This is a genomic window from Nonomuraea pusilla, from assembly GCF_900109355.1.
GTDB classification, from domain to species: Bacteria; Actinomycetota; Actinomycetes; order Streptosporangiales; family Streptosporangiaceae; genus Nonomuraea; species Nonomuraea pusilla.
The window spans coordinates 287,898-344,204 of the sequence record NZ_FOBF01000002.1 but is presented as its reverse complement, the minus strand read 5'-3'; the positions used below and the strand labels follow the sequence as shown (position 1 = coordinate 344,204).

General features: G+C 72.8%; 55 protein-coding genes (2 of these 55 running past the window's edge). 30 read left to right on the top strand and 25 right to left on the bottom strand.

The annotated features are described in order from the left end of the window. Positions 1-524: the 3' portion of a GntR family transcriptional regulator gene (locus tag BMX74_RS04475; RefSeq protein WP_055501743.1), read on the top strand. It extends 187 nt beyond the left edge of the window; the window shows 524 of its 711 coding nt (coding positions 188-711); its start codon lies off the left edge, out of view; it ends in the stop codon at positions 522-524. Between the two features lie 141 nt (positions 525-665). Here the strand turns inward: BMX74_RS04475 and BMX74_RS42835 are convergent, their stop codons facing one another. The 3 genes from BMX74_RS42835 to BMX74_RS43825 form a co-directional block, all read right to left on the bottom strand. Continuing rightward, positions 666-851 (bottom strand): hypothetical protein, encoded by a 186-nt coding sequence (locus BMX74_RS42835; RefSeq protein ID WP_143078555.1) that lies wholly within the window; start codon positions 849-851, stop codon positions 666-668. A 30-nt stretch (positions 852-881) separates the two neighbouring features. Continuing rightward, entirely contained in the window at positions 882-3,458 is a 2,577-nt protein-coding gene (gene lanL / locus BMX74_RS04470) for a class IV lanthionine synthetase LanL (protein ID WP_091098481.1), read from the bottom strand. A 118-nt stretch (positions 3,459-3,576) separates the two neighbouring features. Then, positions 3,577-3,747, bottom strand: a complete 171-nt coding sequence (locus BMX74_RS43825; RefSeq protein WP_176573283.1) for a hypothetical protein — start codon at positions 3,745-3,747, stop codon at positions 3,577-3,579. A gap of 270 nt (positions 3,748-4,017) precedes the next feature. On the opposite strand from BMX74_RS43825, the gene BMX74_RS04465 reads away from it, so the two are divergent. The 3 genes from BMX74_RS04465 (at position 4,018) to BMX74_RS04455 (ending at position 7,677) form a co-directional block, all read left to right on the top strand. Further along, the gene (locus BMX74_RS04465) at positions 4,018-6,006 is read left to right on the top strand and encodes an ABC transporter ATP-binding protein (protein WP_091098479.1); all 1,989 of its coding nucleotides are present in this window, start codon (positions 4,018-4,020) and stop codon (positions 6,004-6,006) included. 177 nt (positions 6,007-6,183) lie between these two features. Further along, positions 6,184-7,059 (top strand): MauE/DoxX family redox-associated membrane protein, encoded by an 876-nt coding sequence (locus tag BMX74_RS04460; protein ID WP_177227221.1) that lies wholly within the window; start codon positions 6,184-6,186, stop codon positions 7,057-7,059. Positions 7,060-7,089: 30 nt separating this feature from the next. Then, a complete protein-coding gene (locus BMX74_RS04455) occupies positions 7,090-7,677 on the top strand; it encodes a sugar O-acetyltransferase (RefSeq protein ID WP_091098474.1) in 588 nt (195 codons plus the stop codon). 113 nt (positions 7,678-7,790) lie between these two features. Here the strand turns inward: BMX74_RS04455 and BMX74_RS04450 are convergent, their stop codons facing one another. Further along, positions 7,791-7,988, bottom strand: a complete 198-nt coding sequence (locus BMX74_RS04450) for a hypothetical protein (RefSeq protein WP_218153872.1) — start codon at positions 7,986-7,988, stop codon at positions 7,791-7,793. A 728-nt stretch (positions 7,989-8,716) separates the two neighbouring features. On the opposite strand from BMX74_RS04450, the gene BMX74_RS04440 reads away from it, so the two are divergent. Further along, on the top strand, positions 8,717-9,076 hold the full coding sequence (locus tag BMX74_RS04440; protein ID WP_055501739.1) for a hypothetical protein: 360 nt from the start codon (positions 8,717-8,719) through the stop codon (positions 9,074-9,076). 707 nt (positions 9,077-9,783) lie between these two features. Here the strand turns inward: BMX74_RS04440 and BMX74_RS04435 are convergent. Beyond that, the gene (locus BMX74_RS04435) at positions 9,784-10,167 is read right to left on the bottom strand and encodes a hypothetical protein (RefSeq protein ID WP_143078554.1); all 384 of its coding nucleotides are present in this window, start codon (positions 10,165-10,167) and stop codon (positions 9,784-9,786) included. Between the two features lie 570 nt (positions 10,168-10,737). Next, positions 10,738-11,445, bottom strand: coding sequence for an alpha/beta fold hydrolase (locus BMX74_RS04430; protein WP_091098466.1), 708 nt, complete (start codon positions 11,443-11,445; stop codon positions 10,738-10,740). Between the two features lie 82 nt (positions 11,446-11,527). Here BMX74_RS04430 and BMX74_RS04425 point away from each other — a divergent pair, with 82 nt between their 5' ends. After that, complete coding sequence (locus BMX74_RS04425; RefSeq protein ID WP_091098465.1) at positions 11,528-12,475, top strand: helix-turn-helix transcriptional regulator; 948 nt, start codon at positions 11,528-11,530, stop codon at positions 12,473-12,475. Between the two features lie 1,030 nt (positions 12,476-13,505). Here the strand turns inward: BMX74_RS04425 and BMX74_RS04420 are convergent. Genes BMX74_RS04420 through BMX74_RS04410 form a run of 3 tightly spaced genes read right to left on the bottom strand, consistent with a single transcriptional unit; the run spans position 13,506 to position 16,028 of the window. Next, complete coding sequence (locus tag BMX74_RS04420) at positions 13,506-14,309, bottom strand: ABC transporter permease (RefSeq protein WP_091098860.1); 804 nt, start codon at positions 14,307-14,309, stop codon at positions 13,506-13,508. Between the two features lie 28 nt (positions 14,310-14,337). Beyond that, entirely contained in the window at positions 14,338-15,096 is a 759-nt protein-coding gene (locus BMX74_RS04415) for an ABC transporter permease (RefSeq protein WP_055501735.1), read from the bottom strand. After that, positions 15,096-16,028, bottom strand: coding sequence for an ABC transporter ATP-binding protein (locus tag BMX74_RS04410; protein WP_055501734.1), 933 nt, complete (start codon positions 16,026-16,028; stop codon positions 15,096-15,098). Before BMX74_RS04410 ends, BMX74_RS04415 begins: the two co-directional genes overlap by 1 nt. An 86-nt stretch (positions 16,029-16,114) precedes the next feature. Here BMX74_RS04410 and BMX74_RS04405 point away from each other — a divergent pair, with 86 nt between their 5' ends. Continuing rightward, positions 16,115-16,489 (top strand): nuclear transport factor 2 family protein, encoded by a 375-nt coding sequence (locus tag BMX74_RS04405; protein ID WP_055501733.1) that lies wholly within the window; start codon positions 16,115-16,117, stop codon positions 16,487-16,489. Between the two features lie 507 nt (positions 16,490-16,996). Here the strand turns inward: BMX74_RS04405 and BMX74_RS04400 are convergent. Then, positions 16,997-17,302 carry a YbaK/EbsC family protein gene (locus tag BMX74_RS04400; protein ID WP_143078553.1) on the bottom strand — a complete coding sequence of 102 codons (306 nt, stop codon included), beginning with the start codon at positions 17,300-17,302 and terminating at the stop codon, positions 16,997-16,999. Between the two features lie 524 nt (positions 17,303-17,826). On the opposite strand from BMX74_RS04400, the gene BMX74_RS04395 reads away from it, so the two are divergent. The 4 genes from BMX74_RS04395 (at position 17,827) to BMX74_RS04380 (ending at position 23,038) form a co-directional block, all read left to right on the top strand. Then, positions 17,827-18,081, top strand: coding sequence for a hypothetical protein (locus BMX74_RS04395; RefSeq protein ID WP_055501732.1), 255 nt, complete (start codon positions 17,827-17,829; stop codon positions 18,079-18,081). 480 nt (positions 18,082-18,561) lie between these two features. Then, the gene (locus tag BMX74_RS04390; RefSeq protein WP_091098459.1) at positions 18,562-20,295 is read left to right on the top strand and encodes an enoyl-CoA hydratase-related protein; all 1,734 of its coding nucleotides are present in this window, start codon (positions 18,562-18,564) and stop codon (positions 20,293-20,295) included. Between the two features lie 16 nt (positions 20,296-20,311). After that, complete coding sequence (locus BMX74_RS04385; protein ID WP_055501730.1) at positions 20,312-21,841, top strand: helix-turn-helix domain-containing protein; 1,530 nt, start codon at positions 20,312-20,314, stop codon at positions 21,839-21,841. Between the two features lie 105 nt (positions 21,842-21,946). Next, the gene (locus BMX74_RS04380; protein ID WP_091098458.1) at positions 21,947-23,038 is read left to right on the top strand and encodes a tyrosine-type recombinase/integrase; all 1,092 of its coding nucleotides are present in this window, start codon (positions 21,947-21,949) and stop codon (positions 23,036-23,038) included. A 26-nt stretch (positions 23,039-23,064) separates the two neighbouring features. On the opposite strand, the gene BMX74_RS04375 is transcribed toward BMX74_RS04380, so the two are convergent. Next, positions 23,065-23,316, bottom strand: coding sequence for a helix-turn-helix domain-containing protein (locus BMX74_RS04375; RefSeq protein ID WP_055501728.1), 252 nt, complete (start codon positions 23,314-23,316; stop codon positions 23,065-23,067). 373 nt (positions 23,317-23,689) lie between these two features. Between BMX74_RS04375 and BMX74_RS04370 the strand changes: the two genes are divergently transcribed. Then, positions 23,690-24,385, top strand: a complete 696-nt coding sequence (locus BMX74_RS04370; protein ID WP_256256768.1) for a P-loop nucleotide/nucleoside kinase family protein — start codon at positions 23,690-23,692, stop codon at positions 24,383-24,385. Positions 24,386-24,791: 406 nt separating this feature from the next. Here BMX74_RS04370 and BMX74_RS04360 read toward each other — a convergent pair whose 3' ends face one another. The 3 genes from BMX74_RS04360 to BMX74_RS44855 all read right to left on the bottom strand — a co-directional run bounded on the left by BMX74_RS04360 (position 24,792) and on the right by BMX74_RS44855 (position 28,452). Continuing rightward, positions 24,792-25,652 (bottom strand): haloalkane dehalogenase, encoded by an 861-nt coding sequence (locus BMX74_RS04360; RefSeq protein ID WP_091098455.1) that lies wholly within the window; start codon positions 25,650-25,652, stop codon positions 24,792-24,794. A 56-nt stretch (positions 25,653-25,708) separates the two neighbouring features. Continuing rightward, complete coding sequence (locus BMX74_RS04355; protein WP_091098452.1) at positions 25,709-26,524, bottom strand: NAD(P)H-binding protein; 816 nt, start codon at positions 26,522-26,524, stop codon at positions 25,709-25,711. A 1,442-nt stretch (positions 26,525-27,966) separates the two neighbouring features. Then, positions 27,967-28,452 (bottom strand): carboxymuconolactone decarboxylase family protein, encoded by a 486-nt coding sequence (locus tag BMX74_RS44855; protein WP_218153871.1) that lies wholly within the window; start codon positions 28,450-28,452, stop codon positions 27,967-27,969. Between the two features lie 192 nt (positions 28,453-28,644). On the opposite strand from BMX74_RS44855, the gene BMX74_RS44850 reads away from it, so the two are divergent. The 4 genes from BMX74_RS44850 (at position 28,645) to BMX74_RS04335 (ending at position 31,647) form a co-directional block, all read left to right on the top strand. Next, the gene (locus tag BMX74_RS44850) at positions 28,645-29,559 is read left to right on the top strand and encodes an RNA polymerase sigma-70 factor (RefSeq protein ID WP_218153870.1); all 915 of its coding nucleotides are present in this window, start codon (positions 28,645-28,647) and stop codon (positions 29,557-29,559) included. A gap of 103 nt (positions 29,560-29,662) precedes the next feature. Further along, complete coding sequence (locus BMX74_RS04345) at positions 29,663-30,271, top strand: PadR family transcriptional regulator (RefSeq protein WP_055501723.1); 609 nt, start codon at positions 29,663-29,665, stop codon at positions 30,269-30,271. Next, a complete protein-coding gene (locus BMX74_RS04340; protein ID WP_091098448.1) occupies positions 30,268-31,071 on the top strand; it encodes an alpha/beta fold hydrolase in 804 nt (267 codons plus the stop codon). Before BMX74_RS04345 ends, BMX74_RS04340 begins: the two co-directional genes overlap by 4 nt. A gap of 12 nt (positions 31,072-31,083) precedes the next feature. Further along, positions 31,084-31,647: a GNAT family N-acetyltransferase gene (locus BMX74_RS04335; RefSeq protein WP_091098446.1), complete on the top strand. Its 564-nt coding sequence runs from the start codon at positions 31,084-31,086 to the stop codon at positions 31,645-31,647. An 8-nt stretch (positions 31,648-31,655) separates the two neighbouring features. On the opposite strand, the gene BMX74_RS04330 is transcribed toward BMX74_RS04335, so the two are convergent. Then, complete coding sequence (locus tag BMX74_RS04330; RefSeq protein ID WP_256256767.1) at positions 31,656-32,492, bottom strand: MerR family transcriptional regulator; 837 nt, start codon at positions 32,490-32,492, stop codon at positions 31,656-31,658. A gap of 91 nt (positions 32,493-32,583) precedes the next feature. On the opposite strand from BMX74_RS04330, the gene BMX74_RS04325 reads away from it, so the two are divergent. Genes BMX74_RS04325 through BMX74_RS04315 form a run of 3 tightly spaced genes read left to right on the top strand, consistent with a single transcriptional unit; the run spans position 32,584 to position 34,553 of the window. After that, a complete protein-coding gene (locus BMX74_RS04325) occupies positions 32,584-33,351 on the top strand; it encodes a MerR family transcriptional regulator (protein ID WP_091098440.1) in 768 nt (255 codons plus the stop codon). A 42-nt stretch (positions 33,352-33,393) separates the two neighbouring features. Next, positions 33,394-33,771, top strand: a complete 378-nt coding sequence (locus BMX74_RS04320; protein ID WP_091098439.1) for an ArsR/SmtB family transcription factor — start codon at positions 33,394-33,396, stop codon at positions 33,769-33,771. Further along, a complete protein-coding gene (locus BMX74_RS04315; protein ID WP_218153869.1) occupies positions 33,768-34,553 on the top strand; it encodes an SRPBCC family protein in 786 nt (261 codons plus the stop codon). The genes BMX74_RS04320 and BMX74_RS04315 overlap by 4 nt, the downstream gene beginning before the upstream one ends. Before the next feature lie 61 nt (positions 34,554-34,614). On the opposite strand, the gene BMX74_RS04310 is transcribed toward BMX74_RS04315, so the two are convergent. Then, positions 34,615-35,619 (bottom strand): DUF4037 domain-containing protein, encoded by a 1,005-nt coding sequence (locus BMX74_RS04310; protein WP_256256766.1) that lies wholly within the window; start codon positions 35,617-35,619, stop codon positions 34,615-34,617. A 154-nt stretch (positions 35,620-35,773) separates the two neighbouring features. Between BMX74_RS04310 and BMX74_RS04305 the strand changes: the two genes are divergently transcribed. Next, complete coding sequence (locus BMX74_RS04305) at positions 35,774-36,367, top strand: dihydrofolate reductase family protein (protein ID WP_055501716.1); 594 nt, start codon at positions 35,774-35,776, stop codon at positions 36,365-36,367. Positions 36,368-36,401: 34 nt separating this feature from the next. On the opposite strand, the gene BMX74_RS04300 is transcribed toward BMX74_RS04305, so the two are convergent. Genes BMX74_RS04300 through purB form a run of 3 tightly spaced genes read right to left on the bottom strand, consistent with a single transcriptional unit; the run spans position 36,402 to position 39,179 of the window. Continuing rightward, positions 36,402-36,917 carry a tetratricopeptide repeat protein gene (locus BMX74_RS04300; RefSeq protein ID WP_055501715.1) on the bottom strand — a complete coding sequence of 172 codons (516 nt, stop codon included), beginning with the start codon at positions 36,915-36,917 and terminating at the stop codon, positions 36,402-36,404. Between the two features lie 16 nt (positions 36,918-36,933). Further along, positions 36,934-37,752 (bottom strand): GNAT family N-acetyltransferase, encoded by an 819-nt coding sequence (locus BMX74_RS04295; RefSeq protein ID WP_218153868.1) that lies wholly within the window; start codon positions 37,750-37,752, stop codon positions 36,934-36,936. After that, positions 37,749-39,179: an adenylosuccinate lyase gene (purB, locus tag BMX74_RS04290; RefSeq protein WP_091098854.1), complete on the bottom strand. Its 1,431-nt coding sequence runs from the start codon at positions 39,177-39,179 to the stop codon at positions 37,749-37,751. The genes BMX74_RS04295 and purB overlap by 4 nt, the downstream gene beginning before the upstream one ends. Positions 39,180-39,340: 161 nt before the next feature. Between purB and BMX74_RS04285 the strand changes: the two genes are divergently transcribed. Next, complete coding sequence (locus tag BMX74_RS04285) at positions 39,341-40,723, top strand: LuxR family transcriptional regulator (RefSeq protein WP_152992306.1); 1,383 nt, start codon at positions 39,341-39,343, stop codon at positions 40,721-40,723. Between the two features lie 49 nt (positions 40,724-40,772). On the opposite strand, the gene BMX74_RS04280 is transcribed toward BMX74_RS04285, so the two are convergent. The 3 genes from BMX74_RS04280 to BMX74_RS04270 form a co-directional block, all read right to left on the bottom strand. Further along, entirely contained in the window at positions 40,773-41,210 is a 438-nt protein-coding gene (locus BMX74_RS04280) for an SHOCT domain-containing protein (protein WP_236714578.1), read from the bottom strand. Positions 41,211-41,406: 196 nt separating this feature from the next. Beyond that, complete coding sequence (locus BMX74_RS43815; protein ID WP_177227219.1) at positions 41,407-42,612, bottom strand: trypsin-like serine peptidase; 1,206 nt, start codon at positions 42,610-42,612, stop codon at positions 41,407-41,409. A gap of 142 nt (positions 42,613-42,754) precedes the next feature. Then, on the bottom strand, positions 42,755-43,321 hold the full coding sequence (locus BMX74_RS04270) for a hypothetical protein (RefSeq protein WP_218153867.1): 567 nt from the start codon (positions 43,319-43,321) through the stop codon (positions 42,755-42,757). Between the two features lie 107 nt (positions 43,322-43,428). Between BMX74_RS04270 and pstS the strand changes: the two genes are divergently transcribed. Further along, positions 43,429-44,499, top strand: coding sequence for a phosphate ABC transporter substrate-binding protein PstS (gene pstS / locus BMX74_RS04265; protein ID WP_177227218.1), 1,071 nt, complete (start codon positions 43,429-43,431; stop codon positions 44,497-44,499). Here pstS and BMX74_RS04260 read toward each other — a convergent pair. Next, positions 44,489-45,382 (bottom strand): CPBP family intramembrane glutamic endopeptidase, encoded by an 894-nt coding sequence (locus BMX74_RS04260; RefSeq protein WP_091098428.1) that lies wholly within the window; start codon positions 45,380-45,382, stop codon positions 44,489-44,491. The genes pstS and BMX74_RS04260 overlap by 11 nt on opposite strands. Positions 45,383-45,645: 263 nt before the next feature. On the opposite strand from BMX74_RS04260, the gene BMX74_RS04255 reads away from it, so the two are divergent. The 3 genes from BMX74_RS04255 to BMX74_RS04245 all read left to right on the top strand — a co-directional run bounded on the left by BMX74_RS04255 (position 45,646) and on the right by BMX74_RS04245 (position 48,457). After that, positions 45,646-47,064, top strand: coding sequence for an alkaline phosphatase PhoX (locus BMX74_RS04255; RefSeq protein WP_256256765.1), 1,419 nt, complete (start codon positions 45,646-45,648; stop codon positions 47,062-47,064). A 158-nt stretch (positions 47,065-47,222) separates the two neighbouring features. Next, positions 47,223-47,378: a hypothetical protein gene (locus tag BMX74_RS43810; protein ID WP_177227181.1), complete on the top strand. Its 156-nt coding sequence runs from the start codon at positions 47,223-47,225 to the stop codon at positions 47,376-47,378. 665 nt (positions 47,379-48,043) lie between these two features. Further along, complete coding sequence (locus BMX74_RS04245; protein WP_091098421.1) at positions 48,044-48,457, top strand: site-specific integrase; 414 nt, start codon at positions 48,044-48,046, stop codon at positions 48,455-48,457. Positions 48,458-48,970: 513 nt separating this feature from the next. Here BMX74_RS04245 and BMX74_RS04235 read toward each other — a convergent pair. Then, complete coding sequence (locus tag BMX74_RS04235) at positions 48,971-49,777, bottom strand: SDR family NAD(P)-dependent oxidoreductase (protein ID WP_091098417.1); 807 nt, start codon at positions 49,775-49,777, stop codon at positions 48,971-48,973. Positions 49,778-49,873: 96 nt separating this feature from the next. On the opposite strand from BMX74_RS04235, the gene BMX74_RS04230 reads away from it, so the two are divergent. The 3 genes from BMX74_RS04230 to BMX74_RS04225 all read left to right on the top strand — a co-directional run bounded on the left by BMX74_RS04230 (position 49,874) and on the right by BMX74_RS04225 (position 51,379). Then, the gene (locus BMX74_RS04230) at positions 49,874-50,482 is read left to right on the top strand and encodes a TetR family transcriptional regulator (RefSeq protein ID WP_091098415.1); all 609 of its coding nucleotides are present in this window, start codon (positions 49,874-49,876) and stop codon (positions 50,480-50,482) included. Positions 50,483-50,506: 24 nt separating this feature from the next. After that, a complete protein-coding gene (locus tag BMX74_RS46580; RefSeq protein WP_420538114.1) occupies positions 50,507-50,656 on the top strand; it encodes a helix-turn-helix domain-containing protein in 150 nt (49 codons plus the stop codon). Between the two features lie 228 nt (positions 50,657-50,884). Next, on the top strand, positions 50,885-51,379 hold the full coding sequence (locus BMX74_RS04225) for a hypothetical protein (protein ID WP_143078552.1): 495 nt from the start codon (positions 50,885-50,887) through the stop codon (positions 51,377-51,379). A gap of 619 nt (positions 51,380-51,998) precedes the next feature. On the opposite strand, the gene BMX74_RS04215 is transcribed toward BMX74_RS04225, so the two are convergent. Then, complete coding sequence (locus BMX74_RS04215) at positions 51,999-54,785, bottom strand: helix-turn-helix transcriptional regulator (protein WP_256256764.1); 2,787 nt, start codon at positions 54,783-54,785, stop codon at positions 51,999-52,001. Between the two features lie 224 nt (positions 54,786-55,009). On the opposite strand from BMX74_RS04215, the gene BMX74_RS04210 reads away from it, so the two are divergent. Together BMX74_RS04210 and BMX74_RS04205 are read left to right on the top strand one after the other, a co-directional pair. Then, a complete protein-coding gene (locus tag BMX74_RS04210) occupies positions 55,010-56,038 on the top strand; it encodes an MBL fold metallo-hydrolase (RefSeq protein WP_091098405.1) in 1,029 nt (342 codons plus the stop codon). Positions 56,039-56,073: 35 nt separating this feature from the next. Beyond that, positions 56,074-56,307: the beginning of an FUSC family protein gene (locus BMX74_RS04205; protein WP_091098403.1), read on the top strand. 1,911 nt of this gene lie beyond the right edge of the window; the window shows 234 of its 2,145 coding nt (coding positions 1-234); it begins with the start codon at positions 56,074-56,076; its stop codon lies off the right edge, out of view.

Sequence of the window (56,307 nt, the reverse complement as noted above, 5' to 3'; positions counted from 1 at the left end):
GCTTCGAGCGCAGCCGCGGCTTCCGCGTCCTGCGCAGCGACCCCAAGGAGATCGCCGAGGTCTTCCACCTGCGGCTGCTGCTGGAGGTGCCCGCCGCCCGGCTGGCCGCCCACCGCCGCGACCCCGCCCTGCTGCAGGCCATGCGCGCCGAACTGGAGGAGATGCGCGAGGCCGCGGCCGCCCACGACGAGCCGCGCTTCATGCGCCACGACGCCGCCTTCCACCGCCTGCTGCTGCAGGGCGGGCACAACGGCAAGCTCGTCGGCATCGTCGACAACCTGCGCGACGCCACCATCACCCTCGGCGCCTCCACCGTCGACCGCTCACGCTCCCTGCCCGACATCGCCCGCGAGCACGAGCCCATCCTCGCGGCCCTGGAGGCCGGCGACGCCGAGGCCGTGGCCGCCGCCATGCGCACGCACATCGGCCACACCGGCGAGCTGCTGCTCGCCCAGGCCGCCGCCGCCAACGGCGTACCCGTCGACCCCGACGACCTGGCCCTCATCCGCGCCACCTCCGCCTGACACCCTCCGCCTGACACCCTCCGCCGGCGCCCGGCGGACACGCCTGCCGGGCCCCTTCCGCCTGCCCGCGCACCCTTGTCGCCCTGTCGGCTCCTTCGACGCCTTCAAGGCCCCCCTGCACTACCGCAACGTCCGCCCCGACTACGTCGAGCGGCTGTGGGACCTGGTCGACAGGGCCGACGTCGCCGCCCGCCACACCGCCGCCACCTCCACCTGACCCAGCACGCGGGACGAGCCGCCCGACCCGGCGCCCGCCCGCCGGCCTTCCTCGACAAGACGGTCCACCCGGCAGGCGGGCACCGCCCCCGGCCTCATCCCGGGCCTCACCCCGGCCTCACCCCGGGCCTCACCCCGGCCTCACCCGGGCAGCCGCCAGGACGCCGTCCACAGCCGCTCGCCCGACCGCTGATCCAGCCGCCGCAGGAACGACAGCACCCCCGACGCCCCCGTCGCCCACGTGAACCCCGCCTTGTCCAGGTCGTTGCCCGGGAAGACCGGCGCGTCCGGCTCCCCGCCGCCCCGCACCAGCATCAGCACCGCGACCTCCTCGGCCCCCCGCCAGTAGAACTCGTCGCCCGTCAGCAACGCCAGATCGATCAGGCACTCGCCGATCCCCGCCAGACCGCAGCACTGCGACACCACCCACGCCTGCGGCGCCAGCGCCAGGCACGCCCGCGCCCCCCGCTCGGCCAGCTCCACGTAGCGGTCCTCACCCAGCGCCCGCCCGGCGTGCGCCAGCGCCCCCGCGACACCCGACATCCCCTGGCACCACGACGCCCCCATCGGCCTGGCCGCGGGCCCCGCCAGCTCCTCCAGCAGCACCCCGGCCACCTCCGCCAGCTCCGCGAACCGCCCGGCCGCCGCCCGCCCCACCCGCTCGTCACCCGTCGCCTCCCACAGCGACAGCAGGAAGTCCCCGCAACCCGCCGCGCCGTGCGCGAACGCCGACTCCACCGCCACACCCGTGCCCGGCTGCGCCGGCGCCACCGCGTCCCGCGACTGGCTCACCTCGCCCGCCATCAGCAGCCGGCCGCACTCGGCCGCCACCTCCACGTGGCGCGGGTCCCGCTCCAGCGCCGCCAGCGCCAGATGGCCCGCGCCGATGCCCGCCACCCCGTGCGCCTGGTCGGCACGCTGATCGCCGCCCAGCTCGACCGGCAGCGCCCGCTCCAGCTCCGGTGCCCCCGACGACCGGGCCGCCGCCAGGAACAACGCCGTCCCCGTACGGCCGAAGTACAGCCCCGGCGGCAACACGACAGGCGGCATCACCCGCGCCGTCCACCGCGCCAGATCCACCCCCACCGCCCTGGCCCGCGGATGGTGCAGCAGCTCCATGCCCAGCCCCGCCGAGCCGCCGTACACGTTCGTCACCGGCGGGCTCGACCTGCGCGCCCCCTCCGGAGCCTCCATCAACCCCTCGGCGAAAGTGACGCAGGCCCGCGTCGTGTGCTCCATCACCCGCGACAAAAGCTCCCCGCTCCAGCGCGGCACCGCGATCACCGTACGGTCCCGGCCGTCCAGCCGCCCCGCCCGCAGGTCGTCGGCCGCCCGGCCGCGCTCGGCCGCCTCCAGGCTCATCAGGCGCGGCAGCAGCCCCCGCACCCCGGTCCTGACACCGGGGAACAGCCGCTCCAGGCACATGAGCGTCCGCTCCAGGTTCCGCACCGGATCCGCGTCGATCATGACCGGGTTCATCCCGGCGCAGGCGAAGAACAGCGTCGCCCCCAGCGAGAAGTAGTCGTCGGACGGCTCGGAGTCACGCCCCGAACGCTGGTCCGGCACGCTGTAGCCGCGCGTCCACCCCGGCAGCTGCAGCCCCTCGTACCGGCTGTTGCCGAAGTCGATCAGCGTGCACCGGCCGTCCTCACCGATCACCACGTTCTTCGGCGACAGATCCCTGACCACCACGCCCCGCCCGTGCACCGCGTCCAGCACCGCCAGCAGCCGCCCGGCCAGCGCGGCCAGGTCCCGCTCGCCGCCGCCGTCGGTGAACAGGCCCCGCTCGCCCACGAACCTGTTCAGGTCCAGGCTGCCGGCGTCCGTCATCACCAGGAACTCGTCGTCGCCGTGCCGGAAGTGGTCCAGCGGGCGCGGCACCCCCTCCACGCCGCGCAGCGCCTTCAGCACCCGCAGCTCGTTACGCAGGTACATGCGCAGATCCCAGCCCTGCGGGTTCTCCCCGACGTAGGCGCGCGCCTCCTTGACGACGACCGGCCGGCCCGAGGGGTCGGCGGCGCGGTAGACGTTGCCGCGCGGGCCGCGCACCACCCCGGAGGTGACCCGGTACCGGTTGCCGATCAGCCGCGCCGGCGCCGTCTCGCTCGCAGGTTCCCTCGCCTGCCGGGCCGCGCCGGCGGCGGGCGGGCGGAACGGGTCGGACGCCCACGGCGGGCACGAGAACTCCGGCCCCGCCGCGCCCGGCAGCCGCTCACCGTCCGGCCCCACCACGACCAGCTCGAAATCGCCGTTGTCGTCCACCCGGTACTGCGGCGCGAACGGCGCGTACCGGTAGTACACCGGCGCGTCCTGGCGCACCCGCCGGTCGCTCACGATCCGCGGCCCCGCCATCCCGGCCAGCGCGTCCGCCAGCGCGTGCCCCAGCGCCACCACCCGGTCCTGCGCCGGATAGGCGGTGATCGCCTTGCCCACCGCGCCCGCGTCCACGTCGCCGGAGTTCAGCTCCCTGAGCGTCTCGGCCGAACGCGCCACCTTGAAGTCGCAACCGTGCTCCAGCAGCACCGGCAGCGCCCGCTCGATCGTCTCGCCCAGCGTGCCGGGACGCGCCGAGACGTGCAGCTTCCACCCCTGCGCCGGAATGCCGCCGGAAGGGGAGTGCACGCTCACCCACGTGTCGTCCTCATAAACATCACGCCCATGCTCGGCAGCGAATCCGGTAAGAATTTCCAGCACATCGACGGCGACAGACGCGGCCATACTCTCCACTCCGGTGACAGACTCCACTGAAAACGTCGGGAAAAACCCGCCGGATTATCCGGCCACGCGGAAGCGGCGGCCCCGCGAAATCGCGGAACCGCACGCCGTCATTTCCGGGTCAGACGATGGAAGGGCAGCAGGGGAAGCTGCTGCACACCGTCCGCTTGCAGGTGTTCGCGCAGGCCTGCGGGCCGTGCAGCAGCTTGGCGAGCTCGCCGTCGAAGTCGACGTCGAAGTCCTCGAACTCGAGGACGCCCGCGTCGCGGGGCTCCAGCGCCAGTACCGACATGAGGGCTCCTTTCTTTGGCCGCGGTGAACGGCCGGGATGGGTCCCACACCCGGGAAAAACATCGGATAGACGCAATTACCCGGGCCATGACCGCGACCCACAATGCCGGGTCACGGCCAAACTCTGGCATTATGGGCACACCCCGGCAGGCCTGTCCACAGGCAACCCGCCACCCGCCCCGTACCCGCCGGAGCCCCTTTCCAGGCACCTTTACACGCCAGATGACTTCACCTACATTGGCCGGGTGGTCCGCCGGAGAACGCAGCTCGGATGAAACTTTGGGGGACGTGGCGACACACGGCCACGAGCACCGAACCGCACCAGAAACCCGACGACGAACCCGACGACAGACGCGACACCGCCCCGGACGACAGGTCCGGCCTGGAGACGGCCTACTGGGAGACCCACGACGAGGAACTCCTCAACGCCGGCCTGGCCGCCATCGCCCGCCGCCTGCCCTTCCTCGTCGCCTCCGCCCTGCGCCTGGCCTGGCAGGCCGGCCGCCGCGACACCGCCGTCGCCCTCGCCGGCAACGTCCTGGCCGGAGCGTTCACCGTCTACGGCTTCGTCGCCACCTCCGACGTCCTGACCTCCCTGTTCGCCGGCGGCCCGACCCCCGGACGCGTCCGCGACGCCCTGCCCTCCCTGGCCCTCCTCGCGGCCGCCGCCACCCTGCGCGGCGCCCTCCTGACCGCCGCCACCTGGGCCCAGGCCCGCCTCAAACCCCAGGTCGAACGCCTCGCCGAAACCCGCCTGCTCGACCTGACCACCCGCGTCGACCTGGCCGCCTTCGACGACGACGACTTCCACAACGCCATGCGCCGCGCCCGCGACAGCGGAGTCCCCGACACCGCCACCGTCGTCGAGACCACCATCGCCGCCCTCACCGCCACCGTCGGCGTCGCCTCCGCCACCGCCGCACTCGGCCTGCTCCACCCCCTGCTGATGCCGCTGCTGCTCCTCACCGCCCTGCCCGCCGGATGGGCCGCCGTCCGCGCCGGCAAACTCGGCTACCAGGCCTTCTACCGCCTGTCAGCCGCGCGGCGCCGCAAGTTCATGCTGTCCGACCTCATGGCCGAACGGCAGCCCGCCGCCGAGGTCCGAGCCTTCGACCTGCGCGACTTCCTGCTCGCCGAATACGCCAAGGTCGCCGCCCTCGAACAGCGCGTCCAACTCGACGTCGCCCGCCGCCGCACCGCCGTCAAGGCCGGCGGCGACCTGCTCACCGGCGCCGCCACCCTCGGCGTCTACGCGGCGCTCGCCGCGCTGCTGGCCGCCGGCGTCATCCCGCTCGCCGTCGCCGGCACCGCCGTCCTGGCCATCCGCACCGGCCAGACCTCCCTGGCCGGCCTCGTCCAGACCCTCAACCGCCTGTACGAGGCCGGACTGTACTTCGGCGACTACCTCACCTTCCACGCCCTGGCCACCACCCGCACCACACCCACCGCGCAAGCACCCACCGGCACAGGCGTCACACCTGCGGCCCCGGCCCGGCTCGCCCGCCTCACCGCCGACCACGTCACCTTCACCTACCCCGGCGCCGACCGCCCCGCCCTGCGCGAGGCCGCCGTCACCGTCGCCCGAGGAGAGGTCATCGCCCTGGTCGGCGAGAACGGCTCCGGCAAGACCACCCTGGCCAAACTCCTCGCCGGCCTGTACCACCCGCAGTCCGGCGCCATCCGCTGGAACGGCGCCGACATCACCCGCCTCGACCTGCGCGGCCTGATCTCCGTCATCGCCCAGGACCACACCCGCTGGCCCCTGACCGTCCGCGAGAACATCCTCATGGGACGCCCCCTCGACCAGGCACGCCTCGCCGAAGCGGCAACCGCCGCAGGCGCCGACGAGGTCGTCGCCACCCTCACCCACGGGTACGACTCCCTCCTCGACCGCCGCTTCCGCGGCGGCCACGACCTGTCGGGCGGGCAGTGGCAGCGCATCGCCGTGGCCCGCGGCTTCTACCGCGACGCCGAACTCGTCATCTTCGACGAACCCACCTCCGCCCTCGACGCCCGCGCCGAACACGCCCTGTTCGAACGCATCCGCAAGCACGCCGACGGCCGCGCCATCGTCCTGATCACCCACCGCCTGGCCAGCGTCCGCTACGCCGACCGCATCTACGTCCTCGACCACGGCCGCGTCACCGAACAGGGCACCCACACCGAACTCATGGCCCTCGGCGGCCTGTACGCCGAGCTGTACGGCCTCCAAGCCGCCGCCTACCGCCTCGACGACCACGCCGACCACCCCCACGGATGACCTCGTGACCACCCACCCACCGCGACAGCGCCGGGCCACCGCCGCCGACGTCCCACCCTGCCCCCGGCCCGCCACCGCACAGCTTCCCGGGCGATGCCGCCCGCCAGAACGCGACCGCGTGACCCGGCCCGCCACCGACGCCCCCCGTCTCCCCGGCCGCGCCCAGGCGGCGGTCGCGTGAACGCCCTCGTCACCGGCGTCCTCGGCTCCGCCCACCTCGCTCTCATCGCCGTGCTGCTGCCCGCCGCCGCCACCAAGGCCCGCGACCCGCGCCGATTCGCCTCCGACATCGCCGGCTACCGCCTGCTGCCCACCCGCCTGACCACTCCCGCCGCCCTGCTGCTGATCGCCGCCGAACTCGCCGCGTCCGCGCTCCTGACCCTCCCCGCCACCCGCAGGACCGGCGCGCTGCTGGCCGGCCTGCTGTTCGCCGCGTTCCTCACCGCCATGGCCACCGTCTCGTACCGCGGCCTGCGCACCCCCTGCGGCTGCTTCGGCGGCTCAGACGCCGTCGGCCCCCGCACACTCCTGCGCACCGGCCTGCTGCTCGCCCTCGCGGCCGCCGCCACCGCCGGGGGAGCGGCCCCGTTCACCGCCGCCCAACTCCTGTACGCGCCGCTCCTGCTGGCCGCCGCCCTCCTGCCGCCCCTGCTCGTCCGCCCCGCGCCGCCCCCGCCTCCAGGGCCCCGCCCCGGCGACCGCTTCACCGTCGCCGACCCCGCCCAGCCCCGTCCGCGCCCCACCCTGTACGCCCTCGTCTCCCCGGGCTGCGGCCTGTGCTCGGCCATGCTGCCCGCCTTCGCCGCCGCCTCCGCCCGCCTGGACGTCGTCCTGGTCAGCGCCGCCCACCCGGACGACGTACACGCCTACCTCGACGACCACGACATCCACCTGCCGCACCTCACCGACCCCCACGTGTTCGACGCCAACGCCATCCCCTGGCCGCCCTACGCCGTCCTGACCGGCCCCGGCGCCACCGTCCTGGCAGCAGGCGGAACCTCCAGCCCCGAGCAACTGGCGCTCCTCCTCGACCAGGCCCCCGCCCCGCACTGACACCCGGCCACACCTCGTACGGTCGAACACATGAGCTCCACCGACCACTTCGCCGGCGACCCACGCACCAACCGCGAACGCATGCTCGCCGGCGACCTCTACATCGCCGACGACCCCGAAAGCGCCCGCATCGCCCAGCAGGCGACGGCGCTCCTGGAGACGTACCGGCTGCAGACCATCGCCGGCGAGCACGAACAGGCCCGCCAGACCCTCACCCGCGCGCTCGGCACCCTCGGCCCCGACGCCTACGTCAAACCCCCGCTGTTCGTGGACTACGGCGAGAACATCCACATCGGCGCCCGCACCTTCATCAACCACAACCTCACCGCCCTCGACGTCGCGACGATCACCATCGGCGAGGACTGCCAGATCGGCCCCGGCGTCCAACTGCTGACCCCCACCCACCCCGTCGAGCCCGGACCGCGCCGCGACAAGCTGGAAGCGGCCGAACCCATCACCATCGGCGACAACGTCTGGCTCGGCGGCGGCGTCATCGTCTGCCCCGGCGTCAGCATCGGCGACAACAGCGTCATCGGCGCCGGCGCCGTCGTCACCCGCGACATCCCGCCGAACGTGGTCGCCGCCGGCAACCCCGCCCGCGTCCAGCGCACCATCTGACACCCCGTCCCCGCCGCAGGGGCGATGACACCGGGGGAGACGCCCCCTCCACGGTCGCGGCGGGGGAGCGGGCGCCCCAGGGAACACCGCGAACGACACGGCGGCCCGCCTCCTCACCCCGCCCTGAAGCGTGCCACCGCCTCCCCACGCAGCCGCCCCCGCGGCAACCTGCGCCCGTACGCCACCAGCAGCAGATCCTGCGCCGCCCCCGCCAGCGCCGTCCCCGAGCCGAAGGACCAGCCGAGATCGTCAGCCTGCAGCCGCACCCCACGCAGATCGGCGCCGAAGAACCGCGCCCCCCGCAGCGTCACCGCCTCCAGTTGCGAGAACCGCCGATCAGGGGCACGGCCCCGAACCGAACACCTCCCGCACCCTGTCCAGATGCACCACATACAGGAAGACCCGCCCACACCCCAGGCACGCCGACGCCGTCAGATCGCTGACGAAGCGACCACCCCGGCGCACATCCATCTCGCTCGACACGTTCACCCGCATCCGCCGCCCCTCACAGTCCGGACAGGACGCCGACCTCCGCGACCCCGACCTGCGCCGATTCGCCTCGCCGCCGCCGTCCGCTCCCACGAGGAACGCCTCACCGACCTGTTCACCGGACGCCGCCACCACGGCGCCCCCTCGCCATCGCCCTACGCGGCCTGCTCACCGGACTCAGCCAAGCCGTCGTCCTCGGCCTCACCGACACCGCCGACGAACAGTACGCCGCCGACACCGCCCGCGCCCTGGCCACCCCCGCCGTCCTCGGCCCCGCCTGACCACCGCCCCACACCGCCCCTTGTCGTCATGACGGCCCCATGCCCGCTATGACGCGGTTCTGTCGCATCCGAACACCCGTAGGAGGCCTGCCGGTAAGAATCGCACCACAGGCCCAAAGCGACGGTGCGTATAACCGGGGTCGAGAAGACCTGAGGGCCGCCGTTGGCGCTGATATGGATCTTGGTTCGCTCAAGGTCATACAGGGCAATTGCGGCGATTCGGCGGGAACGTCAACCCCGGCCCCCGAGCGGGGTGAAACAATCTTCGCATGAGCACTCTCGCTGAACGACTCCGCGCCGGGGTACGCCACGGCAGCCGAGCCGAGATCGCCGCCGTCGAACTCCTTATCGCCGACACCGAGAGCGGGTGGTTCTATCACGACGAGGGCGATTTCGTCTATTACTGCGTGTCGGACGACCGTGACAACGACACAGCAAGTATCGACTGGGACGAAGCCCGCAGATTTTTCGAAAACGCGGACCCTGACTACGAGATCGCGAACAAGATCGCCATCCTCGACTTCGCCATCGCGCTCATCGAAGACCGCTTCCGCCTCGGCTTTCTGAGCGACCAACAGCGCCGCCTATTCGCGACCGCAGCAGCCAATGCCACCGGGAACGGAGGGTAGAGGAACACGTGACAGGGCGTTGACCTGCGACTCGATCCCGGGCGGAGTGACGGGGTTGCGGCGATGGAGCAGCCACGTGCTGGTCGGACCGGATTAGCGGCCGCATCCTTGTCACGGCATCAAACTACGGCAATGGGATCCAGGTGACCGGACCGACCGTGCGCTCTGTCCGGTCAGGGAGCGATGTTGCCGGCCTCGACCCCCGTAACTACTGAAAACGCTCGATCCAGCTTTATCGCGCCGCAGGGCGCCTGACTCATCCCCGAACGCCCGGACCGAAACCGGCCCTCTGCGGGTGACACCGTCGCGCGCCGTGACCTGCGGCGACGCCGCTCGTTTGGGCCGTGTGGTGCGATTCTTACCGGCAGGCCCTGTTGGCCAGGCACGTCGTCGGCCAGGCCCAGTGCTCGCCGACCAGGATCCGCTGCTCGGCCCCTTCGTCAAGGACGTGGTCCGCGACCTGTGGCCGGTGCCGAGCCCCGAGTCGCCGGGGCGCGGTGATGCCCGCGATGGCGTTGCGGCGCCACAACGTCCGATCACAGGCACATGCCGGTACTCCGCCAGCTTGCCCCTCAGTTCCTCGGGTCGCCGTCGACCTGGCGGAGTCCACTCCCACCAGGCAGCGGATGGCATGAGTAGCCGCCGCCACGGCTTGGTCCAAGTCTCAGGAGGACGAACGCGCCGGGGCTGTTCTCTCCCATCCGCCGTCAGCGCCGAGACAGACCCAGCACGTGGGTGTCGATCTCTGCGATGAGGCTTCGCACATCCTGGGACCTCTGGGCATGGGCGGCCAGCTCGGAGCGGAGCTCTCCCAGCAGGGGCTGGCAGCGGATTGAAGTCACCATCGGAAGCCGTCGCACCGCGAGGCGCCCGGCGTGCACGGCCTGATCGAGGTCGCCTGCTGCGATGTGGGCGAGGCCGAGCAGCGCGCTGTGGCGCAGCGCTGATCGGCGGTGAGCGTCGGAGACGTCGAGGGCGCGTTGACGTAGCAGGGGTTCGGCTTGCTGGATGAGGTGGTTGCGACGTCGGGGACGTGGCGCGCGAGCATGACGAGGGCGCAGCTCCAAAGCGAAAGCGAGCGCCATGGCCACGCTGTCACTCGCCAAGCCGGGACCCGACCCGGCCGATGCCATCGGGCCATGGAAGGACCGGACGCTCAACGCCGAGGACGCCTCAAAGCGGCCTACGCCTTGCCCACCGAGGCCGAAAGGCCGCCGCCCTGGACGCCCTCATCACGGACTACTGAGCAGGGTTCCGGACTGCCCCGGAACAAGATCAACGCCGTTTGGGGCTCATGACACGTTTCTTACTGGTACCCCTAGGAGAACCGCCCCGGCGGCGGCGAACTCAAGCCCGTCCACAAACCGAGCGGGGCCGGGCATCCACCGCAGGGCCGCACCGATGACCGTCGTGACACCCCCGGACATTCGGCGAACCCCGGCCCGCTCCAGCAGGCGCCACCCCGATCTCGGCCAGGACGAGGAGTGCTCAGCCCGGACCTGAGCCCCAGCTCGCACACCGCCGGCACCCCAGCATCCCGACGGATCGTCACACCGCCCCATGTCGGAGGCGTCTTCCAGCACCGCGTCGGGAGGACCGGCGGCGATCACAGGCCCCCTGGGAACAAGCACGAATCAGGCCCGGACACCAAGCGGAGGTCGTCAGAGCAACGCGGCGAGCTCCGCCGGCCGCGAGAACATCGGCCAGTGACCGGTCGGCAGCTCGACGAAGGTCCACTCCGGCGTGCCGAGCGGGGCGAACGCCGGGTTCCCCGAAGCGATCAGCTCACGGATCAACGCCACCGGCATCGTCGAGGCCACCATCGTCTTCGGCGTCGCCGGGATCCGCTGCGGCCGCTGAACCGACTGGGTGACCGCACCCCACGGGTGCGGCGTCGCCCTCTCCCGGATCTGCGCCCAACGCTCCTCGGTCAACCCCGCGAACTGCCCGTCCCCCTCCTTGAAAGAGGGCACGTCGAGCGCGCAACCGTCCCCGACCTGAGCGCGCCAGGCCTTCTGCGTCTCCTCGTCATTGAAGTCGATCACCGCCACACCAGACGGCAGCGGCGCGGTGTCGACGTAGACGACCCGGCTGAGCCGCTCGGGGTACCGGTCGGCGACCGCGGTCACCGGCACACTCGCCCCACTGTGCCCGACCAGGACGACCTCCTCCCATCCGTCCATCGCCGCGACGATGTCACCGACATGCGTCTCCACGCCGACCTCCGCCGACAACTCCCCAGCCCTCTCCGCCAGCCCCGTCAACGTGACCGCCCGCACCTGATGTCCCGCGGCACGCAGCTGCTGCGCCACCTCGTCCCAAGCCCAGCCGCCGAGCCAGAAGCCGGGAACCAGCACGTAGTTCGCCATCTCATCGTCCTTCCAGTGATTCCGATGTCGCTACGCTAGAGCCGATAGCGGACAGAACCCGCCCGGATTAAGTGGGTGACCTGTGTCATATCCGGCAACCCGGATGCTGACGATGCTCGAACTGCTCCAAGCCCACCACGGGCTGAGCGGCCGCGACCTGGCACAGCGCCTCGGCGTGGACGAACGGACCATCCGGCGCTACGCCGCCCGACTCGCCGAACTCGGCATCCCGGTCACCGCCGAACGCGGCCGCTACGGCGGCTACCAACTGATGCCCGGCTACAAACTGCCACCGCTGATGCTCACCGACGACGAGGCCACCGCCGTGGTCCTCGGACTGCTCGCCGGACGCCGCCTGGGCCTCGCCGCCGACGCCACCGAAGCCGCCCTCGCCAAGATCCGCCGAGTGCTGCCCACCACGCTACGAGAACAGGTCGGCGCACTGGAGGAGACCCTGGACTTCACCCTCGCCGACCGCGCGGCGCCGACCCCCGCCGGCCGCGCCGTGCTGACCCTGGCCGCCGCGATCCGCGACCGCCGCCGAGTCACCCTGCGCTACCGCTCCTGGAAAGGCGCCCAGACCGAACGCGAACTGGACGGCCACGGCCTGGTCCTCCACTCCGGCCGCTGGTACGTGACCGGCCACGACCACCTGTCCGGCGAGATCCGCACCTTCCGCCTCGACCGGATCTCCTCCGTCGTCCCAGGGACGGCCTCCTACGAGATCCCCGACAACTCCGACCCGGTGCGGCAGGTCACCGCGTCGCTGGCCCAAGTACCGTACGCGCACATCGTCGAAGTCATCCTGCACGTTCCCCTCGCCGAGGCGTCCCGCCGCATCCCGCCATCGGTGGCCACCCTCACCGAGACAACGGACGGAGTCCTCCTGCAGACCCGTGCCGAGTCCCTGGACGGCATGGCCGCCATGCTCGCCGGGCTCGGCTTCCGATTCACGATCTTGTCGCCACAGGAACTGCGCCCCGCCGTCCGGCGCCTGGCCGAACGCCTGCTGGAACAGACGACGGAATGACACTCCCAACGCCCGGCCGCCGGAGACCACCGCGCAGCTGACGGTGATGATCAGCCCCAGCGCAGAAACGCACCACACGTAACTCCGCGACCGCCGCGGACATCGCCGCAGCCGTTGCTGACCAGCGACAACCACAGCTCGCGACCCGTTTCTCCCGCATTCCGACCGCACCCCCAGAAGATCAGCAGAAAGCCACCGAGGGAGGACGCCGTACAACCCCATCGAGCACCGGCGATGGTCCTCCACCCACCGACCCCACTCCGACCCCGGCAGACCGGCCAGCCGGACCGGGGGAGACCCGCCTCAGCCTCTCCACCGGTCACCGCCTCACGAGCACCGTAGCCCTCGCCACCACACACAACAGCCAACGCCACGACGAGCCGACGCCGGGACGAGCCGCCGCAGAGCGGACCGCCGCACGACGAACCAGAGCGGCCGAGCTACGGCCCGGCTGGGCCGCAGCGGGCCGGGCCAGGCCGTGTCACACCCAGGCAGGGACCAGGCAGACGCAGGCATGGCCAGGCATCGCTAGACAGACCCAGGCAGGGCCAGGCAGGGCCACGCAGGGCCACGCAGGGCGAGCGCCGGGCTCCAGCGCCGCGCGGGGCGCTGGAGCCCGGCGCCGGGCCAGGCCAGGCAGAGCGAGGCCGGCCAGGCAGGGGAGGAGGCGGGAAAGGGAAGGGCGGGCGTGGGCGGGAAGAGGCGAAGCGGGGGAGGGGAGAGCGGCCTTCCTGCTTCCTGGAGGGGGAGGACGGCCTTTCCAGCGGCACGCGCCACGCGGCGGGGCCTACTCTTGGACGAGCAGCCCAAGACGCTGCCGGAGGACCTCGGCTAGCGGGGCCTCAGATGTGGCTCCGGCCCCGCTTCGACGAGCCGCCCAGCGCTCTTGCCCACCGCCCAGCGCTCTTCTTGCCTACCGCCTGGCGGCCTTCTTACGCACCCCCTCCCGCGCCATGCCCCCACCCGACCTCCGCACCCACGAAAGCACCGCAATCGCCCGCACCCGCCTGAGGCGCCCCCACCCCGACAGTCAGGCGCACAGCACCCGCTCGATGCGGCGCGCCGCGAACCACAACCCCGCCACCACCATCGCCACCAGATACGCCGCATGCCCCAACGCGGCCCACCCCGGCGCACCCAACGTCAGCCCCCGCACCAGCTCCACCGCGTGATACAGCGGCAGCGCCTCCACCAGCACCCGCAAGACCAACGGATAATCCCCGACAGGCGAGAACGTCCCCGAGAACAGGAACAACGAGAACTGCGCCGCCGAGATCAGATCGAAGTCCTGCCACCCCCGCAGCAACGTCGACGCCGCCATCCCCACCGCCCCGAACGCCAGCCCCACCAGCATCGTCGCCGGGAACGCCGCCACCGCCCACCACGGATCGGCCAGCCGCAGCACCACCATCACCACCAGGAACAGCGCCGTGTACACCGAACTGCGCACCATCGCCCAGCACAGCTCACCCAGCGCCACCTCCACCGGCCGCACCGGCGTCGCCAAGATCGCCTCGAACGTCTTCGCATAACGCATCTTGAAGAAGAAGTTGAACGTCGTCTCCGCCAGCGCCCCGTTCATCGCCGACGCCGCCAGCATCGCCGGCGCCACGAACACCGCGTACGACACCACCCGCCCGTCACCGGCAGGAACGCTCCCCACCAGAGCACCCACACCCACACCGATCGACAGCAGGTACAGCAGCGGCTCGAAGAACCCCGACACCAGCACCAGCCAGTAGGACGCCCCCGAACGCAACGCCCCCACATTGCGGCCCACGACCGCACCCACCCGGCCCGCCGACACCCGCCGGGCCACCGCCAACGTCACCATCGCCAACCCCCAGCGCCCGAACCCGCGCCTAGTCCCGAAGCCGCCGTGCGAACGCCACCCGCGCCCACGCCACACCCGCCACCGCGAACACCACCAGATACCCCGCATGCGCCCACACCGGCCACGGCGGCGCCACCCCCAGCGTCGCCGCCCGGCACAGCTCCACCCCGTGCCACAGCGGCGAGACGTACGCGAGCGGCCGCACCAGCAACGGCAACTGCTCCACCGGGAAGAACACCCCCGCGAACAACGTCGACGGGATCATCACGAACCGGAACAGCAACGCGAAGTAACTGTCATGGTCGATCGACGCCGAGAACGCCGTCACCGGCGCCGCCACCGACAACGCCAGCAACGCCGCCACCAGCGGAGTGAGCACCGCCCACGCCGAGCCCAGCACCCCGAACGCCGCCACCACCGCCAGGAACACCACCACCGCGACCTCGACCCGCAGCACCACGTACGCCAGCCAGCCCGCGATCATGTCCGGCACCGACACCCGCGTCGCGTACATCGCGTGCGCCTGCCGCGACCACTTGAACTCACCCAGCACGCTGTAGGTGCACTCACCCACCGCCATCTGGAACGCCGTGGACGCCAGCACCCCCGGCACGATCCACTCCACGTACGGCACGCCGCCCACCTCGCCGACGTAACCGCCCACCCCCAGCCCGATGCTCGCCAGGAACAGCACCGGCAGCACGAACGACGAGAACACCGACGCCCGCCACAACCGCTTGTACAACGTCAGGTGCCGCTCCAGCACCGCCACCGCAGGACGCGCCATCAGTCCACCAACGTCCGACCGGTCAGGTGCAGGAACACATCCTCCAGCGACGAACGCCGCACCAGCACACTCGACGGCGCCAACCCCCGCCGATGCACCTCCGACAGCGCCCCGTCACCGTCCTTGGCGTACACCAGGATCCGGTCGGGCAGCACATCCACCCGATCAGCCACCCCCTCCAGCTCGGGCACCACCTCACGCAGCACCCGGTCACCGAACCGCAGCTCCACCACCTCGGCCGACGAATACCGCTCGATCAGCGACCGCGGCGACCCCTCCGCCACGATCCGCCCGCCGTCCATCACCACCAGCCGGTCGCACAACTGCTCGGCCTCGTCCATGTAGTGCGTCGTCAGCACCAGCGTCACCCCGCGCTGCTTCAACCGGAACAGCCGCTCCCACAGCAGGTGACGCGCCTGCGGATCCAGCCCCGTCGTCGGCTCGTCGAGCAGCACCAGATCCGGGTCGTTGACCATCGCCCGCGCGATCGTCAGCCGCCGCTTCATCCCGCCCGACAACGGCTCGACCCGGCTGCCCGCCTTCTCCCGCAGCTGCGCGAAGTCGAGCAACTCCTCCGCCCGCTCCCGCGCCTGCGCCCGCGACAGCCCGAAATACCGCGCGTACGTCGTCAGGTTCTCCCGCACCGTCAGGTCGGGATCCAGATTGTCCAGCTGCGGGCACACCCCCAGCCGCGCCCGGATCGCCGGGCCCTGCCGCACCGGATCCATCCCCAGGATCCGCAGCTCACCCGCCGACGGCATCGACACACAACTGATCATCCGCATCGTCGACGACTTGCCCGCGCCGTTCGGACCCAGGAACCCGAACGCCTCACCCGGGGCCACGTCGAGATCGATGCCGGCCACCGCGGTGAAGTCACCGAACCGCTTGACCAGCCCGCGCGCGTGAATCAAAGGCTGCACTCCAGACACGACGCCAGACCCTAGCCGCCGCCACCGACAGTTCCGCAACCCGATAAACCGTCAGGCCCCACACCCGAGACCCGACAATGAAGGGCATGGACACCCGAGCGGCCGCCCAGCGCTTCGCCGACACCTGGCAACACGGCTGGACCCACCACGACACCGACGCCATCGTCGCGCTCTACCGCGACGACGCCGTCCACATCTCCATGCCCTTCCGCCCGCCGCACGAGGGCAGAGCCGCCATCGCCGACTACGTCCGATGGTCCTTCACCGGCGAGACCGACCCCCAGGTCACCTTCGCCGCACCCCTCGTCGACGGCGACCAGGCCGCCATCGAGTTCCGCGTCCACGCGCTCGACGACGACCGGCCCGTCACCCTCGCCGGCTGCGTCCTCGTCCGCTTCGACGCCGACGGACTGGCCGTCCGAACGCGCGACTACTGGCACACCACCGACGGCCACGTCTGACACAGGACAACGAGGATCACACGCGACAACGCGGGCCCCGCCACACGGCGGAAACCCGCGAAACGGGCAAAAGGCGCGCCCTTAGCGCGCCACCCGCACCCCAGCCCCCGGGACACCCCCCACACCCACCGGAACACCGACAGGACCAGGCACCGCCCCCGGCGCGGACACCGGAGCCGTCATCGGAGCCACCGCCTCGCGAGCCTGACGCGCCCGCTCCTCCTCGGCCCGCCGCTCGGCGCAGCCACCCCCGCAATACCCGTTCGTCACGATCAACCGCCCCCGCAGCGGCGTGTACGCCTCCCTGCCGTCAGCAGGAAGAACCCCCTGACACACCGGGCATAAAACGGACCCGTTCCCCATGTGCTGCCCCTCTCGCGGCGCGAATAGCAGAACACCCACCCTAAGTCCACCCACCCGGAAAAGACAGTCAATCCACAGGGCGTCAAGACGACCGTCAAGACGCCCGCGCCCGCCACGCACCGCCGGGGGAGGGGAGAGGCCAGGTCAGGACGCCACCGCGATCGGCGCCACCCGCGGCGACACCGCCCGCACGTAATCGTCCGTCACCACCGCGAGCGGCCGCTCCAGCCGCGCCGCGTCGAAGAAGATCTCCAGCACCCGCAGCAGGCCCGGATCCACCACCAGCTCCAGGTCCGGGTGATGAGCGAACGGCAGAACCGCCCCACTCACACCGCCCGCCGGCTCCTCGGCCTTCTCCCGCGCCGCGCGCGCCCGCCGCCTCCAGATCGCCCACCAGCCGCCCGAACAGCCCCGCCTCACGCCCTCGGCGGCCACCGCTTCACCACTCACCGCGCGCCACTTCACCCGGCCGCACGCCAGTCGCCCGCGCATGATGACGACAGCTCGCGCACCGCGCCGCCGGGGGAGAGGAGCCCCGGCGCGCGTCGTCGGCAAGGGCGGCTCTTCTCCCGGTACGCGACTCGCGGCACGCGGCGCCGTCGCCGAGGGACGACCTGCCCCGAACCCCGCCGGGCGCGGCGAGAGCCCGGCACGAACAGCGCCGCGCCGGACAGCCGCACGAGCGAACCGGCGGCTCCCGATCGCCGGCGTGCCGCGCACGAGAGCATCGCCGGGGTGCCGCGACCCAGAGCACGGCTCAGGATCGGCGGCAGCGCGCTCGACGGACGGCAGGCACAGCGGCACGACCCGCCGTCCCGCCGCCGCGACGGCGGCAGGGGGGGTGGGCCGGACAAGCGCTACTTGACATAATGTTCATTATCGAGCAATCGGGAAGCCCTGGAAAACAGGGGTTCCCGCGCCGGATCCGCCGCCGCGGCCGACTAAAGCGCCGAGCGCCGGGCAGGTGCCCGTGCATGTCCAGCCTGGCCATCTCCACCCCGGGCCTGGTCGCGCTGACGGCCGTCGTCACCGCCGCCGCCATCTGGCTGATCATCCTGGCCGTACGCGCCACCAAACGCCCCAAGAACCGTCCAAGCCCCAGCATCGACCTGGTCGACCAGGCGCGCGAGCTCAAGGCGCTCGGCCAGATCCAGGAAGCCGTCTTCCTGGTACGCGGCGAGACCGGCATGAGCCAGCGCGCCGCCTCACGCTTCGTCAACCGCCTTTGACCCCCCACCCGCCCCCGATTCCGACATCCCGGCGATACCAGACAGAAGGTGGATTCTGTCTGGTATCGACACGTTCCGCCGGCACCTGCCGATCGACCACCCGGCCATCCGCCATGCGGGCCGGGTGACCGGCGAAGTCCCCCGCCGCGACTCACGCCGCACGCGCCCGCGCCCGTCAACCGGCAGCAGCGCGGCAGCACCGGTGAACGGCAGAGCCCTGGACCGCCCCTCCTCCCCCGGACACGTCCGCCCTTGACTCCGGCGTCAAGCAAGAGCGAGGACTTTCCCGGCAAAGCGGGTCAAATTGGGGCTGGTCAGCGGGGTTTCTGCCGGGAAATGTCAGTACGGCTTGCTGTTCCATGTCAGGATCAATGCCATGTTTGGGCCAATTGGGACAGCCGTTAACCAGTGGGGCCGTACGGGCCTCCCGCGGCGGTCCCGGCCCGCAGCCGTACTCCCCCGCCCGAAGGAAGTCCACCCGTGCGCATCCTGCTGCTTTGCTCCTCGTTCAACGGACTGACCCAGCGCGCCTGGCTGGAGTTGCGCCGCGCCGGGCACGAGGTGAGCGTCGAGCTGGCCGTCTCGCAGGACGTCATGGCCGAGGCGGTCGAACTGGCCAAGCCCGACCTGGTGATCTGCCCGTTCCTGAAGGAGAAGGTGCCCGCGCGCGTCTGGCAGGGCCACCGCACCGTCATCATCCACCCGGGCCCGCCCGGCGACCGCGGCCCCTCCTCCCTCGACTGGGCCATCACCGACGGCGAGCCCGCCTGGGGCGTCACCGCGCTGCAGGCGGTCGAGGAGATGGACGCCGGCCCCATCTGGGGCTTCCGCACCTTCACGCTGCCCGCCGAGGCGCCGCGCAAGTCGTCCCTCTACAACGGGCCGGTCGCCGACGCGGCCGTGGAGCTGGTGGCCGAGGTGGCGGCCAGGGCCGCCGACCCCTCGTTCACGCCGGTGCCGGCCGAGTACGTGGCCTCCCCCGTGCAGGGGCGGCTGCGGCGGGCGATGCGGCACGCCGACCGGGAGTTCTCCTGGGAGGAGCCGGTGGAGCGGATCGTGCGCACCGTGCGGGCGGCCGACGGCTCCCCCGGCGGCAGGACGCGGCTGCTGGACGTTCCCGTGCGGGTGTTCGACGTGCGTCCCGGGCCGCAGCTGCCCGGCCGCCCCGGGACGCTGGCGGGGCGGCGCGAGGGCGCGGTCCTGATGCACGCGGGCCAGGGGACGGTGTGGGTCGGCCAGCTGCGGATGGAGTCCGAGGGCGCGGTGAAGCTGCCGGCCGCCGCGGCGCTGACCGAGGCCATGGTGGCGGGCGCGCTGCCGCAGGGCCTGCTGGACGATGTGCCGGAACGCTCCGGGTTCAGCGAGATCACCTACGAGCGGCGCGGCCCGGTGGGCGTGGTGGGGTTCGACTTCTACAACGGGGCGATGTCCACCGAGCAGTGCCGGCGGCTGACGGCGGCGCTGCGGTACGCGGTGGCGCAGGACACGCGGGTGCTGGTGGTGCGCGGCGGCGAGGTGTTCTCCAACGGCATCCATCTGAACGTGATCGAGGCGGCGCGGCACCCGGAGACGGAGGCGTGGCGCAACATCAACGCGATCAACGCGGCGTGCCGGGAGATCGTCGGGTGTGTGAGCCAGCTCGTGGTGACGTCGATCGGCGGCAACGCGGGTGCGGGGGGCGTGATGATGGGGCTGGGCGCCGACCGGGTGGTGGTGCGTGAGGGTGTGGTGCTGAACCCGCACTACCGGACGATGGGGTTGTTCGGCAGTGAGTACTGGACGTACGTGCTGCCGCGGCGGGTGGGGGCGGAGCAGGCGGCGCGGCTGACGGGGCGGGCGCTGCCGGTGGGCGCGGCGGAGGCCGTGGAGGTGGGGCTGGCGGACCGGATGCTGGCGGGGCCGCGGGCGGAGTTCGAGCGGCGGGTGCTGGAGTATGCTGAGCGCCTGGCGGTGGATGCCCGGTATGAGGAGTTGCTGGGTGTTCGTCGGCGGGTGCGGGAGTCGGACGAGCGGCGCAGGCCGCTGGAGGCGTACCGGGCCGAGGAGCTGGCGGAGATGAGCCGGGACATGTTCGACGACCGCAACGGCTTCCGGGCGGCGCGGCAGGCGTTCGTGCACAAGCGGAAGGCGCAGGCCACTCCGGTGCATCTGGCGGCGCACCGGGAGTTGTCCGGCGCGTCGGGACCCGGCTTCGCGGTGCCATCTCATATGTGAGATATGGTCTCGTCCTGTGGGAGACGACTATCTTGCGCGGATCGGCCGGTTGATCCGCGACGCGCGGCAGCATCGGGGTTGGACGCAACTGCAGCTCGCCGACGCTCTGGGAACGAGCCAGAGCGCGGTGAACCGCATCGAGCGCGGCAACCAGAACATCAGTCTTGAGATGATCGCGCGGATCGGCGAGGCGTTGGACAGCGAGATCGTGTCGCTGGGCTACGCAGGGCCGATGCATCTGCGGGTGGTCGGCGGCCGGAGGCTGTCGGGCAGCATCGACGTCAAGACGTCGAAGAACGCGTGCGTGGCGCTGCTGTGCGCGTCGCTGCTCAACTCCGGCCGGACGATCCTGCGCAAGGTGGCCCGGATCGAGGAGGTGTACCGCATCCTGGAGGTGCTGGCCTCCATCGGGGTACGGGCACGCTGGATCAACGAGGGCAACGACCTGGAGATCGTCCCGCCCGCCCGGCTCGAACTGGAGTCGATGGACACCGAGGCGGCCCGCAGGACGCGCAGCGTCATCATGTTCCTCGGCCCGCTCATGCACCGTACCGACCAGTTCGAGATCCCCTACGCCGGCGGCTGCGACCTGGGCACCCGCACGGTGCAGCCGCACATGACGGCGTTGCGGCACTTCGGGCTGGACATCACCGCGACAGGCGGCTTCTACCACGCCCGGGTGGACCGGGACGTGTCGCCGCGGCGGCCGATCGTGCTGACCGAGCGCGGCGACACGGTGACGGAGAACGCGCTGCTGGCGGCGGCGCGGCACGACGGGGTGACGGTGATCCGCAACGCCTCGTCGAACTACATGGTGCAGGACCTGTGCTTCTTCCTGGAGCAGCTGGGCGTGCGGGTGGAGGGCATCGGCACGACGACGCTGACCGTGCACGGGGTGGCCTCGATCGAGCGGGACGTCGACTACTCCCCCTCCGAGGACCCGGTGGAGGCGATGAGCCTGCTGGCGGCGGCGCTGGTGACCAGCTCGGAGCTGACGATCTGCCGGGTGCCGGTGGAGTTCCTGGAGATCGAGCTCGCGGTGCTGGAGGAGATGGGGCTCGACCACGACCGCGGGCCGGAGTACGCGGCGGCCAACGGGCGCACCCGGCTGGTGGACCTGACGGTGCGGCCGTCGAAGCTGGTCTCCCCCATCGACAAGATCCACCCGATGCCGTTCCCCGGTCTCAACATCGACAACGTGCCGTTCTTCGCGGCGATCGCGGCCTCGGCGCAGGGTTCGACGCTGATCCACGACTGGGTGTACGACAACCGGGCGATCTATCTGACGGAGCTGACGCGGCTGGGCGCGTCGGTGAAGCTGCTCGACCCGCACCGGGTGCTGGTGGAGGGGCCGACGCGCTGGCGCAGCGCGGAGATGATGTGCCCGCCGGCGCTGCGTCCCGCGGTGGTGGTGCTGCTGGCGATGATGGCCGCGGAGGGCACGTCGGTGCTGCGGAACGTGTACGTGATCAACCGGGGGTACGAGGAGCTGGCGGAGCGGCTGAACGCGGTGGGGGCGCGGATCGAGACGTTCCGCGACATCTGACCTCCTTCGCCGGCTTCCCGGTCGCCGCGGGGCGCTGTTTCTGTCGGTGGGGGCCGCTACGGTCGTGCCCGGCGGGTTGTCGGGTACGAGCGGAGGAGGCGGCGGGTGCGGCCTGCGGAGCTGAACCGGTTGACGGTGGCCGAGGCGGCGGCGAGGTACGTGGAGCTGGTGCGGGCCAGGACGGTGACGGGTTCGCTGTCGCCGTCCACGGCCGAGGTGTACGCGCGTGACGTGGCGACGCTGGTGGATCTGGCGGGCGAGGCGACGGTCCTGGACGACCTGACGGGTGAGGACGTCGACGCGATCCTGCTGGCGTTCGCCCGCAGGCCCGACGGCCGCCGCTCCCCCGCCGGTCCGGGCGCCGGTCCGGGTGCCGGTCCGCGTGGCGGCTCGGGTGGCGGCTCGGGTGGGGGTGCCGGCGGGGGGCAGTCGCCGTCGTCGCAGGCGCGGTTCCGCAGGTCGATCTCCGCGCTGTTCAAGCACGCGGCGCTGGCCGGGTGGGTGCAGGTCAACCCGATGGCGCTGGCCACGGTCACGGCGCGGGAGCGGGGCGGGCTGCGTCCCCAGCGGCGGGCGCTGACGCGTGAGCAGGCCGAGGGGCTGATCGGGGCGGCGCAGGCGCTGCCGGGGTCGGGCGCCGGTGAGGGCGGGCGACGCGACCAGCGCACCGAGTTGCGTGACGCGCTGATCGTGCTGCTGCTGGCCACGGTGGGGCCGAGGGTGTCGGAGCTGGTGCGCGCCAACGTCGAGGACTTCTTCACCAACGACGGCGTACGGTACTGGCGGATCTTCGGCAAGGGCGGGCGTACACGGGATGTGCCGTTGCCCGATGACGTGGCGCGGGTGCTGCAGGAGTACCTTGCGCGGGGGCGGCAGGCGGGCGGCGAGGACAAGGCGCTGCTGCTGTCGTGGCGGGGGCGGCGGCTGGCGCGCGGCGACGTGCAGGCGGTGATCGACCGGGTGCAGCGGCGGGTCGATCCCGACCGGCGGCGTTCGGTGACGCCGCACGGGCTGCGTCACACGACGGCGACGCATCTGCTGGCCGACGCGGTGGACATGGACGCGGTGCGGCGGGTGCTGGGGCACAGCGACCTGTCGACGCTGGGGCGTTACCGTGACGAGCTGCCGGGCGAGCTGGAGGTGGCGATGCGGACGCACCCGCTGCTGCGCCGTCCGGGGCCGGCGGCCGGTTCCTAGGCTCCGCCGCCCCGCCCGCGTGTGCGCTAGGTGGGGGTGGGGGTGCTGCGGACGGCGAGGTGGTCGAGGGAGACGCCGAGCACGTCGGCCAGGGAGGCGATGGTGAAGAACGCGGGGGTGGCGATGCGGCCGGTCTCGATCTTGCGGAGGGTCTCCGCGGACATGCCGGCGGCGGCGGCGACCTCGACGATGCTGCGCTCGCCCCGGGCGTTGCGCAGTATGTGACCGAGCTGCTCACCGCGGAGCCGCTCCTCGGGGGTCAGCGGAGGTCGCACCATGGGTCCACTCTATACCCGGCATGCCCGTACCTCGATTTCTATACCGCTTCGGCCGGGGTAGGTGGCGCAGTCGGCGCAGGTCCGGCCGGGTGCACTGGTCGGGCGGGGCGCGGGGGTGTACCGAACGGTGGTTGATCGCGGCCGACGCCCGTGCCGGTGCTGTGGGTTATCGTGGCGGCATGGGTTGCTTCGCCGCTCTGCACATCCGCACCACCGCTTAGCGACGGTATCGCGGTTGCCGTGACCGCTGCGTCATCGCCTGCCCCGCCGGGGGCAGCGCCAGGGCGTACCGCCGGGTCGGTGTCCCGCGGCGGCCCGGTCCCGCGGCTGGCCGTGCTGCCGGATCGTCGTGTCTGATCGGGAGAGCGCATCCATGTCGCAGCAGTTCCCTCCACCGCACCGAGCTCCTTTCCCGCGCGCGCCCGAGGCGTTCCCCGCCGTCGCCGGCGAGCCGGCCGCAGCCGCCGCGCGCGCGAAGCCGACCCATGGCGTGCAGGCCGGACCCGCCCGGCTTCTCCTGATGGTCGGGCTCCCCGGCGCAGGAAAGACCACCCGGGCCGAAGAACTCGCCGCGGCGCACGGCGCGCTGCGGCTGACCCCGGACGAGTGGATGATCTCCCTGTTCGACGGGGCGCAGCCCGACGGCAAGCGCGACGTCCTGGAAGGACGGCTCATCGCGCTGGCCCTGCGGGCGCTGCGGCTGGGCACCGACGTCGTGCTCGACTTCGGGCTCTGGAGCCGCGACGAACGGTCGGCGCTGCGCCGGCTGGCGGCGTCGGCCGGGGCGGCCTGCCAAGTGATCTACCTGCCCGTCGACGAGGACGTCCAACGCGCCCGGATCGCACACCGCCAGGCGACCGCACCCCACACGACCTTCCCGATGAGCGAGGCGGACCTCGACGAGTGGCGGGAGCGGTTCCAGGCGCCGGATGCCGCCGAACTCGGCGGCGGCGACATCCCCGGTCCGCCGGCGGGGTGGCCGGGCTGGCCGGAGTGGGCCGCGGACCGATGGCCCTCGCTGGCGCACGGCGACGCCTCGGAGGCCTCGTCCCCGTCCCGGCGCGGGTGAGGCTGCGCGATGCGGTGGCGCTGCTGGCCGATGGGCGGACAGCGGTGCCCCTGCACCGGCAGGCCGGGGTGCGTCCGGGCGAGTGGGTGCTGGTGGAGGCGGCACTCTGCTGATCCAGCTGGCCGCCGCCTCGGGGGCGGAGGACGTACTCATGATCAGAGGAGGACTTCCACGTCCTCGCCCCGGCGGCCCGCCACGCCGACGCGGTCGCGCCATGCTGGACGAGCTCCTCGCCTGGGGCGGCGCCTTGAAGACCCTGCGTGACACCTGGCAGGCGGAAGGCAGGTCGGGGGCCGCGTAGGAACCGCGTCCGCTCCGAGCCTCCCGGATGACGCCACCGACGGGCGGCTCGGGAAGGGGCGCGGCGTGTGACGCCTCGCTCCTTCGTGGCCGCCGGCCGGTGCGGTCAGCGCAGGGCGTGCTCGTCGGCCCAGGCGGCGATGTCGGCCGCGATGGCGTGCGGCTGGTCTTCCGGGGTGTGGTGCCCGGCGACCTCGTCGTGCCGGGAGACGTCGAGCGCCGCGATGTGGGACGTGCACCAGTCGATCAGGGCCGGGCCCATCATCGTGCCAGGGCCGGGCGCGAAGGTGATCAGCAGTTTCGGCACCCGGGTGCTGGTGGCCAGCCACCGGTCGTAGGCCTCGATCCTGGCGACGACGTCGGCGGGCCGGCCACCGAGCGGCATCGAACGCGGCCACTGCAGCAGCGGCAGCCGGCTCTCCCTCGTCGGGTAGGGCGCGCGGTAGACGTCGAGGTCGGCCTGGCTGAGCGGGGTCGCGACGGTGCCGGGCAGCGCCTGTTCGATGAAGGCGTTGCCGTCGAGGATCATGCGCTCGCCGACGTCGTCGGTCTTGATGGCGCGGAACAGGTCGCGGCCGCCCTCGGGGAACTCCTGCCACGACATCGGTCTGACGATGGTCTCGGTGAAGGCCACGCCTCGTACGCGGCCGGGGTGGCGGGCGGCCCAGTCGAAGGCGAGGGCGCCGCCCCAGTCGTGGCCGACGAGGATCACCTCGTCGAGGCCGAGGGCGTCGAACCAGGCGTCCAGGTAGCGGGCGTGGTCGGCGAAAGTGTAAGCGATGCCGGGTTTGCCGGATCTGCCCATGCCGATGAGGTCGGGGGCGAGGAGCCGTCCCGGCCCGACGGCCGGGAGAACGTTCCGCCACAGGTGGGAGGAGGTGGGGTTGCCGTGCAGGAAGACCACGGGCGCGCCCGTGCCGAGTTCCTGGTAGTGGATCGCCGAGTCGAGGACGTTCTGGGTGGGCATGGGGACTCCTTGTCGCCGGAGGGGCCGGGCAGGGCGGGCGGATCTGGCGTGTGAGGTCAGCGGAAGGCGGCCAGGTTGCGGGCGGCCCAGGTGGCGAAGGTGCGGGGTGCGCGGCCGAGGACGCGCTCGACGTCCGGGCTGATCCGCTGCTCGGCCGGTGTGGGGGCGCCGAGGATGGCGAGGGTGGCGTCGGCGACCGGTTCGGGCATCAGGTGCAGCATCTGCGCGCGGGCCTCGTCGCGGGACTGTTCGACGAACCGTACGGGCTCGCCCAGCGCCTGGCCGATGGCGGCGGCCCGCTCGCGTGGGGTGAGGAGCTCGGGGCCGGTCAGCTCGTAGGTACGGCTTGCGTGGCCGGGCTCGCGCAGGACGGCGGAGGCGACCTCGGCGATGTCGGCCGGGTCGATGACCGGCAGCCCGACGTCGCCGAACGGCGCGGCGGCCGTGCGCCGGGCGCGGACGCTCTCGGCCCAGGCGTAGGCGTTGGAGGCGAAGCCGCCCGGCCGCAGGATCGTCCACTCCAGCCCGGAGTCTTTTACGGCTTGTTCGAAGGCGGCGGGGTGGCGGTAGCTGTCCGGTCGAGTGCCGGCGCCCTGCGAGGACAGCAGCACGACCCGGCGGACGCCCGCGTGCGCGGCGGTGGCCAGGACGGCGTGCGGGTCGTCGCCCGCCACCAGGAGGAACAGGGCCTCGGCCCCGTCGAACGCGGGCCGCAGGGTGGCGGGGTCGGCCAGGTCGGCCTGGACGTGCCGGACGTTGTGCGGCAGGTCGGCGGCGTTCCTGGAGACGGCGGTCACCTGCTCCCCCGCGGCGGCGAGCAGGCCGGCGAGCTCCCGGCCGACGTTCCCTGTGGCGCCCGTCACAACGATCATGATTCTTGCTCCGTTGTGAGTTAGTTGACTTACTAAGAACAGACCTTACCGTAGCAGACACGACCGGGCGACCGACACCGAGCCGACGCCTCAGGCCCGGCCCCGCCGGTCCACCGAACCCCCGGCAGCGCCCGTCCAGGCGCGCCGCGCTCGGCCATCCGGCATGAGGTCGCGACTGCCCGTAGTGCTCCGCCGCGACGGGACTGGCGCTCAACGCACGCCGCAGCGGCGGCTCTCCCTTTTCCGCCGGGCTGGTCGGGCCGCTCATCGTGCGGGCCGGGCGGGCACAGCTCCGGAAGCTCGTGACCGTCGGCGAGCCGCGGCGGATACCGGCACGGCCGGAGATCACCTGCCTGATCGCCGAGCGGGACGATCAGCCCGCCGGCTACGTCTCCCGGCTACGTCTCCCGGCTACGTCTCCCGGCTGCGGCTGATCGGCTTCCGGTCCGGCCAGGACCGCTTCGCTCTGGACGATCCGTACGTGGCCGGCGCCGAACACGGCCACCGCCTACGCCGGCAGCTCATGCGCGGGGGCGGCCGCCGAGGCCACGAAGGGCAGGACGAACCGCTGGGAGGTGGCCGAGGCCAACGAAGCGGCGCACAGCCGCACCCGCTCGGTGGTGGCGGCCCAGGTACGGGTTGCAGGTCCCGCCGACGAGGATGCGGTGGAGACCGGAAGGTGTCCTTCACCGGGCCGCCCTCGGAGGGTCCGTCGGTGGCGAACCTCTGGTCCTGCAGGAGCAGCGGGAAGTCGTCGGCACCGTAGCCGGTAGGCAGGCAGGCCGAGCCTGAGGGCGTCGGCCCGTTGCGTACGGCTGTCTGGACGGTGTCGCCCCGGGTGGCGCGAGGCGTCGGACTGAGGAAGGCCGCGGAGAGGCCCCACGGCGGGCGTCTGGTTGCCGGGCAGGATCTGTGTCCGGCCCGCCTGTATGAACGGCTCGAAACGCCGCACGCCGTCCTTGCCCGGCTTGGGGTGAAGCGGCGGGGCGCCCGCAGGGGATTGCCGAGATCGAGCGCGGCCCTCGGAGGTGCGGACCTCGCAGCCATGGACCCGGTGCGGGCCCGGATGTACGGACCGGCAGTGCGGGCCCGGATGTGCGGACCTCGGAAGTGCGGGCCCGGAACCGGCGCCGCAGGACGACGCCAGGCCGGACAGGGCCGCGACGACGAGGAACTCGCCTCGACGCATGGTCGAAACCCGAGGGATCTGTCCGACGCGGCGCCGGCGCGGCCCATCCACGGACCGTGCCGGGCCTGTGCGGCGCAGGGGTCCGGCCCGGCCCGGAGTGGTTGATCCCCGAGCCGGGCCGGCTCGCCCGCCGGTCAGCGCACCGCTCAGTGGCCGGACCGCGCCAGGCTCGCCCGCCGGGTCAGTGCGGTGGTCGGTCCGCTGGTCAGTGCGCTGGTCAGTGCGCCGGCCAGTGCGGTGGCCAGTGCGGTGGTCAGCTAGACATGCCGGCGAACATCCCGGGCTCGTAGGAGCCCCCAACGTTCCGGACGATCACGTTCATCCGGTTCGCCGCGTTGATCATCGCGACCAGGGAGACGAGCGCCGCGATCTGGTCGTCGTCGTAGTGCTTGCGCACCTGCGCCCAGGTCTCGTCGCACACCCCCTGATGCGCGTCCGCGAGCCGCGTGCCCTCCTCGGCCAGCGCCAGCGCCGCCCGCTCGGCCTCGGTGAACACCGTCGACTCCCGCCAGACGGCGGCCAGGTTCAGCCGCACCGTGCTCTCCCCCGCGGCCGCGGCGTCCTTGGAGTGGAAGTCGACGCAGAAAGCGCAGCCGTTGATCTGGCTGACGCGCAGCATCACCAGGTGCTGGGTGGCCTTGGGCAGCGTCGACTGCTCGATCGCCAGGCTGACGTTGTAGACCCGCTTGGCGATCTTGGCGCCGAGCTCGTTGGCCATCAGGTCGATACGAGGTTCCATGGTGTCGTCCTCACTCGTGGTGGTGGTGTCGCGTGCCGTCGCACGGGACGACCACAAGATGTCGGCCACCCGCCCCCTGTGACAGGACCCCGATGTGACGTGCGCCACCGCGCCGCAGTGTCACAAAGCGGCAGGAGGCGGCGTCCTGTGCATGGCACGGTAGAGAACGAGAACGAACAGCAGGAGCCGGTCATGAGCGAGCACAGCGACACCACCACCAGCCACCCGGACCCCGCCACCGAGGCGTTCGTCGCCCACCGCAACCTGCTGTTCACCGTCGCCTACGAGATGCTCGGCTCCGCCGCCGACGCCGAGGACGCCCTGCAGGAGACCTGGCTGCGATGGTCCGGCGTCGACCTCGACACCGTGCGCGACCAGCGGGCGTACCTGGTCCGGATCGTCACCCGGCAGGCGCTGTCCCGGCTGCGCACGCTCGGCAGGCGCAAGGAGTCCTACGTCGGCCCCTGGCTGCCCGAGCCGCTGCTCACCACACCCGACGTGGCCGAGAACGTCGAACTGGCCGACAGCCTCTCGACGGCCATGCTGCTGGTGCTGGAGACGCTCACCCCCACCGAGCGGGCGGTGTTCGTGCTGCGCGAGGTGTTCGACCTCGACTACGACGAGATCGCCGAAGCCGTCGCCAAGACCCCGGCCACCGTCCGCCAGATCGCCCACCGGGCGCGCACCCACGTCGCCGCGCGCCGCCCGCGCGGCGACGTCTCCCCCGCCGAGACCCGCAGCGCGCTCGACGCCTTCCAGCGGGCGGTCCAGACGGGCGACCTGCGCGGCCTGCTCGACATCCTCGCGCCCGACGTCGTCCTGCTGACCGACGGCGGCGGGGTCGTGCAGGCCGCGCGGACGCCCATCGTGGGGGCCGGCCGGGTGGCCCAGCTCCTGGTGGCCGGGCTGGGCCGGGTCGCCCCCGCGGCGTCGCTGCATCCGGCGCACGTCAACGGGCACCCGGCGCTGATCCTCCGGCTGGACGGCGACCTGCACTCCGTCATCACGCTGCGCATGGACGACGGGCTCGTCACCGGCCTGTACGCCGTGTCCAATCCCGACAAGCTGTCACGCGTGGAGCAGGAAGCCGCCACCCTGCACCGCTGAGCCGTGTCCCCGTGCCCGCCGAGCGTCCCTGACACCTCAGGACGGCACCGGCACCGCGCTCGCCGGACTTGCTAGCCATAACATGACTAGTTAGATTATGACTATGGCGCAGCGTTCCACCCTCGGACTCATCGTGCTCGGGCTGCTCACCGAGGAACCCATGCACGTCTACCGCATGCACAAGCTCATCGAGCGGTACGGCAAGAACCGCGTGGTGAACGTCAGACGCCGGGCGAGCCTCTACCAGACCATCGACCGGCTGACCCGCCTCGGCCTGGTGGAGGTCCTGCAACGACAGAGCACCGACAGCCACCCGGACCGCACCGTCTACGCCATCACCGACCTCGGCCGCGAAACCGCCGAACGCTGGCTGCGCGAGATGCTGCGCACCACGGGCGGCGAGTTCCCCGAGTTCGCCGCGGCCATCTCGGTGCTGGTCGGGCTCCCGCCGGACATCGCACGCAAGGAACTGGAGACCCGCGCCCACGCACTGGCCGCGGCACTGGCGGAGGTGGAGTCGACCCTCAAGGCCTCCCGCGAGGTGCCGCCGCTGTTCCTGCTGGAGGAGGGGTACCGCCGCGCGATGCTCACCGCCGAACTCGACTGGGTCCGCGGCCTGGTCGAGGACCTGCGGCAGGGACGGCTGACCTGGGACGAACCATGGCGGCGCGCAATCGCGGCCGCCCTCGAACCACCGGAGGAAGAGACATGAGCAAGGAGCTGTACCACGAAGTGAAGGGATCGGGCCCGTTACTGCTGCTGATCGCCGGCGGCACCGACGACGCCAGGGACTTCACCGCGATCACACCACTGCTGACCGACCACTACACCGTGATCTCCTACGACTGCCGCGGCATCTCCCGCAGCCGGCCCGACGGCCCGCCTGCCGACGTGTCGATGGAGACGCAGGTGGAGGACGCCCGCTCGGTCCTCGAAGCCGCCGGCGGCGGACCGGCGCACGTCTTCGGCAACAGCAGCGGCGGCCTGACAGCCCTCGCCCTCGCCGCCCGCCACCCCCACCTGGTACGCACGGTGGTCACCCACGAACCACCCGCCATCTCCCTCCTCCCCGCCGACGACCCCCGCAGGAACCTGGGCCGCGAAGTTGACGAGGCCTACCGCAACGGCGGCGTGGGGGCGGCGATGGCGGTCTTCGCGGCCGGCGCCGGCCTCGACAAGTGGGACCCGAACCCGCCCGGCGGAATCACCGAGTCACCCGAGGCGATGACACAGATGCAGGCCAAACTCGCCCGCATGCAGACCAACCTGGAGTTCTTCTTCGGGCACGCGGCACGGTCCTACCTGTCGTACGAGCCCGTCGTGGACCCCCGCAACCACGTCGTGGTGGCAGTCGGCGAGCAGTCGCGCGGACAACTCGCCCACGACACGGCACTGGCCCTGGCCGAACGACTGGGCGTCAGACCGATCACGGTCCCGGGCGGCCATGCGGGCTTCGTCACCCACCCCACCGCATTCGCCCACGAACTCCGCCACATCCTGTCCACGTCCTAAGATCATGGACCCATGAGCCAACCGCCCACACTGTCCGCCGCGCAGATCCCATCGGAACGACTCCTGCTTCGCACAACACTGCACGAAGCCGACCGCGAAGCACTCATCGAGCTCTCCACCGACCCCGAGGTCCGGGCACACCTCGGCGGCCCGCAGCCCCGGCACGAGGTCGAGCAGCGTCTCGACACACGCCTCGCCACCGGCGCCACCACCAGCCCCGGCAGCTACGTCATCGCCGACAACACCACCGACCAGGTCATCGGGACACTGATGCTCGCCCGCCGCGCCACCGACCGCCCCGGGCACGTCACCGAGGACGGCGAGGAACTGGAACTCGGCTACGTCCTACGGCGCAGCGCATGGGGCGCCGGCTTCGCCTTCGAGGCCGCGACCGCCGCCCTGCGCGCCGCGGCCCACGAACTCCCCGACCAGCCCGTCCTGATCGTGACCCAGACCGCGAACAAGCGATCCCTGAAACTCGCCGCCCGCCTCGGCTTCCGCCCCGTCAGCACGTTCGAGGAGTTCGACGCCGAGCAGACCCTCTGCACCGCCCCCCTGTCCACGTTCCGCACCTGACCACAGCCTCACTCCTCCTCCACCTCCACCCACACCCGCGTCACCAGCTCCTCCGGCGGCGTCACCGCCGGATCCGACACGTACACCTCCCGCATCGACCCCCGAACCGCGCGCCGCCGCTCGGCACACCAGGCCAGCACCGCGTGCGCGGTCAACCCCACCTGGTCGTACGGCCCCACATGCGTCGCCGCCGCGAACACCCCTCCCGGCAGCTCCGCCGCCTCCAGACCGCCGCCGCTCTCCCACGCCGCGCTCCCCGCGCCCGGCGAGCCGTCCAGGACGGCCGCCACCATCACCGGCACCGGCTCGTCCAGCTCCACCGGGAACACCCCCACCAGCCGCAACGGCCCCGGAGCCCCCGACGACCGCGCGGCCAGCTCCCCGGTCAGCCGCGCCACCGCCGCCGACGTCACCCGGCCCACGTCCCCCGGCCCCGACGCCAGCCCCCGCACCGCCAGCACCCGCCGCGACGCCTCCCGCACCACCCGCACCTCAGCCGCCGGCAGCCCGTGCGCCATCACCCGCTCCAGCGACGCCAGCGTCCGCCGCCGGCGCTCCAGCTCCGCCTCCAGCGCCTCACGCACCCCTTCAAGCGCGCCCTCCGCGCCCGCCAGCACCCGCCCGATCACCGGCAACGGCACGTCCAGTGACCGCAGCAACCCGATCGACATCGCCACCCGCGCCTGCTCCGGCCGGTAGTAGCGGTAACCCGTGTACGCGTCCACGTACGCCGGCCGCAGCAACCCCAGCTCGTCGTACCGCCGCAACTGCTTGACGCTCAACCGCCCCAGCCGGGCGAACCGCCCGATCGGCAGCAGCTCCCCGTCCTCCCCTGAAAGGTCCACGCCTGAAAGCATGGACCCTCCCCCCGGGGCCGAGTCCACTCGACGGCGGCCGGTTTGACCCTCACGTCACGTCAGGGACGATGCTGGCACCATGAGCCTCTCCGTGGGACAGGCCGCCAGGCTCGCCGGCGTCACCGTCCGCACCCTGCACCACTACGACGAGATCGGCCTGCTCAGCCCGAGCGAGCGCACCGCCGCCGGGTACCGCCGCTACGGCGACGCCGACCTCGTCCGGCTGCAGCAGATCCTGCTCTACCGCGAGCTCGGCTTCCCGCTGGAGGAGATCGCCGTCATCCTCGACGCCCCCCACACGGACGAACTCACCCACCTGCGCCGCCAGCACGAACTCCTCACCCGCAAGGCCGAACGCCTGCACGAGGTCATCGCCGCCGTCGAACGCGCCATGCAGGCCCGCACGCTCGGCCTGAACCTCACCCCGCAGGAACGGCTGGAGGTCTTCGGCGGCTTCCGCCCCTCCGATCACGAGGCCGAGGCGGAACGCCGCTGGGGCGGCGGCGAGCGCTACGAGCAGAGCCGGCGCCGCGTCGCCTCCTACACCAGGGCCGACTGGCTGGAGATCAAGGCGGAGGCGCAGGCCCTCGGACGGGACCTGGCCGCCGCCTGCCGGGCGGGCCTGCCCGCCGACGGGCCCGACGCGATGGACCTGGCCGAGCGCCACCGCGGGCACATCAGCCGCTGGTTCTACGACTGCGGGTACGAGGTGCACCGCGCCCTGGGCGACATGTACGTCGAGGACCCCCGTTTCACCGCCGTGTACGAGGACCTCGCTCCTGGCCTGGCCGGCTACCTGCGCCGGGCCATCCACGCGAACGCCCGGTCCCGCTCCCGCCCCACCTGAATGCCCTTGAAGGCATATAACCGTTGACGTATATTCGGGGGCATGCGTTTCGACGTGCTCGCCGAACCCGCCCGGCGGCAGATCCTCGACCTCCTCCTCGAACGCCCCCGCCTCGTCGGCGAGCTCACCCACCACCTCGGCCTCACCCAGCCCGGCACCAGCAAGCACCTGCGCGTGCTGCGCGAGGCCGGGCTCGTCACCGTGCGCAAGGACGCCCAGCGCCGCTGGTACGAGCTACGCCCCGAACCCCTCGCCGAGATCGACGCCTGGCTCGCCCCCTACCGCCGGCTCTGGACCCACGCCATCGACGCCCTGGAAGACCACCTCGACACCATGCCCGACCACGACACCGCACCCGACACCGCACCTGACACCGCCCCGCCCGGCACGCCGGAGAGCGGCGGAGAGGACCACCCGTGAACGAGAACCTCGTCCTGCACCCCGACGGCCGCACCAGCCTGCGCATGCAGCGCCGCCTGCCGCACCCGCCCGACAAGGTCTGGCGCGCCATCACCGACCCCGCCCACCTCGCCCGCTGGTTCCCCGCCGAGGTCACCATCGACGGCGACCGCATCAGCTACGGCTTCGGCCCCGAAGGCCGCATCACCGGCAGCCAAGCGCCGCGCCTGTTCGCCCACACCTGGGGCGACGACGAACTGCGCTGGGAGATCCAGCCCGACGGCGACGGCAGCCTGCTCACCTTCACGCACACCTTCGCCGACCGCCACGGCGCCGCCAGCTTCGCCGCGGGCTGGCACACCTGCGTCAACGCCCTGCTCGCCGTCCTCGACGACCGGCCCGTCCCCGCACCAGCCGGCACCGCCCGCCTGCACGAGGACTACGTGGCGATCCTCGGCCTCGACCCGGTCACCGCCGCCGACGGCGCCGTACGCGTCGAGCGCCAGCTCACCCGGCCCGCCGACGACGTCTGGCGGCTGCTCGAAGGCGACCGGGCCGAGCCCGGCCTGCGGCCGCCCGCCCCGTTCACCGTCCCCGGCGTGCGGGCGGGAGCCGTCACCCGCGTCGAACCCGCCAAGCTCCTCGACTACGACACCCCGTGCGGGACCGTCCGCTGGGAACTCGTCCAGGGAACAGGCCACGGCGCCCGCCTCGTCGTCACCCAGACCGGCGGCACGGACAGCGGGACCGCCGCCGCCTGGCGCGGCCGTGTCGAGGAGCTGGCCTCGTCCCTCGTCGATTAGGGGTTCTTCTGTTGTGGGTGTCCTGGAGGGACACCCGGCCCCCCGCCTTTACAATGTAGATTCATACGGTGAGGCCGAGCGCGCCCAAGGTAGCCGCGCGCGCCCGGCCCGGCACCGTCAGCACGTCCACCGAGTCCGACACCTGGTCCGCGCACCCCACCAGCGGCAGCCCCCGCACCACCGGGTCCGACACCGCCGCCATCAACGCCCGCGCGAACCGGTCCCCGCCGATCACCCGGAACGGCCGGTCGTGGAAGCCCCGCACCCGCCCGTCCAGGGGCTCGGCCAGCCCCATCCGGTTCTGCAGCGCCGCCAGCCGCCCGTACGCCGCCGCCAGCGCCTCCTCCCGCTCCCGCCACGACCTCGCCGCCACCGCCGCCGCCAGCGACTCCCCCAGCTCCGCCGACCCCGGCAGCCGCGCCAGCGCGCTTCCCAGCCACTTGGCGTACGGCGGATAGCGGCGCCGCAGCAGCAGCGCCAGCCGCATCACCTCCCGCGCCAGCCGCGCCCCCACCACCGCCGAGCCCAGCTCGTCCCCCACCTCGCCGCACCGGCCGGGGAACGGCTCCTCCTGCGCGATCCGCCGCCACTGACAGGCCAGCACGTACCTCCACACGTCACGCGGATACCACGCCAGCGTCTCCCGCACCGCCGCCAGCCCCAGCTCGTCGTGGAACACCTCGCCCCCCGTCACCTCCGCCAGGCTCTGCCACGACGCCGACAGCCAGTCCAGCAGCGACACCCCGCCCCGCGGGTCGAACCCGAGCCGCTCCACCAGCCACGACCCCAGCTCGCCCACCAGCACCCCGGGACGGCGCACCCCGTGATAGCCGAACACCGTCGGGAACCCGCGGAAGCGCTCCGGCAGCCCCGCCGCCACCACCGCCTCCACCTCGGCCACCGCGCCCTCCGGCACGAACAGCAGCACCCTCGGCCCCCAGTCGTGGTCGGCCGAACGCGCCGTGTCGAACTCCAGCACCTCCGAGCCGGGGCCGATCAGCGCGGCGCTGTGCGGCACACCCGCCACCAGCCCCGCCACCGCCTCGCGGTAGAACGCCCGGGACAACTCAATACCTGGCACAAAATCGGACATCACGCCGTCAACTGTGCAACAGCAGGACCCGAACCTCACCCGATTTTCCCCCGCACCCGGCAGCGCACCGGCCCTGACCAGCGCCGATGCGTATCATCGGAGGGACGCCGAGACCGGGGGGTATGCGTTGAGCAAGGTCGTCGCCGACATCTCCGTTTCGCTGGACGGGTTCGCCACCGGCCCCGACCCCGACATCGAGCACGGCCTCGGCCGGGGCGGCGAACTGCTGCACGCCTGGGCACGGCGGCCCACCGACATCGACGCCCGCCTGCTGGAGACCGCCACCGCCGCCACCGGCGCCCTCGTCATGGGCCGGCGCACCTTCCAGGTGGTCGACGGCCCGTACGGCTGGAGCGAGACCCGCGGCTACGGCGCCCGCGGCCCCCACCGCACGCCCCCCGTGTACGTCGTCACCCACGAGCCGCCCGCCACAGTCCGGCTCACCGGCCGCTACACGTTCGTGACCGGCGGGCTCATCGAGGCCGTCACCCGGGCCCGCGCCGCCGCCGGGAACGCCGACACCGTCATCATGGGCGGCGCCGCCACCATCCGCCAGGCCGTCGACGGCGGCCTGCTCGACGAGCTGCGCCTGCACCTCGCGCCCATCCTGCTCGGCTCGGGCACGCCGCTGTTCGCCCACGCCAGGCCCTGCCAGTGGGAGCCGTCGGAGGTCCACTTCTCCCCCCTGGCCACCCACCTCACCTACCACCCGCTCACCTGACCGGCCGCACGGCCGGATGTCACCCGGCCGGATCTCACACGGTGGCGTCCAGGTCCGCGGCGTAGAACTCGATGGCGCGCCGGTAGCGGCGCACCCCCTCGTCGTCGCTGGTGGCCGCGAGCAGGCCGAGCAGCAGCCGCATCGCCTCGCCGTGCCCGCCCGCGTTGTGCAGCGCCATCGCCAGGAACGCGCGCAGCGCCCCGTCCTGCGGGAACTCCTCCACGCCGCGCCGCAGCGTCTCCACCGCCTCGGCGTAGCGGCCCAGCACCCGGTACGTGCTGCCCAGCCCGAGCAGCGCGCCGCGCCGGTCCTCCGGCGACAGGCCGGGCCCGGCGAGGCTGCGCTCGTAGAACGGCACCGCCTCCGCCTCCAGGCCGAGCACGTCGTGCGCCCAGGCCGTCTGGTAGGCCACCTCGGCGTCGCCGGGGTGCTCGCCCGCCAGCCGCACCAGCAGCGACCTGGCCCGCTCGTGCTCCCCCCGCTCGCGCAGCCCGACCGCCTCGGCCAGCCGCTCGTCCCTGCCCGGCGAACTGTCGCCCTCCGCCCGCATGCCCTGCGCCTCCCTGTCAGGTGCCCGGTACGTACGCCGCCAGCACCCGGCGCCGGCGGAAACCGATCCGCTCGTACACGGCGACCGCCGCCGGGTTGTCGTCGTCGACCATCAGGGCCGCCCGGCCGTGCTCGGCCACCAGCCGCGCCGCCACCCACCGGCACACCCGCCCGGCCAGTCCCCGGCCGCGCAGCGCCGCGGCGGTGGCGACGCCGGCCAGCAGGCCCACCGTGGGCGCCGACCAGGCGTCGGCCGCGACCGCAGCGAGCGTCCCGCCGGCGCGCACGCCCGCCCAGCGGCGCACCCCGGGGGCGCCCGGCACGGCGTACGACTCCGGCGCGCCGGCCGCCAGCAGCGCCGCCACCTCGCCGTGCGCCTCGGGCCCCAGCCACCTGACAGCCTCGCCGGACGCGCCGGCAGGGCCGCCAGGGCCGTCCTGGCCGTCGGGTGCGGCGTCCAGGGCGAGGGCGCGGGCGGGCGGGCCGTCCAGGGTCATCCAGGAGAACCCTCCGGCCACCTCCAACCCCTCCACCTCGGCCACGACGTCACGCACCAGCTCCGCCTCGCCGAACGGCCGGTAGTGCGGCCCCAGCTCGGCCAGGGCGTGCCGCAGCAGCACGGCCGCGCACGCCACGCCGCCCCACACCGCCACCCGGTCACGCCGCGACACCTCGGGGCAGGCGGCCACGACCGCGTCGCCCATCGCCCAGGCCCGCGCGCCGCCGCGGAGGTCCTGCGCCGTCCACATCACCAGGTCGTCGTCGCCGCAGGCCACACGCACCTCCTCCAGGTCGCGCAGCTCCCGCGGCCCCGACGTGAGGAGGCCTCCCGTCACAGGATCGCGCCGGGCCGGTACGCCGCCGCCTCCGGGTGCTCCCGCACCACCTCGGCCACCCGGGCCGCGACCTCGCGCACCTGCTCGGCCGCCGCGCCGGTGAACGACACGCGGTCGGCCAGCAGCCCGTCCAGCGCGGCGCGGTCCAGCGGGAACCGCTCGTCGGCGGCGAGCCGGTCGAGCAGCTCGTTGGCGGCGCCACGCGAGCGCATCGCCAGCGCCGACGCCACCGCGTGCTCCTTGATCAGTTCGTGCGCCTGCTCCCGGCCCACCCCGGCGCGCACCGCCGCCATCAGCATCTTGGTCGTCGCCAGGAACGGCAGGTAGCGGTCGAGCTCGGCGGAGACGACCGCGGGGAAGGCGCCGAACTCGTCCAGCACCGTCAGCATCGTCTCCACCAGGCCGTCGAAGGCGAAGAACGCGTCGGGCAGCGCCACCCGGCGCACCACCGAGCACGACACGTCGCCCTCGTTCCACTCGTCGCCCGCCAGCTCGCCCACCATCGAGGCGTAGCCGCGCAGCACGACGGTCAGGCCGTTCACGCGCTCGCAGGAGCGGGTGTTCATCTTGTGCGGCATCGCCGACGAGCCGACCTGGCCCTCCTTGAAGCCCTCGGTGACCAGCTCGTGCCCGGCCATCAGCCGGATCGTCTTGGCCAGCGACGACGGCGCCGCCGCCAGCTGCACCAGCGCGGTGACCACCTCGAAGTCGAGCGAGCGCGGGTAGACCTGGCCGACGCTGGTGAAGCGCCGCTCGAACCCCAGGTGGGCCGCCACCCGCTCCTCCAGCTCGGCCAGCTTGCCGCGGTCGCCGCCCAGCAGGTCGAGCATGTCCTGCGCGGTGCCGACCGGGCCCTTGATGCCGCGCAGCGGGTAGCGGGAGATCAGCTCCTCCAGCCGCCGGTACGCCACCAGCAGCTCGTCGGCCGCCGACGCGAACCGCTTGCCCAGCGTGGTGGCCTGCGCGGCGACGTTGTGCGAGCGGCCCGCCATGACCGTGGCCTCGTGCTCGGCGGCCAGCGCGGCCAGGCGCGCCAGCAGCGCCACCACCCGGTCGCGCACCATTAGCAGGCTGTCGCGGATCTGCAGCTGCTCGACGTTCTCGGTGAGGTCGCGCGAGGTCATGCCCTTGTGGACCTGCTCGTGCCCGGCCAGCGCGTTGAACTCCTCGATGCGCGCCTTGACGTCGTGGCGTGTCACCCGCTCCCGGTCGGCGATGGAGCCGAGGTCGACCTGCTCGACGACCTTCTCGTAGTCGGCGACCGCGCCTTCGGGCACCGCGACGCCCAGCTCGGCCTGCGCCCGCAGCACCGCCAGCCACAGCCGCCGCTCGGCGATCACCTTGTGCTCGGGGGACCACAGGCGGGCCAGCTCCGGCGAGGCGTAACGGGCGGCCAGGACATCGGGGATACGCGGCTTGGAAGTCACGTTGGACAAGTTTATGCAGACCCGGCCGCCTCCCCCTCCGCCAGGTGCCGCAACGGACCGGCCGGCCGCCGGCCCCTTGTCGTCGCAGGTCCGCGCCGGTCAGGATGGAGGTACGGGCGGCGCGGCCCCCGCCACCGGGGCGTGCCGCCGCCGTGAACAGCATGGACAGCACGCCAGCCGACAGGCTCCACCCGACTCCGGCCGGATTCCCGGCAGGGGCCGGGAGCCGCGTGCCGGTGCTGCCGGGCGGCGAGCCCGTCATCACCGCCCGCCTCACCCCTCCGCGCCTGCCTGCGACGTTCGTGGGCCGGCGCAGGCTCGCCGCCCGCGGCGACGTCCCGCTCGTCGTGGTCACCGGCCCCGCGGGGGCGGGCAAGACGCTGCTGGCCGCCGACTGGGCCGCCACCGGCGTCCTCGGCGGGACCACCGCGTGGCTGTCGCCCCAGCCGCGCGACGCCGCTCCCGAGGTCTTCTGGACGTACGTGCTGGAGGCGCTGCGCCGCCACGGCGTGGCGCCCGAGGGCGTGGACGGTCCGTCGCTCGCCCGTGGCCGCGCGCCGGCGTCCCGGCTGGCCGCGTACCTGTCCCTGCGGGAGGAGCCGGTGGTGCTGGTGATCGACGCGTTCGACCGGGTCGCGTCCCCGCAGACGGCCGCCGGACTGCACGCGCTGCTGCGCGACGCGGGCGGAGGGCTGCAGCTGGTCCTGACGTCGAGGACGCCGCCGGGGCTGCCGCTGCACCGCTATCGCGCCGCCGGGGAGCTCGCCGAGGTCACCGGCCGCGACCTGGCCTTTCAGGCAGCGGAGACGGCCGCCCTGCTGGCCCGCCACGGCCTCCCCCCGACCGTGGAGCAGGCCCGCGTCCTGACCTCGCGTACGGAGGGGTGGGCGGCGGGGCTGCGGCTGTGGGCGCTGGCCGCGACGCGGGCCGCCGATCCCGCCGCCGTCCTGGACGACGTCGAGGCTGGCCACGCGGCAGTCGCGGACTTCCTGCTGGCGGAGGTGCTGGACGTCCAGCCGGCGCCGGTCCAGGACCTGCTGCTGCGCACCAGCGTCCTGCGGCGGATCCACCCCGCGCTGGCCGACGCGCTCACCGGCCGCGACGACGCCGCGCCGATCCTGGGCGGGCTGCGGCGGGCGAACGCGTTCGTCGAGGCCGCGGGCCGCTCATGGTACCGGTGCGCTCCGCTGTTCTCCGGAGTGCTGCGGGCCCGGCTGCGGGAGCGGCATCCCGGGCTGGAGGAGGAGCTGTGCCGCCGGGCGCGGGAGTGGCTGCGCGAGAGGTCCCCGGGCCCGTCCCCGCCGGCCTCGGGCGGGGACCGGGACGGGCGGGAGGGCCGCGTCACGGTGGTGGAGCCGTTGAGCGAGCGCGAGCACGACGTCCTGGAGCGGGTCGCCGAACTGATGTCCACCGAGGAGATCGCCGCGGACCTCTTCCTGTCGGTCAACACCGTCAAGACCCACCTGAAGAGCATCAACAGGAAGCTGTGCGCCAGCCGCCGCGGCGAGGCGGTGCGCCGGGCCCGGCGGCTGAAGCTGCTGTGACGCCTCCCCCTCCTGCCGGCTCACGCCGCCCGGGAGGCGGGGCCGGGGGTCAGGCTGCCAGGACCTTCGCCTTGGCCCGCTGGTACTCCTCCTCGGTGAGGTCGCCGTGGTCGCGCAGGCTCGCCAGTTTCGTGAGCTCGTCGGCACCCGCGCCGGGGCCCGCCGCGCCGCCCCCGGTGCGGCCTTCGGCCGCCGCCTGCTGCACGTACGCGCGGAACGCCTCCTCCTTGCGCTGGGCCAAGGCCGCCTGGCGCTCTCCCATGCCGCGCCCGCGCGCGACGAGGTAGACGAAGACGCCCAGGAAGGGCAGGATGATCACGAACACCGACCAGCCCGCCTTGGCCCAGCCGCCCAGCGTGTCGTCGCGGAAGATGTCGGCGAAGACCCAGAACAGGAGCATCAGCCACATCACCCACAGGAAGAACCAGAGCATCGTGAGGAAGACGCTCAGGATCGGATACTCGTTCGCTTGGGCCAGCACGTTCACGATGACCTCCGCTTCCCGCCCGGCCCCCGGACTCCCGGTGCCTGGCGCGGGGACCCTCCTCATCCCACTGTGCGCGCGCCGGTCCGCCCGTGGCCTCACCCGCCAGGGGTGAGATGCGCGCGGCTCCGCCGGTTCCCGGTGGCAGGGTCACCCGGAGCCGGGTCACCCGGGGCGCCGCCGGCGGCCTGGCGCGGCGTCACAGGGCGTTCGTGTTCTGGGCGGCCTGGTAGACCGCCATCGCCTCGTCGCCGAAGAACGGGCCGAACATGAAGTTCGGGGCGAAGTTGTAGGTGAAGCTGTTGACGGAGTTCAGCCAGCCGAGCCCGGTGGACTCGTCGAAGCCGAGGAACCAGGGGCCGCCGCTCGACCCGCCGGTCATGCTGCAGCGCAGGCCCTGGTCGCCGGTCATCACGGTGTCGTCGAACGTCCGGCCGCTGCAGAAGATCAGCTTCGAGCCGTCGAACGGGTCGGCCGCCGGGAAGCCGAACGCGTACGTCTGCCGGCCCCTGGGCTGGTTGAACGCCACGCCCTGCCCGCCGACGACACCGGTCAGGGTCCGGCCCTGCAGCGGCGCGACCACGGCGGCGGCGACGTCGAAGTTGATGTCCTCCCGGGCGTTCCACTGCTGCGTGGTGAGCAGGCGGGTGGCCACCCACGTCCCGAACGGGCGGCGGCCGTTGTCGAACCCCGGCACGAACACCCAGTTGCGGTGCGCGGCGCCGTTCAGCTTGACGCAGTGGCCGGCGGTCATGACGACGCTCTGGTTGGCGCTGGTGACGGCGGTGCCGGAGCAGGAGGCGTTGCGGCCCTGCGCGGTGGTGAAGAAGACGCGGCCGACGGTGCGTACGACGCCGCCGCCGTCGACCCAGCGGGCGCCGGGGCTGTTGGGCACCCGCGCCCGCAGGTTCCCGTTCCCGTTCCCGGAACCCTGCCGGCTGCCTGTGCCCTGACCCGTGCCCTGACCACCCGTTCCCGTGCCCATACCTGTGCCCGTGCCTGTGCCCGTGCCTGTCCCGCGCGAGTCCGTGCCGCCCGGAGGCGTCGTTCCGGACACCCCGGCCACCGCCCACGGGCGGCCCTGCGTCGTCGTCGAGGTGGTGGTGAGGGAGGCGCCGCGTACGGCCCACGGGGTGCCGCGGGTGGCGCCGTCCGACCGGGTGTCGCGCCGCGGCGCGGGGGCGGCCAGCGGTTGCGCGGCGAGCATGCGCCGCGGCGTCCAGTACTGCTGGACGTCCCTGCGCTCGGACCAGGAGTCGGTGGCCGACCACCCGAACGGGCCGGGATCGGCACTGCTCACGCTGTTCGCGCTGCTCGCGCTGTCGGCGCGGGCCGTGACGGCGGGAGCGAGGGCGCCGGACGCGGCGAGCGCGACGGCGGACAACAGGACGGCTCTGCGGTGCATGCGTACCTCCGGAATGCGGAACCTGCCGCCCGGAGGTACGCACCCGACCCCGTCTCGTTCTCAATCGCCGCCATACCGATCCGCTACCGGTCGGGCGGGGTGGTGAACCGGCCCAGCGCCTTTACTTTGTAGATTCTTAGCGTCAGTGGTGGAGAGCGGCCTTGAGGGTCACGATGAGCAGGCCGAGCAGCAGGTTGACGGCGCCGGTGACCGCCACCATCGCCCAGGAGGCGCCGCTTCGCCGAGCCGCCGTCGCCGCCCAGCCGACCTGCCCCGCCAGCGCGACGGCGAGCGCCAGCCACAGGGAGCCGTCCAGGTCGAGACGGAACACGGGGCCGACGGCCACGGCCGCCGCGGGCGGGACGGCCGCCTTCACGATGGGCCACTCCTCCGCGCAGGCCCTGCGCACCTGGGCCAGGCCGCTGGCCCGCCTGCCCAGACGGGTGCCGAACAGCCGCGCGTGCACGTGCGCCCCCCAGAACACCAGTCCGGTGCCCAGCAGCAGGAGGATCATCTCCAGCCGGGGGTGGCCGTCGAGCGCCCCCGCTCCCGCCACCACGGAGGCGGCGAGCATCGACCCGTACACCGCGCCGGTGTAGTCGCGGTGGGCGGCGGTGCCGGCGGACGGCGCCGGAGGTTCACGGTTCGGCCTGGCCACCCTGTTCGTCATCACCAGGACGGGGCGGCGCCACACCGGACGCCCGTCCACGGAACACACCGGCCGGCCGCCGCCTTGGCGAAGCCATGGGGGTTTCGCGGCGCACGTTTGGCCTGCGGTTCACGCCCCTGATACATACTTCTCATAATCTGACAGCAATGGCCAAGCCCACATTGACCACCTGGCCGGGCCTGCTCGCCGCCCTCACCGTGGCGGCCTCCGCCGCCGGCCTCACCGCGACCGCGCTGCTGACCCACGAGCAGACGCCGCAGGCCCCCCCGGTCACCGCCACCGTCTCCGGGTCCGGGTCCAGCGCGCAGCAGGGCGCGATGGACGCCTGGCGCGCCGAGTTCCGTCGCGTCCATCCGGAGCTTCGGGTGGACTACCGTCCCACCGCGTCGGGGGCGGGCATCGCCGAGTTCGTCGCGGGCGGCACCGCCTTCGCCGGGTCGGACGTCGTGATGGACCCGCACCAGCAGGCGCTGGCCGACCGGCGCTGCCGCGGCCGGGCCGTGAACCTGCCCATGGTGATCGGGCCGGTGGCGCTCGCCTACAACCTGCCGTCCGTCCCGCGGCTGCGGCTCTCGCCCGCCACGCTCACCGGCATCTTCAGCGGGCGCGTCACCCGCTGGGACGCCCCGCAGATCGCCGCCGAGAACCCCGGCGTCCTCCTGCCGCACCGGCCTATCCGGCACTTCCACCGCTCCGACGACTCCGGCACCAGCCACAACCTCACCTCCTACCTGAGGGCGGCGGGCGGCTGGCCGTACCGGCCGTCGAGCCGGTGGACCGGCTCCGGGGCGGGCGTGAAGGGGTCGGGCGGCATCGCCGCCGCCGTCGCGCAGACCGAGGGCTCCATCGGCTACATGGAGTACGGTTTCGCCGGCGACGCCCGCCTGCGCACCGCCAGCCTGCGCAACCCGGCGGGCGAGTTCGTCGCGCTCTCCCCCGAGAGCGCGGGCAGGGCGCTGGACGGCGCCCGCGTCTCGGGCTACCGCGGCGGCCTGGTCGTCACCATGGACCAGCGGGCCAGGACCAGGGGCGCCTACCCACTCGTCCTGATCACCTACGAGATCTTCTGCTCCGGCCGCGCGGGCGCGCCGGCGCGGGCCTTCCTGGACTACACCGCGAGCGACGCCGGCCAGTCCTACCTGGCCCTGTGCGGCTACGCGCCGCTCCCGCAGGACCTGCTCACCCGGGTACGCGCCCGGCTCGGCGTCACGGGCTGACGGCGGTCGCGACCGCCGCCGGCGGGCGGCGGCCTCCCCACAGCGGCGAGGGCCGCCCCCGGCGGCGGTCGCGCCGGGCGAGGACGAGCAGCGCGGCCGCCCACACCATGACCAGCGTGGTGGTGACGGCGGCGATCGTCCCCTCGGCCATCGCCGAGGCGGAGGCGAGGTTGTAGGCGGCGTGCCAGACGGCGGCCGCCCCGATGCCGCCCATGGCCGTGTTGTAGCAGCAGGCCAGGACGACGGCGCCCGCCGCCATGCCGAGGACGAACGCGGGGACGGCGGCCGGCGGGAAGCCCCGGTAGCTCGTCACGATGACGAACAGCGGCAGGTGCCACACGCACCACCCGGCCGTCACGAGCAGGGCGGCGCGCAGCGGTCCGTGGCGGTCCTGCAGGCGTTCCTGCGCGAAGCCTCGCCAGCCGGTCTCCTCGCCGACGCCGTTGACCAGCACGAGCCCGGCCAGCATCGGCAGGACGTCGCGGGGCAGCCCGCTGATCGCGGTCAGGCCGGTCCAGACGGGCCAGCGGCCGTCCACGACGCGGGCGGCCACGACGGCGACGGCCAGCAGCGCGAGGGGGCTGAGCGCCAGGGCGGCGCCCCGCGCGCCGCCGAGGCGGGGCACCCGGCGCAGCAGCGCGGACACGCCGCGGCGGCCGTCCACGGCGGCGGTGACGGCGACCGCGGCGAGCGCCGGGCCGAGCAGTCCCGGCAGGTGCGTCGGCCACGCCACGCCCGGCCTGACGAGGCCGCCGGTCGCCGCGACGCCCCACCACCAGCTCCACGAGAACGCGTAGGCCAGCGCGAAGAACGAGGTGACGGGCCGGCGCCGCACCCACGCGCGCACGCCGCGGGCCGGTGCGGGGCCGTCGTGATCACTCATGTCTTCACTCAACAGCGGGCGGGGGCGCCGGGAAAGGGCCGTTCGGCCGGGTACGGATGGCGATGGTCACCGCCCGGCCGGAACGCCGCCACAAGGGACGGGACGCCGCCATGAGGGAACGGCATGACCAGGGTGTATGGCGAATGGTACCTCTGTGCGATCGTTATCCCTATGTTCACTGTTACGTCCTGATCGCAGGGAGGAGCCATTCAGATACGGGCATTTGGCTCTCATGGCTGACTTCTGCAGTGAAAGGTAAGCCTGTGACATCCTCCTTCTCCCGTCGTGACCTCCTGCGTTCCGGTACGGCCGGCGGCCTCGGGATCATCATCGCCGGCAGCGTCGAGGCGATCGCCGGTCCCGCCGCGGCCCAGGCCGCCCAGGCCGGGCGCGGCAGGACGGCCGGCTACGGCCCCCTCGTCGCCGACCCCGCCGGTCTGCTCGCCCTGCCGGCCGGCTTCACCTACAAGGTCATCGCCCAGGCCGGCAAGACGCTGCTCGAGTCGGGCGAGCCGACGCCGAGTGACGCCGACGGCACCGGGTGCTTCCGCGGGCGTGACGGCTTCGTCCTGGTGAACAACCACGAGATCGGCGGCAGCGAGCCGTTCGGCGTGCCCGCCCTGCCGGGGCTCACCTACGACCCGGGCGCGCGCGGCGGCACCACCACCATCGAGGTGGACCGCGAGGGCAACCGGGTCCGCGAGTACGTCAGCGTGGCCGGCACGCACAACAACTGCGCGGGCGGCATCACCCCTTGGAACACCTGGCTGACCTGCGAGGAGACCGAGCAGCGCGCCGGCGGCAAGTACCAGAAGGACCACGGCTACGTCTTCGAGGTCGACCCGTACGACCGCGAGGCCAACCGCGACCCGGTGCCGCTGAAGTTCCTCGGCCGCTACGCCCACGAGGCCGTCGCGGTGCACCCGCGGCTGCACGAGATCTACCTGACCGAGGACGCGGGCGGCCCGAACGGCCTGTACTACCGCTGGACCCCGCCGAAGGGCTTCCGCGGCGGCAAGGGCGCGCTGCGCGAGCTGGCCCTGAGCACCGGCGGCGACACGGCCGGCGGCCTGCAGGCCATGCGCTGCCGCAAGGGCAACAGGCACATCGCCGACCTGTCGGAGGCGACGCAGCCGGGCACCAAGTACAAGGTCGAGTGGGTGGACGTGCCCGACCGCGACGCCAGGACCGTCTCGGTGCGCAAGCAGTTCACCGACGACCAGATCACCCGCAGCCGCAAGCTGGAGGGCGCCTGGTGGGGTGACGGCGGCGCCTACTTCGTCGCCAGCTACGCCCGCCACGGCGACGGCAGCGTCAACGAGCACGACGGGCAGGTGTGGTTCTACGACCCCGAGTCGGAGACGATCACCCTGAAGACCATCTTCGGTGTGAACCCCGACCCCGAGGCCGACACGAACTACGACGGCCCCGACAACATCACCGTCTCGCCGTACGGCGGCGTCATCCTGGCCGAGGACGGCGAGGGGCTCAGCCACCTGGTCGGCGTCACCGACAAGGGCGAGGCGTACCCGATGGCCCGCAACGAGCTGAACGAGAGCGAGTTCACCGGGCCCACGTTCAGCGCGGACGGGCAGATCCTGTTCGCCTGCATCCAGACGCCGGGCTACGTCTTCGCCATCACCGGCCCCTGGAGCCAGAAGCCGGGCGCAGGGAACCGCTGACCCCGGCCCTGGGCGCGTCCCTCACCCGATCACGCCGTCCCGTCCGGTGCCCCCGCAGGCCCCGGGCGGGACGGCGTTCGCGCCCCCGCCGTCCCCGTCTGAGCGAGAAGGTGGGTTCTGAGGTGATCCGCGCTAAGAGCGGCGGACTGTTCGGAATTGTGCGCAACGAAGTGGGCGTGGTGCAGTTCCCCGACGGGCGCCGCTACGCCGCCGCCGTCTTCACCCGCGCGCATCGGCCCCGCGCTGGGGACTACGAGATCAACACGGTCATCGGCACGGTGGCGGCCGCCGCCGTCTCCGCCTTGCGGGCCTGAGTAGGCCGGCTGGGCACGGTAGCCGCACATCGACGATGTGACATAGAAGGTGCATTATCTGTCACACCGGCCGCCGGCCGATCGTGTCCGCCCAGCTCGCGATCCGCCGCCGCGCGGCCGACTCGGCTACATCATGTGTCACATCGCCCTGGCAGGAGGTCGCCCGCGGCCGTCGTGGCCTTCCCCGGCCCGCCCACGCCGTCGACCGATCCCGCCGCCGGCCCTGCTGCCGGATCGCCGATCGCGGCCGCCGTCGAGCGCTTCCTGAGTCGGTGCAGGCAGCCCCCACCCGCGCCGGCTACGCCCAGACCCTCGCCCGGCTGACCACCGTGGCCGGGCCGCAGCACCCGGTCGCCACGCTCACCCCCGAGCAGTACGCCGCGGTGATGCACCAGTGGAGCACCGCGGCCGCTGCCCCCTGGACCGCCACCTGTCTGCGCTGGTCTCCTTCACCACCTGGGCCCAGCGCCAGGACCTGCTCGCGACCAACCCCGCCCAGCGGCTGGAGCGCCGCAAAACCGCACGCCGCGGCGATCGCGCCATCCCCGCCGCCCGCCTGGACAAGCTGTTCACCGACCCCAAACACACCCTGCGCGAACGCCTGCTGTGGCGGATGCTGTACGACACGGCCGCCAGAGCCGAGGAAAGGTGGCGCCATCGAATACGTGCACTGGGCCACCCCGACGGCCCGGCTGCTGCCCCGCCTGGTGACCGGCCGCACCGCCGGGCCGGTGTTCCTGGCCGACCGGCGCGCTCCCTCCTCCGGCCGCCGCGCGCCGGCGTCCGGCGACGTCTGTCCCGTCACCGGGCGGGGCCGCCTGTCCTACCCACGCGCCGAATACCTGTTCAAGACCGCCTCGGCCGAACTCGACCCGCACCGCCAAGGGTGGACCTTGCATCAGCTGCGTCATTCCGCCCTCCAGCACCTCGCCCAAGCCGGACGCACCGCGCCCGAGCTCCAGGCCAAGAGCCGCCACCAGCACCTGGCCAGCCTCGGCCGTTACGTACGCCTCGGCGAGGAGACCTCCGCCCGCATCACCGCCGAAGCTGACCCCATCCAGCGCCGCCGCCCCCGCTGACCACTGTCACCGGCCAAAGGGCCACCGCGCTCATGCAGGCGACCACACCTGCAGAGTCCGATCATCGTCGGTGTCGGGCTCAACCCGCAGCTCCGCCCCTGTCAGGGCACGGCCGTAGGCGGCCACTTCCATGGCCGCACCCGGGGCCGGACCGGTGTAGGCCGCCAGGAAGGGCGTACTCGCCCGGCCACCCTCGACCACGAACCCGGGCCGGGTGTCGCCGAACTCCACCAGCCCGGCACCACGCAGGATGTCACGGATCCGCTCGGCGTCGCGATCCCGCTCACCGACATCCGTGCAGGTCAGCGAAATCCGACCAAAACTTCCCCGGGACTATAGGGAGGCCCAGAGCGCGCGGGTCATCGAGCGGGATCTGACGAGGCGTAAACGCTACGGCGATCAAGGTCCTTCTCGGCGCCAATGGCTGTCTGGCGGTTCCTCACCCCGGATCCGCTCTCGAAGGTCGAGAGCTTCCACGCCGGTGCGGCGGCGATGCTGATCGGGAAGCAGAGGTCAGTGCCCCGTTCCCGCCTGGTCCATCATCGAGCCGATCGTCATGGCCATCCGCCGTCGGCTGACCAGTCTTCCCGCTTGCGCCATCAGCCGGTTCCTCGTGCCCGTGATCACGCTGGGGGGCGGGGTGCGCCGGTCGAGGGCCTTCAGGGCGATCGTGACGACCTCGTCGGGGCGCATCCGGCTGGTGCCGCCATCGGCCTGGGCACCGGCGACGTCGAAGAACTCGGTCTCGGTGGCACCTGGCGACAGCGCCATCACGCGCAGCCCGGTGTCGCGTGATTCGTACCAGAGCGCCTCGGTGAAGCTGAGCACGAACGCCTTGGTCGCGCCGTAGACGGCCATGGTGGGGGTGGCCTGGTAGGCCGCCATGCTCGCGACGTTGACCAGCACGCCGCCCCCGTGGGCGCGCAGCCGTTCGATGAAGACGCGGCTGAGGGCGACGAGAGTGGTGACGTTGACGGCGATCTCCGCCTCCAGCCGCTGCGGGTCCTCTTGGTGGAACGGCGCGTTGGTGGCGAATCCGGCGTTGTTGATCAGGCCGGTGACGGTGAGGCCGCGCCGGGTGAGTGCGGTGTCGAGCGCCGCGGCGACACCAGGAGTGGCCAGGTCCATGGCGATCGGGGTCGCGGTGATCCCGTACGTGGTCGCGAGCTCGTCCGCGAGGTGTTCGAGCCGGTCCAGCCGCCGGGCGACGAGCACGACGTCGGAACCGCGTGCGGCAAGCTGCCGGGCGAACTCGGCGCCGATACCCGCGCTGGCGCCGGTGATGAGAGTGGTCTGGCCGTGGTAGTCCACGGGGGTCATGGCTCCTCCAGGGGGTTCGGTTCGTGACAACGGGTGCCACCGTAAGCCTCTCTGGCACTGAGTGTCAATCGGTCACTGGGGTGCTATGCTGCAGGCATGCCGACCACCCCTGATCAGAAGCTTTGGGCCCGCACCCGCCAGGCCGTCCACGCGGAGGTCGCCCGAACCGCGATGAGCCTGTTCTTGGAGCGCGGTTTCGAGGCGACCACGATCGACGACATCGCCGCGGCGGCCGGCATCTCCCGGCGCTCCTTCTTCCGCTACTTCGGCACCAAGGAAGACATCGTGCTCGGCGACCTCGCCGCCCGGGGCGAGCTGATCCGCAAGGAACTGGAAGCCAGGCCCGCCACCGAGGACGCCTGGACCGCCCTTCTCAACGCGCTACGCCACACGCCGCGGCCCGGCCAGGACGACGCGACCACGTTGCAGATCTCGAAGATGCTCTACGGGACCCCGTCCCTGCGGGCCCGCAGCCTCGAGAAACACCTCCAATGGCAGGCTCTGCTCACCCCGGAGATCCGCCGCCGCCTCGGCGTCGCGCCGGACGACGAGCACGACCTGCGCGCCGACGCGATCGTCGCCTGCGTCCTCACCTGCCTTGACGTCGCGGGCGAGGCCTGGACCAGGAGCGATGGCAGTCAGTCGTTGGAAGACCTGGTCCTCACGGCGGTCGCGGCGGTGCGCGGAAGCGCGGCAGACGCCTGAAGCAAGCATGAGGGCGCTCTCCAACTGTGGCAGTCGCGGCAGCGAAACGGCTCATCGTTCCTCGCCCGCCTCCAGCGCGGCGAATCCATCCGCACCATCGCCGCCGGCGTCAAGGTCTCCGTCGGCGTCGTCCACAAGACCCTGACGGCCGCCCATGCGGAACAGCAGCCGTAGACCCCACCGCCACGTCGGAGAGCTGCTCAGCTGCTCAACGTTACTTTGGGGCTGAGGTCATCTTCGGGAGAAGGACGCCGGATAGGGCGCCGGTGCGTCTTCAGCGGAGCCCGGCTGTCCGATCCGGACGGCATCGCCCTGAACGCGGAGAGGCTCGGTGTCGAGGGCGGGCTGCGCCTCGATGACGGCTTCTCGGCCGAAGGTGAAGTCCTTCTGCGCGGAGCCCGCGTGGCCGGCTCGCTCCGTTTCGCGCAGGCGAGCCTCGCCAATCCGGGAAGACGCGCGCTGAACGCCTCGCTCGACGGCGGGACGTTGTCCAACCCGGGTACGACGGCGCTTTCCCTGCGTCGGCTGGGGGTCACCGGCAGGCTCAGTTGCAGCGAAGGCTTCCGTGCTGACGGGGAGATCGTGCTCATCAACGCCCGGATCGAGGGCAGCTTGGAGTTTCACGGTGCCGCCCTCAGTAATCCCGGCGGGCGGGTTCTGTCCCTGTGGGAGGTGATCGCGGGCGGGGGCATCGGCTGCTGCGAAGGCTTCGCGGCCACGGGAGACGTCTCGATCAGTAACTCCCGGATCGCCGCCACACTGTGCCTTGCGGAGACCACCATCGACGGTGACCTTCACCTTCGTGGTGTGGAAGCGGCTTCGCTGAAGATCGGGCCCCGGACGGAACTGCTGCGGGCCGTCGACCTCCGCCACAGTCGGGTCGGCGTGCGTCGATGACGCTCCCACCCGGTGGCCTGCTCACGTCCTGATGAACGGCTTCACCTATGACAGCCTGGAGGCTCCCCTGCCTGTCCAGGAGCGACTCGACTGGCTGGCCGGGGAGGCCTACCAACCTCAACCCTATGAGCAGTTGGCCGCCGTCCACCGCCGGCAGGGCCACGATGAGGCTGCTCGGGACGTGCTGCTGGCCGAACAGCGTCGCCGCCGGTCTGGGCGGCGGCTCGGGGCGCGGCTGTGGGGATATGTGCAGGACTGGACCGTCGGGTACGGCTACCGACCCTTCCGCGCGCGCTCTGGCTCGCAGCCCTTCTCCTTGTCGGCACGGTCGTTTTCACCGCCCACCAGCCACTGGCGGTCAAGCCGGGCGAGGCTCCCTCCTTCAACGCCTTCCTCTACACCCTGGACCTGCTCCTCCCGATCATCAGCTTCGGACAGGAGAGCACCTTGGGCCCGCGCGGCGCACAACAGTGGCTCGCCGCGGCGCTGATCACTGCGGGGTGGATCCTCGCAACGGCCATCCTGCAGGCCTCACTCGCGCACTCTCCCGCCAATGACGCGACCGGAAGCGGCCACCTCGACGCCGGCCCCGGGTGACGCGGACCCGAGTGGGAGGCCGTCAGGCCGGCACCTGGTCGTGGCGCCTGTCAGCCGGCAGGGTGCCTTCGACCACGTCGCGCAGCTGCGACCGGGCGGTGACGCCCAGTTTGGGGAACACCCGGTAGAGGTGGGAGCCGACCGTGCGCGGCGAGAGGTAGAGCCTTTCGCCGATCTCACGGTTGGTCAGGCCGCGCGCCGCGAGCCGGACGATCTGCTGCTGCTGGGGACTGAGCTCGGTGAAAGCACTGGGCACGACGCCGCCGGCGGCCTCGATGCCGGCCGCTCGCAGCTCCGCCTTCGCCCGCTCGATCCACGGGCGCGCGCCGAGCCGCCGGAAGGTGTCGAGTGCGGCGGTCAGCAGCGGGCGGGCCTCGGCGATGCGCCGTCGCCTCCTGAGCCACTCGCCGTACTCCAGCCGGGTCTGGGCCCGCTCGAACGGCCATTGCTCGCCCGTGTCGCCCGCCAGCGCCGCCCGGAAGCAGGGTTCGGCGTGGTCGGGTTCGGCGAGCAGGGCGCGGCCCCGGTCGAGCAGCGCGGCGATCCGCGCCGACCTGTTCGGGCCGAGCCGCCGCGCCGACCGCTCCAGCAGTTCGGCGGCGTCCGCCCGCCGCCCCCGGCGCACGGCCGCCGCGGCGAGTTCGCCCAGGACGGTATAGGAGACGTGGTAGTGAACCGGGTCGCCGTCGTCGGTGAAGGCGGAGCGGAACTGCGCGTACGCGGTGTCGTAGTCGCCCTCGGCCACGGCGGCCAGGCCCAGGGCCCGGCGGGCGAAGACGGCGACGGAGCGGCTCTCCAGCGGGTCGACGAGGACCAGCGCTCGCTCGGCGCGGCCCCGCGCCTCGTCCGCCTCGCCGAGCAGCGCGAGCGCCGTCGCGTCGAGCACGTGCGCGCACGCCTCGGCGTGGCCCAGCCCGGCCACCGAGGCCGTCGCCGAGATCTCGGCGGCCACCGACCGGGCCTCGGCCCACCGGCCCTGCTCCAGGTAGGTCCAGCCGACCGCGCTGCCCAGCCCGTCCGGCAGCGAGCCGTAGGCCTGCCACCGCTCGTGCGCCTCGTCGAAGGTCCTGGCGGCCAGCGCGGTCTCGTCCAGGACCCAGGCCACGATGGCGAGCGCGGTCAGGCTGCCGGGGTCGTCCTTGGCGCCGGCGATGAGTGCGGGCAGCGCCGGGGCGAGCGCGGCGCCCGCGCCGCCCGGGTCGCACACGGCCCGCACCCAGGCGTGCAGGGCGCCACTGCCGGGGGAGCCGGGCAGGGCGGAGAGCAGGTTCGCGATCCGGTGCCGCTGGGACTCCTCGCCCGAGTAGTAGCGGACCACCGCGGCCGCGGCGAGCGCGTCGAGCGCGTGGGGCGAGCCGGTGGCCGCCGCCTGTTCGGCGATGCGGGTCAGCAGGGCGAAGGCCGCCGTGTGGGGCCGGCGCAGGGCCATGAGCTGCCCGGTGGCCAGCGCGGCCCTGCTGATCAGCGCCGGGTCGTCGCTGTGCTCGCGGACCTCGGCGGCCAGGCGTTCCACCCAGCCGAGCTGGCCGGTGAACACGGCCATGGCGGCGGCCTCGGTCAGCAGCCGCGCCTGGTCCGAGCGGCGCGGACTCAGCTCCGCGGCGCGCTGCAGAGCGGCGGCGGCGGCCGCGTGGCCGCCCCGGCGCCGCGCCCGGTCGGCCGTCCGTCGCAGGGCGGCCGACACCTCCTCGTCGGGACGCGTGGTCGCGGCGGCGAGGTGCCAGGCCCGGCGGTCGGGCTCCTCGCTCAGCTTCGCCAGGGCCAGATGCGCCTGCCTGCGCTCCTCGAAGGAGGCGGCGTGGTAGACGGCCGAGCGGATGAGCGGGTGACGGAAGGAGATCCGGGGGCCGTCCTGGCGTACGAGATCGGCCCGCTCCGCGGGCGCCCACGCCCGGTCGCCCGCCTCGGGAAGCCCGCGGGAGGCCGTCGGCGCGTCGGTCCCGTCGGCGGCGGCGAGCAGCAGCAGGGCGCGGCGGGTCGCCTCCGGCAGAAGCGCCGCCTGCCCGGCGAAGATCCGCTCCAGCCGGTCGGTGACGGGCAGCGGGCCCTCCACGCCGCTGCCGCCGGGGTGCAAGCTCGCGCCGGCGCGGGCGAGTTCGACCAGGGCCAGCGGATTGCCGGCCGCCTCCTGCAGGATCCGCACCCGGGTCCGGCCGGTGGGCGGGACCGGTTGCCGGTCGAGCAGCCGGTTCGCCGCCTCACCGCTCAGCGGGCCGAGCTCCAGGCGCCGGTAGCCCTTGTCGAGCCCGGGCAGCGCGGCCGCGGTGCGCACGCCCACCAGCAGCGTGACGGGTTCGCTGTCCATCCGCCGGGCCACGAAGGACAGGACGTCCAGCGACGCGCGGTCGATCCACTGGGCGTCGTCGACCACCATGAGCAGCGGCGCCGGCTCCGCCAGGTCCGACACCAGGCTGAGAACGGCCTGGCCGACGAGCATGCCGTCGGGGGCCTCGGTGCCCTCCTCCAGCCCCAGGACGGTCCCGAGCGCCGCGCGCTGCCGCGGCGGCAGGCCGTCCAGCTCGCCGAGCACCGGGCGGAGCAGCTGATGCAGGCCCGCGAACGCCAGGTGCGCCTCGGACTCGCTGCCGAGCGCCCGCAGCACCCGCCCGCCCTCGCGCCGGACGTGGCCGGCCGCGAAGCCGAGCAGCACGCTCTTGCCGGCACCGGGGTCGCCCGTGAGGATCAGCACCTCGCCGTGGGACCGGCCGGCGGCGATGCGCCGCAGGATTTCCGCGGTTTCGGTTTCCCGGCCCACCACCGACACGTCGTGTTCGCGTGCCGATCCTTGCGCCGTTCCACCTTTTTCCACGGATTCTCCATGAATTGCCATTCGCTCGGATAACGCGTGTTCTCAACGTGTGCGACGCCCCGGACTATTCCGGCCGGCCGAGGTCTGCAGTGCAGTCGGGTGACTGATACCGGCCGGCGCCTGCCCTGAGCACGATGGTCGGTATCCGGAAAGCGGCCTGACCTGACCCTGCGTGGGTGCGGATGAGGGCGGGACGCGATGAATGATTCCATCGGAGTGCGGAAATGAGCAGCGTAAATCCTTCACCTTCCCTGACCCGGCGCGGGTTCGTCGCAGCCGCGGCGGGCCTCGGCGCCGCCGGGCTGCTGGGCGGCGCGCCGGCCCGCCCGGCCGCCGCGGCCTCCACGAAGGTCGAGACGATCCGGCTGGGCAAGGTCACCGTCACCCGTGTCCTGGAGTTCAGCGGTCCCGTCGGACTGACGTCGCGCGAGTTCTTCCCCGGCAGTCCGAAGGAGCTGTGGGAGGAGAACGAGGACTGGCTGAGCCCGGACTTCTGGAAGCCGGGCACCGACATGGTCCACTCCGCCCTGCAGACCTGGGTACTGCGCAGCGAGGGCAGGACGATCCTGGTCGACACCGGCGCCGGGAACGACAAGTTCCGCCCGTACGCCAAGCAGTGGCAGTACATGGACACGAACTTCCTGCGCCGACTGTCCCGCGCGGGCGTCCGGCCGCAGGACGTCGACGTCGTCGTCAACACCCACCTGCACAACGACCACGTCGGCTGGAACACCCGGCGCGAGGGCCGTGACTGGGTGCCCACCTTCCCCAACGCCACCTACCTGATCCCGAAGGTCGAATTCGACTTCTGGAACCCCGCCGGCCCGGTCCGGCCGAAGTACAGGCAGGGCAACCAGAACGTCTGGGAGGACAGCGTGCTGCCGGTGCACCAGGCCGGCCTGGTGAAGCTGTGGGAGGACTCCCACACCCTCGGCCCAGGCCTGAAGCTGAACCTCGCCGCCGGGCACACTCCCGGCTCCTGCGTGCTGCGGCTGGAGTCCGGCCGAGACAGGGCGGTGTTCATCGGCGACCTCCTGCACACCCCGCTGCAGCTCGAACACCCCGAGTTCAACAGCTGCTTCGAGGAGGACGAGAAGCAGGCGCTCGCCACCCGGCGCCGCGAACTGGAGTGGGCCGCCGACCACAAGGCCCTCATCCTGCCCGCGCACCTTCCCGGCCACGGCGCCGCCGAGGTGGAACGCAGCGGCAGCCACTTCAAGATCAAAAAATGGGCGGGTTTCAGCCGCGGCTGACCTCCGGCGGCTCTGCAGCTCAAGGAAGGATCGTCATGCCGCTCAGAAAGACGGCGTCGCTGTGGGACCGCCTCGCCGCCGCCGATCCCGGGCTGATGCGGCTGGTCTCCGCGATGCGCGCCGTCCTCGGCGCCGCCGTGTCCCTGACCGTGCTGGCGGCCCTGGGACAGCCCGACACGTCGTTGCTGGCTGGCGGGTTCACCGCGATGGTGACCTCGCTGGCCGTCAGCGAGCTGCACCCGCGCAACCAGCTCATCACGCTGGCGCTC

Bases quoted from the DNA above. Each gene is read 5' to 3' on its own strand.
- lanL (WP_091098481.1), bottom strand. From the start codon at position 3,458: ATGGCCGCGTCTGTCGCCGTCGATGTGCTGGAAATTCTTACCGGATTC.
- BMX74_RS43825 (WP_176573283.1), bottom strand. From the start codon at position 3,747: ATGTCGGTACTGGCGCTGGAGCCCCGCGACGCGGGCGTCCTCGAGTTC.
- BMX74_RS04465 (WP_091098479.1), top strand. From the start codon at position 4,018: ATGAAACTTTGGGGGACGTGGCGACACACGGCCACGAGCACCGAACCG.
- BMX74_RS04455 (WP_091098474.1), top strand. From the start codon at position 7,090: ATGAGCTCCACCGACCACTTCGCCGGCGACCCACGCACCAACCGCGAA.
- BMX74_RS04440 (WP_055501739.1), top strand. From the start codon at position 8,717: ATGAGCACTCTCGCTGAACGACTCCGCGCCGGGGTACGCCACGGCAGC.
- BMX74_RS04430 (WP_091098466.1), bottom strand. From the start codon at position 11,445: ATGGCGAACTACGTGCTGGTTCCCGGCTTCTGGCTCGGCGGCTGGGCT.
- BMX74_RS04420 (WP_091098860.1), bottom strand. From the start codon at position 14,309: ATGGTGACGTTGGCGGTGGCCCGGCGGGTGTCGGCGGGCCGGGTGGGT.
- BMX74_RS04415 (WP_055501735.1), bottom strand. From the start codon at position 15,096: ATGGCGCGTCCTGCGGTGGCGGTGCTGGAGCGGCACCTGACGTTGTAC.
- BMX74_RS04405 (WP_055501733.1), top strand. From the start codon at position 16,115: ATGGACACCCGAGCGGCCGCCCAGCGCTTCGCCGACACCTGGCAACAC.
- BMX74_RS04395 (WP_055501732.1), top strand. From the start codon at position 17,827: ATGTCCAGCCTGGCCATCTCCACCCCGGGCCTGGTCGCGCTGACGGCC.
- BMX74_RS04375 (WP_055501728.1), bottom strand. From the start codon at position 23,316: ATGGTGCGACCTCCGCTGACCCCCGAGGAGCGGCTCCGCGGTGAGCAG.
- BMX74_RS04370 (WP_256256768.1), top strand. From the start codon at position 23,690: ATGTCGCAGCAGTTCCCTCCACCGCACCGAGCTCCTTTCCCGCGCGCG.
- BMX74_RS04360 (WP_091098455.1), bottom strand. From the start codon at position 25,652: ATGCCCACCCAGAACGTCCTCGACTCGGCGATCCACTACCAGGAACTC.
- BMX74_RS04355 (WP_091098452.1), bottom strand. From the start codon at position 26,524: ATGATCGTTGTGACGGGCGCCACAGGGAACGTCGGCCGGGAGCTCGCC.
- BMX74_RS44855 (WP_218153871.1), bottom strand. From the start codon at position 28,452: ATGGAACCTCGTATCGACCTGATGGCCAACGAGCTCGGCGCCAAGATC.
- BMX74_RS44850 (WP_218153870.1), top strand. From the start codon at position 28,645: ATGAGCGAGCACAGCGACACCACCACCAGCCACCCGGACCCCGCCACC.
- BMX74_RS04345 (WP_055501723.1), top strand. From the start codon at position 29,663: ATGGCGCAGCGTTCCACCCTCGGACTCATCGTGCTCGGGCTGCTCACC.
- BMX74_RS04340 (WP_091098448.1), top strand. From the start codon at position 30,268: ATGAGCAAGGAGCTGTACCACGAAGTGAAGGGATCGGGCCCGTTACTG.
- BMX74_RS04335 (WP_091098446.1), top strand. From the start codon at position 31,084: ATGAGCCAACCGCCCACACTGTCCGCCGCGCAGATCCCATCGGAACGA.
- BMX74_RS04325 (WP_091098440.1), top strand. From the start codon at position 32,584: ATGAGCCTCTCCGTGGGACAGGCCGCCAGGCTCGCCGGCGTCACCGTC.
- BMX74_RS04320 (WP_091098439.1), top strand. From the start codon at position 33,394: ATGCGTTTCGACGTGCTCGCCGAACCCGCCCGGCGGCAGATCCTCGAC.
- BMX74_RS04300 (WP_055501715.1), bottom strand. From the start codon at position 36,917: ATGCGGGCGGAGGGCGACAGTTCGCCGGGCAGGGACGAGCGGCTGGCC.
- BMX74_RS04285 (WP_152992306.1), top strand. From the start codon at position 39,341: ATGGACAGCACGCCAGCCGACAGGCTCCACCCGACTCCGGCCGGATTC.
- BMX74_RS43815 (WP_177227219.1), bottom strand. From the start codon at position 42,612: ATGCACCGCAGAGCCGTCCTGTTGTCCGCCGTCGCGCTCGCCGCGTCC.
- pstS (WP_177227218.1), top strand. From the start codon at position 43,429: ATGGCCAAGCCCACATTGACCACCTGGCCGGGCCTGCTCGCCGCCCTC.
- BMX74_RS04260 (WP_091098428.1), bottom strand. From the start codon at position 45,382: ATGAGTGATCACGACGGCCCCGCACCGGCCCGCGGCGTGCGCGCGTGG.
- BMX74_RS04235 (WP_091098417.1), bottom strand. From the start codon at position 49,777: ATGACCCCCGTGGACTACCACGGCCAGACCACTCTCATCACCGGCGCC.
- BMX74_RS04230 (WP_091098415.1), top strand. From the start codon at position 49,874: ATGCCGACCACCCCTGATCAGAAGCTTTGGGCCCGCACCCGCCAGGCC.
- BMX74_RS04210 (WP_091098405.1), top strand. From the start codon at position 55,010: ATGAGCAGCGTAAATCCTTCACCTTCCCTGACCCGGCGCGGGTTCGTC.